The sequence below is a fragment of the Dorea longicatena genome (assembly GCF_024168045.1).
Lineage (GTDB): Bacteria > Bacillota > Clostridia > Lachnospirales > Lachnospiraceae > Dorea_A.
This window is the reverse complement of record NZ_CP100126.1, coordinates 2,265,001-2,320,988: the sequence shown is the minus strand read 5'-3', so window position 1 is coordinate 2,320,988 and position 55,988 is coordinate 2,265,001. Positions and strand designations below refer to the sequence as shown.

Sequence of the window (55,988 nt, the reverse complement as noted above, 5' to 3'; positions counted from 1 at the left end):
TTTGCGGGGAAATATATGTAAATATGCACGAAATATAAATATTGACAGATAATTTCCTGCCTGTTATAATAGGAACAGATTTTACGTGACAAGGGTGTTACTTCTTGAGGAAAGAGAAGTAACGCCCTTTTTGTTTTAGACCAAAGTATGAATGAGACAGTAGAAATTAAGGATAATCAAACCAGGGAATAAAAGGGTCATGTAGAATACTTAAAAGGATAGGAGTGATTATATATGAGTGATCACAAAGAAGCAAAAAGTTTCTCGAGATTCGGTTATATTATGGTAGCGGCCGGTGCTGCGATAGGACTGGGTAATATTTGGAAATTCCCGTATCTGGCTTACGGTGACGGAGGAGGAGCGTTTGTTCTGATTTACATTGTAATCTGTATTCTTCTGGGACATCCGATCGTTCAGGCGGAACAGGCAGTTGGACGTAGAGGACGTGCAAGTGCAGCCGCAAGCTATGGCGTAATTCATCCGAAATGGCGATTTGTCGGAGTAATTAATATAGTATGTACATTCCTCATTGATATTTATTATCTGGTTGTATCCGGATGGGTACTCAAATATTTTGTTACTTATGTAGTGTCCGGTGATTTTGGCAAGGATAAACAGGCATACTTTGATAATTATATCAGCAGTACAACGCAGCCATTGATCTATAGCCTGATTATTATTGCAATCATTGTCTTTTTCCTTTTCTTCGGGATTACGAATATTGTTGAGAAAGCTTCAAAGGTGATTATGCCGATGCTGGCAGTATTACTTCTTGTATGCGGTATTTATGCATTAATCGTTGTGCCGGGAGCTGTGGATGGATTGAAATATTATTTTGTGCCGGATTTCAGTAAATTCGGAATGCAGCAGTTCGCAGATGCATGTATGCAGGTATGTTTCTCTGTTGGTATTGGATGGGGTATCTTTACAACTCTTGGTGCGAGCATGGATAAAGACGCTAATCTGAAGGCGGATGCATGGTGGGTAGATATCTGCGATACCTTTATTGCGCTGCTTGCCGGGTTTGTTATCATCCCGACTGTTGTCGGGACAGGAAGTGAGATGTCTTCCGGACCATCGCTTGTGTTTGTCGCAATGACACAGATTTTTGAAACGTTACCGGGTGGAAGAATTATTGGTATCTTTTTCTTCGCATCTTTGATTTTTGCGGTTATTTCAACATTCTTTACGATTCTTGAAATTCCGCGTATGTATGTACAGGAGAAGACGCATACGTCACATCAGGTTTCTCTGATTATTACAGCGGCTCTGGTGTACGGCGGAAGTGTTCTCTGTTCTTTGTCAAAAGGCGAACTTAGCTGGTTGAAACTTCCATGGCCGAGTTTTCAGGGAATTGCTTATTATGATATTTATGATTGGTGCGACTGCCTGAGTGGTTATGTACTCCTGCCTCTGGGCGTATTGCTGACGTGTTTCTATATTGTGAAAGCATGGGGATTTAATGAGTATGAAAAAGAACTTACGAATAATGGTAAACATGGAAAGTTATCTATGTATGATAAGTTGTCTCTGGCAGTGATCTGTCCGGTGCTTACATTGATTGTAATACTTCATGTGTTTGGATTTATTTAAGGCATTGAGTGCATCTGATACATTATATATAATAGAAAATCCTGCTGTAATCGCTCTGAAAAACAGCAGGGTTTTTATTTGTTAAGTAAAGTATACAGATAAAACAGCAGCTTTGCGGGATTAATCATCTAACAGGAAATTTTTCGCGTATTCCAGAAATGTCTTGGAAGCCGGTGACAAATCTTCTAAAGAAGAATAGGCCAGGCCTAACTGCCGGGTAATCGTTGGTTTCAGCGGACGTTTGACGAATTTTCCTTGTTGACCACGGAGCAGAAGACCTGGGAGGATAGAGTATCCAAGTTCGTGTTCTACCATAGAAAGAGAAGAAAATTCATTTCGGGTTACGTAACGGATATCCGGATGGATTTTATTCTTTCTTAAGACACGGTGCACATCGCTTCCGGGTGTATATTCAGTGATGATAAAAGGAGCTCCTTCGAATACTTCGATCGGAATTTCCGCTTCTTTGGCAAGCGGATCGTTTTCCGGAATAACTGCATACATTGGATCGTCCATGACAGGAAGAAATTGATACTTATGATTTTTCTGCAGGCTGATAAATCCGATATCTACGCGGCGCTCCTGAATCCAGTCGGCAAGTTCGCCTTCAACACCCTCGATTACCTGGATGATAATATCCGGATGCTTCTGTTGGAATTCACGGATGATCTTTGGAATCCAGTGAATCGAACAGCTGAGATAAGTACCGATCCGGATTGTGCCTCTTTGAGCACCGTTTAACGCTGCAATTTCCTGATGAATCACCTCGTCGGCATTCAATAATGTGCGGATTGCCGGAATCAGTGATTTGGCCTCATTTGTAAGTCTGATACCGTGGTGATCTTTGATATAGAGTGGAAATCCGACCTTTTTTTCCAGGTTTTTCATCATTTGTGTAATGCCGGATTGTGTGTAACCGAGTTCTGCGCCTACACGGGTAAAGCTGCCGTAATCATCTACGGCCAGCATGATTTTCCAACTTTTGATGTCCATTCTTTTATTCTCCAATGTATAAAAAATACAAAAATTCGTGAAAATTTATTTGCTTATTAATAGTAGCGAAAAAATATAAAAATTACAAGTAAATAAAATTAAAATTTTTAAAAATATCATATGGCCGAAGAAAGTGTCGGTGTCTGACACCGGATTTTAGCGTATGAATCCGAATACATTCAGAATAATGATCACCATGAAGACCGGAACGACAATGTAAGTAAGAATCTTATCATATAAAGTAATTCTTCCGAATTTGCCGTTGTTCGTAAGTTCTTTTTCGTATTCTTCAAATCCCCAGACCTTGGATACGAAGAGACAGACAAGAAGACAACCGAGCGGAAGCAGGATATATCCGGTAAATGTGTCAAGCCAGTCATAGAGTCCGAGATAGGATATACCGGAAGCGTCCAGCCATGGAAGCTTTATACCGCTTAATACTCCGAATCCGAGAGAAACGATAATGTTGCCGGCCCCGATGATCAGAGAAATGATAAGTGTTGCCTTGATCCGGCCCATTTTCAGGTTATCTTCGAAAGTGCGGATAGAAATCTCAAAGAATGTAAATAATGATGAAATCACGGCAAATACAATCGCAAGGAAGAAACAGATGCCGATCAGACGTCCTCCAGGCAGTTTGCTGAAGATGCCGGTCATTACAAGGAATATCAGGCTCGGGCCGCTTTGCATATCGACTCCGCCTGCGAATGCGGATGGAATAATTACAAAGCCGGCAAGGATGGCAGCACCGGTATCGCAGATGGATACAAGAATGGCATCGCTCTTTAGATTATTCTTTTTTGGAATATTTGCCCCCAGTGTTTCATAGATTCCCCAGCCGATACCTACAGAGAAGAGCACCTGTGTTGCAGCCTGGGAAAATACGGTGAAACTGAACTTGCTGAAATCAGGAAGAAGATAGTATTTTAATCCTTCAATTGCGTTATCGGTTACAAAGATCGCCCAGATACCACATATAATAAGGAAGAGAAAGAGTATCGGCATGATAATCTTGGTTACTTTTTCTACAAGATTGGTGATTCCGAACAGTAACAATATAGAGACGAATACCAGTAAGATCATAGCCCAAATAATCGGTTCGACAGTTGAAGTGGTAAAATCTGTGAAGTAGGCCTGTTTGTCGGAACCGAAGTCGCCGCTTATAATGTATTGAAAAGCGTACTTGAGTACCCATCCACCGACAACGACATAATACATATTGATAAGTAGTGTACAGATATTTGCCAACCAGCCGACGAATCCCCATTTTTTATTAATACGTTCAAAACAGGTTACTGTGTCTGAAGCGCTGTGGCGTCCGATTGCAGTCTCCATCTCTACCATTGGATGAGCCATGACGGCAACAATCAGGATATAGACGACCAGAAATACACCGCCACCGCCCTGATAAGCGAGGTATGGGAATTTCCAGATGTTTCCTAGTCCGATTGCAGCACCGGCCGCAACCATGATGTATCCAAACCTTGAGCTCCATTCACGAGATTGATTTCCATTTTCGCTCATATGTAACACGCTCCATTCTCTATTATATTTTTGCAAAAAAGGGAAGCAAAACATCTCTGATGTCTGACTTCCCTGTCTGCACTGGTTTATAGTAACAGTATAGTCTGAAAAAATGAAAATATCAATAGAGATATTAGAAAACATAATGCAGATATAATGAAAAGTGATACTTTTAGCGAAAAATTAACAGCGCCGATATAAAAGAGAATCTGAAAGATTGTACGGTAAAAAAAACAAAAATAGTACTTGCATTATCTGCCGGATTGGGATATACTAAGAGAGCTGTGACATGATAGCGTTGAAGCGTGAGGTTGCTGCTGGAGATCAGCAGGTTTTCCGTGGAGCGAATGTCAAGTTAGGAAACTGGCGACAAGTCACTGTACGAAACTACTATAACAGCCACTGCGATGTGGTAACAACGTGTGGGTTCTCACGACACACACGGGAGAGTGTACAGTCACCGCTTGTCGTACTCGATTATAAGTACGAAAAGGAGGCGACTTTTTTTATGGCAAGTCAAGTAATGAGAATCACTTTAAAGGCGTATGATCATCAGTTAGTAGATGCATCCGCTAAGAAAATCATCGAAACTGTAAAGAAAAATGGATCTAAGGTGAGTGGACCTGTACCACTTCCGACAAAGAAGGAAGTAGTTACAATCTTAAGAGCTGTTCACAAATACAAAGATTCCAGAGAGCAGTTCGAACAGAGAACTCATAAGAGACTGATCGATATCATTGCACCGACACAGAAGACTGTGGATGCATTATCAAGACTGGAAATGCCAGCTGGTGTAGCTATTGATATCAAAATGAAATAAGAAGCAGTAATTCCTATAATTTAGGATGAGCGTCCGAAAAAGGGCGTTCCGCTGTAAATCACAGGAGGTAAAATAAAATGAAGAAAGCTATTTTAGCAACAAAAGTCGGAATGACTCAGATCTTCAACGAAGACGGAACACTTACTCCGGTAACAGTTCTTCAGGCAGGACCTTGTGCTGTAACACAGATCAAGACTGTTGAGAATGACGGATATGAAGCTGTTCAGGTTGGATTCGTTGACAAGAAAGACAAGATCATCAACAAAGACAAAGGTGGAAAGAAAGAAATCGTTCACCGTCACGGTGTAACAAAGGCAGAGCAGGGACATTTTGCTAAAGCCGGTGTTACAGGTAAGAGATTTGTAAGAGAATTTAAATTTGAAAATGCTAGCGAATATGAGTTAGGTCAGGAAATCAAAGCTGATATCTTCGCTGCTGGAGATAAGATTGATGCAACTGCAATCTCTAAAGGAAAAGGATTCCAGGGTGCAATCAAACGTCACAATCAGTCAAGAGGACCTATGGCTCATGGTTCTAAGTATCATCGCCATGCTGGTTCAAACGGTGCTTGTTCAGATCCAAGTAAAGTATTCAAAGGAAAACACATGCCGGGACATATGGGAAGTAAGAAGATTACAGTCCAGAACCTTGTAGTTGTACGTGTTGATGCTGAGAATAACTTACTTCTGGTTAAAGGTTCAGTACCGGGACCTAAGAAATCTTTAGTAACTATCAAAGAAGCAGTAAAAGCTAACTAAGATTTGGCGAAGGAAGGAGGACACTTAAGATGGCTAACGTATCTGTTTATAATATCGAAGGTAAAGAAGTTGGTAAGATCGACTTAAGCGATGCTGTATTCGGTGTTGAAGTAAATGAACATCTTGTACACATGGCAGTTGTAAGCCAGCTTGCAAATAACCGTCAGGGAACACAGAAAGCGAAAACACGTTCTGAAGTTTCTGGTGGTGGAAGAAAACCATGGAGACAGAAAGGAACCGGTCATGCAAGACAGGGATCCACAAGAGCTCCACAGTGGACAGGCGGCGGAGTTGTATTCGCACCAGTTCCGAGAGATTATTCTTTCAAAATGAATAAGAGAGAGAAGAGAGCAGCTCTGAAATCTGCACTCACATCAAGAGTTGAAGAAAACAAATTTATCGTAATCGATGAGATCAACTTTGAAGAAGCAAAGACAAAGAACTTTGCAAACATTCTTAAGAATTTAGATGTATCTAAAGCATTAGTAGTATTAGAGGATGACAACAAAAATGCAGAACTTTCAGCAAGAAACATTGCTGACATCAAGACTGCAAAGACTAATACAATCAATGTGTACGATATCTTAAAATACAACACAGTAATCACAACAAAAGCTGTTGTTGCTAAAATCGAGGAGGTGTACGCATAATGGCAAACGTTCAGTATTATGATGTAATCCTTAAACCTGTAGTAACAGAAAAGAGTATGGAACTTATGGGAGAAAAGAAATACACTTTCTTGGTACACCCAGAAGCAACAAAATCTCAGATTAAAGAAGCTGTTGAAAAAATGTTTACCGGAACAAAAGTAGAGAAAGTAAACACAATGAATAACGACGGAAAGAAGAAAAGAGTTCGTGGAACTTACAACTTCGGAAAAACAGCTAAAACTAAGAAAGCAATCGTAAAACTCACAGAGGATAGCGCAGATATCGAGATCTTCCAGGGATTATAAGATTGCAAAGCATACGGACAGAAACCGTGACAATAAACAATTGAAAGGAGATTTATCATGGGAATTAAAACATACCGCCCATATACGCCTTCCAGAAGACAGATGACTGGTTCTGATTTCTCTGAAATCACAAAGACAACACCAGAAAAATCTCTGTTAGCTCCAAAGAGCAGACAGGCTGGACGTAATAATCAAGGAAAAATCACAGTTAGACACCGCGGAGGCGGAGCTAAGAAAAAATATAGAATTATCGACTTCAAGAGAAGAAAAGACAATATCCACGCAACTGTACTTGGCATCGAATATGATCCAAACAGAACAGCTAATATTGCTCTGATCTGCTATGAAGATGGTGAAAAAGCATATATCATCGCTCCAGAAGGACTTACAGATGGAATGACAATTATGAATGGACCAGAAGCCGAAGTTAAAATCGGTAACTGCCTTCCATTAGCACAGATTCCGGTTGGTACTCAGGTTCATAACATTGAGCTTCATCCTGGAAAAGGTGGACAGATGGTTCGTTCCGCTGGTAACAGTGCTCAGTTAATGGCGAAAGAAGGAAAATATGCGACACTCAGACTTCCATCAGGAGAAATGAGAATGGTACCGCTTGAGTGCAGAGCTTCTGTCGGAGTTGTTGGAAATGGTGATCACAACCTGATCAACATTGGTAAAGCAGGACGTAAACGTCATATGGGAATCAGACCTACAGTTCGTGGTTCTGTTATGAACCCGAATGACCATCCGCATGGTGGTGGTGAAGGTAAGACAGGAATCGGTCGTCCGGGTCCGTGTACACCTTGGGGCAAACCAGCACTTGGTCTTAAGACAAGAAAGAAAAATAAAGCTTCTAACAAGATGATCGTAAGAAGAAGAGATGGTAAAGCAATTAAATAGTTTTCATAAGGAGGTTAGAACCTATGGCACGTTCTATTAAAAAAGGACCATTCGCAGACGCAAGCCTGCTTAAAAAGGTTGATGCTATGAACGAGGCTGGAGACAAGTCTGTAATCAAGACATGGTCCCGTCGTTCTACAATCTTCCCAAGCATGATCGGACATACAATTGCTGTTCATGACGGAAGAAAGCATGTACCTGTATATGTTACTGAAGATATGGTTGGACACAAACTCGGAGAGTTCGTAGCAACCAGAACCTACAGAGGACACGGAAAAGACGAAAAGAAATCCAAAGTTAGATAATTAGATTGTGAAAGGAGGGTTCATCCATGGCTAAAGGACATAGATCCCAAATTAAAAGAGAAAGAAATGCTAACAAAGATACAAGACCTTCTGCTAAGTTATCTTACGCAAGAGTTTCTGTTCAGAAAGCATGCTTCGTATTAGATGCCATCAGAGGTAAGGATGTAACAACAGCACTTGGTATTTTGACATACAATCCAAGATATGCTTCTAGTTTAATAAAGAAATTATTAGAGTCTGCAATTGCAAATGCTGAGAATAACAACGGCATGAATGCTGAGAATCTGTACATTGCAGAGGCTTATGCAAACAAAGGACCAACAATGAAGAGAATCAGACCTAGAGCACAGGGTAGAGCTTACAGAATCGAAAAGAGAATGAGCCACATTACACTCGTGCTTGATGAAAGATAAGGAGGGCAAACATGGGACAGAAAGTTAATCCTCATGGTTTGAGAGTCGGAGTTATCAAAGACTGGGACTCAAGATGGTATGCAGAGAAAGATTTCGCAGACTGCTTAGTGGAAGACCATGAAATCAGAACATATCTTAAGAAGAGATTATACAGTGCTGGTATTTCTAAAATTGAAATCGAGAGAGCATCTGACCGCGTAAAGATCATCGTTTACACAGCAAAACCTGGTGTTGTAATCGGTAAAGGCGGAGCAGAGATCGAGAAAGTAAAAGGTGAATTAGCACAGTTTACAGATAAAAAGTTAATCGTTGACATCAAAGAAATCAAGAGACCGGATAAAGATGCTCAGTTAGTAGCTGAGAACATCGCATTACAGCTTGAAAACCGTATTTCTTTCAGACGTGCAATGAAATCCTGCATGTCAAGAACTATGAAATCTGGAGCACTTGGTGTTAAGACTTCTGTATCAGGACGTCTTGGTGGAGCTGACATGGCTCGTACAGAGTTCTACAGTGAGGGAACAATTCCTCTTCAGACACTGAGAGCAGACATTGACTACGGATTCGCTGAAGCAAACACAACTTACGGAAAAGTTGGTGTTAAAGTTTGGATCTACAAAGGCGAAGTTCTTCCGGAGAAAACAGTTAAGGAAGGAGATAGATAATCATGTTAATGCCAAAAAGAGTAAAACGTCGTAAACAATTCCGTGGTACCATGAAGGGTAAAGCTCTTCGCGGTAACCAGATTACAAACGGTGAATATGGTATCGTTGCAACGGAACCTTGCTGGATCCGTTCTAACCAGATCGAAGCAGCCCGTATCGCTATGACACGTTACATCAAGCGTGGTGGTAAAGTTTGGATCAAGATATTCCCAGATAAACCTGTAACTACGAAACCAGCTGAGACACGTATGGGTTCTGGTAAAGGAACCTTAGAATACTGGGTAGCTGTTGTTAAACCGGGACGCGTTCTTTTTGAGATCGCAGGTGTACCGGAAGAAGTTGCGAAAGAGGCTCTTCGTCTTGCAACTCACAAGCTGCCATGTAAATGTAAAGTAGTTTCTCGCGCAGACTTAGAAGGCGGTGATAACAGTGAAAATTAATGCATTTGTTGAAGATTTAAAAGCAAAATCAGCTGCAGAGCTGAATGAAGAATTAGTAGCTGCTAAAAAGGAACTTTTTAATTTAAGATTCCAGAACGCAACAAACCAGTTGGACAATACAAGCAGAATTAAAGAAGTAAGAAGAAATATTGCCAGAATTCAGACAGTAATCACTGAAAAGGCAGCTCAGTAGAAACTGAAAACTCACAAAATGAAAGGAGTTACAGACTGTGGAAAGAAATCTTAGAAAAACCAGAGTTGGTAAGGTTGTCAGCAACAAGATGGACAAAACTATCGTTGTAGCAATCGAAGATCATGTAAAACATCCACTTTACAAGAAGATTGTAAAGAAGACATATAAATTAAAAGCACATGATGAAAACAATGAGTGCAATATCGGCGACAAAGTAAAAGTTATGGAAACAAGACCTCTGTCAAAAGACAAGAGATGGAGACTTGTTGAAGTTATGGAAAAAGTGAAATAGTATAAGGAGGGAAACCTGCATGATACAGCAAGAAAGCAGACTTAAAGTAGCAGACAACACAGGTGCGAAAGAGTTACTGTGTATCCGTGTACTTGGCGGTTCAACAAGAAGATATGCAAGTATCGGTGATGTAATCGTTGCGACTGTTAAAGATGCAACACCAGGCGGCGTTGTTAAAAAAGGTGACGTAGTTAAAGCTGTAGTTGTTCGTACTGTAAACAGTACACGTCGTAAAGATGGATCTTACATCCGTTTCGATGAAAATGCTGCTGTAATTATAAAAGATGATAAGACACCAAGAGGAACCCGTATCTTCGGGCCAGTAGCAAGAGAGCTTCGTGACAAACAGTTCATGAGAATTGTTTCTCTGGCTCCGGAAGTACTTTAAGGAGGTGCGCGTAAGATGTCAATGTTAAAGATCAAAAAAGGTGATACAGTTAAGGTTATCGCCGGTAAAGATAAAGACAAAGAAGGCAAAGTTATCGCTGTTAACCAGAAGACAGGAAAGGTTATCGTTGAAGGCGTAAATATGCTGACAAAGCACACAAAACCAAGTGCTCAGAACCAGGAAGGCGGAATCGTTCGTCAGGAAGGACCAATCGATATCTCTAACGTAATGTATGTTCACAAAGGAACTGCTACAAGAGTTGGTATCAAGATGGATGGAGACAAAAAAGTACGTTACGCTAAATCAACAGGCGAAGTGATTGATTAATTTGAGGAAGGAGGTCCAAAGCTTTGAGTAGACTGAAAGAACAGTACCAGAACGAGATCGTTGATGCAATGATCAAAAAGTTCGGTTATAAAAATATTATGGAAGTACCAAAACTCGATAAAGTTGTTATCAACATGGGTGTTGGTGAAGCAAAAGATAACGCAAAACTTTTAGATGCTGCAATCGCTGACATGGAGAAAATCACAGGTCAGAAGGCTGTAGTTTGTAAAGCTAAAAAGTCCGTTGCTAACTTTAAAATCAGAGAGGGTATGCCGATCGGATGTAAAGTTACATTAAGAGGAGAAAAGATGTATGAGTTCGTTGACCGTCTGGTTAACCTTGCTCTTCCTCGTGTACGTGACTTTAGAGGTGTAAATCCTAACGCATTTGACGGAAGAGGTAACTATGCTCTCGGAATTAAAGAGCAGCTGATCTTCCCTGAGATCGAATACGATAAAGTAGATAAGGTAAGAGGTATGGATATCATCTTCGTTACTACTGCTAATACAGATGAAGAGGCACGCGAACTGCTCACTCAGTTCAACATGCCATTTACAAAATAAGGAGGTAAATTATGGCTAAGACAGCAATGAAAGTGAAACAGCAGCGCAAGCAGAAGTTCTCCACAAGAGAATACAATCGTTGCAGAATCTGTGGACGTCCACATGCATATTTGAGAAAATATGGTATCTGCCGTGTTTGCTTCCGTGAGTTAGCATACAAGGGACAGATTCCAGGTGTTAAGAAAGCAAGTTGGTAGGAGGAAAGAACAATGACAATGAGTGATCCAATCGCAGATATGCTTACAAGAATCCGTAATGCAAATACTGCTAAACATGATACTGTAGATGTTCCAGCATCCAAGATGAAGCTTGCTATCGCTAATATCTTGTTAGATGAAGGATATATCGAGAAATACGATGTTGTTGAAGACGGAGTATTCAAAACAATTCACATCACACTGAAATATGGTGCTGATAAGAACGAGAAAGTTATCACAGGCCTTAAGAGAATTTCTAAACCAGGTCTTCGTGTATACGCTTCAAGCGAGAATGTACCTAAGGTATTTGGTGGACTTGGAACAGCAATCATTTCCACAAACCAGGGTGTAATCACTGACAAAGCTGCAAGAAAGCTTGGTATCGGTGGAGAAGTTCTCTGCTATATTTGGTAAGAAACCCGTGAGCAACTTAGTGAAGGTGTGCCGTAAGGCACAGCCTGAACTGATTGCCATATAGAAACTGAAAACAGAGAAGCCATAAGAGCTTTTCCGAGAATCTAAGTTAAGGAGGAATAAGGTATGTCACGTATCGGAAGACATCCAATCGCTATCCCGGCAGGCGTAACTGTTGAGATTGCTGAGAACAATGTAGTGACTGTTAAAGGTCCAAAGGGAACACTTGAGAAAGCACTTCCTACAGAGATGGAAATCAAACAGGAAGGCGAAGAAATCGTTGTAACAAGACCAAATGACTTAAAGAAAATGAAATCTTTACATGGTCTTACAAGAACACTGATCAATAACATGGTTATTGGTGTAACGGAAGGATACCAGAAGGTTCTGGAAGTTAACGGTGTTGGATACAGAGCAGCAAAATCAGGTAACAAATTAACACTGAACCTTGGTTATTCTCATCCAGTCGAGATGGAAGATCCTGAAGGCATTGAGACAGTAGTTGAAGGTCAGAACAAGATCATCGTTAAAGGACTCAGTAAAGAAAAAGTTGGTCAGTTTGCGGCTGAGATCAGAGACAAGAGAAGACCGGAGCCATACAAAGGTAAAGGTATTAAGTATGCTGATGAAGTTATCAGACGTAAAGTTGGTAAGACTGGTAAAAAATAAGTAAGGAGAGTGTGAAAATGGTTAGCAAAAAATCAAGAAGTGAAGTTCGCGTAAACAAGCACAGAAAATTACGTAACCGTTTATCTGGTACAGCTGAGTGCCCACGTTTAGCGGTATTCAGAAGTAATAATCATATGTATGCTCAAATTATTGACGATACAGTTGGAAATACACTGGTTTCCGCTTCCACTCTTCAGAAAGATGTGAAAGCAAACCTGGAGAAAACTAACAACGTTGATGCAGCAGCATATTTAGGAAAAGTAATCGCAGAAAAGGCCCTTGAAAAAGGTATTAAAGACGTTGTCTTCGACAGAGGCGGATTTATTTATCAGGGTAAAGTACAGGCATTAGCAGACGCAGCTAGAGAAGCTGGGTTGAATTTCTAGAAGGAGGAGCACACATGAGACAGGAACGTATTGATGCTAATTCATTAGAATTAAACGAAAAAGTAGTATCAATTAAACGTGTAACCAAAGTTGTTAAGGGTGGCCGTAATATGAGATTCACAGCTTTAGTAGTTGTTGGTGACGGAAATGGCCATGTTGGTGCAGGTTTAGGAAAAGCTACAGAAATTCCGGAAGCAATCCGCAAAGGAAAAGAAGATGCAGCTAAAAATCTCATCTCTGTAGCATTAGATGAAAATGACAGTGTAACACATGATTATATCGGTAAATTCGGAGGCGCTTCTGTATTACTTAAGAAGGCTCCAGAAGGTACTGGAGTTATCGCTGGTGGTCCAGCACGTGCCGTAATCGAGATGGCAGGAATCAAGAATATCCGTACAAAATCTCTTGGTTCTAACAACAAACAGAACGTTGTACTTGCTACAATCGAAGGATTACGCCAGATTAAAACTCCGGAAGAAGTAGCTAAGCTTCGCGGTAAATCTGTTGAAGAGATCTTTGGCTAAGGAGGTAGAACAAAATGGCAGATTTAAAAATCACATTAGTAAAATCTACAATCGGTGCTGTACCTAAGCATAAGAAAACTGTTGAAGCATTAGGACTTAAGAAGCTGAACAAAACTGTTGTACTTCCAGATAATGCAGCAACAAGAGGTATGGTTAAACAGGTTTCTCACCTGGTAAAAGTAGAAGAAGTATAATTCATTTATTCGGATAAGGAGGTGTCACAATGGATTTATCTAACTTAAGACCTGCTGACGGATCAAAGCAGAGTGATAATTTCAGAAGAGGACGTGGACACGGTTCTGGAAATGGTAAGACAGCTGGTAAGGGACATAAAGGTCAGAAAGCTCGTTCAGGCGGTACAAGACCTGGTTTCGAAGGTGGTCAGATGCCATTATATAGAAGAATACCAAAGAGAGGTTTCACTAACAGAAACACTAAGACAATCGTTGGTATCAACGTAAGTGCTCTTGAAGTATTTGAAAATGATACAGTTGTTACTGTAGATACATTAATCGAACAGGGTATCGTTACAAATCCAAAGGATGGAGTTAAGATTCTTGGAAATGGCGAACTTACTAAGAAGCTTACAGTTCAGGCAGATGCATTCAGTGCAGGAGCTGTAGCTAAGATCGAGGCGTTAGGTGGAAAAGCAGAGGTGATCTAATGTTAGAAGCATTTCGAAAGGCATTCAAGATAAAGGATATTCGAAAGAAGATCGGATATACATTTTTGATGTTAATCGTAATACGAATTGGATCGCAGTTGCCAACACCAGGCGTAAATGGTGAATATATTAAGAATTTCTTTGCTCAAAACACTGGAGAGGCGTTCAATTTGTTTAACGCCTTCACCGGTGGCTCTTTTGAGCAAATGTCTGTATTTGCCTTAAGTATTACACCTTATATTACTTCATCAATCATAGTTCAGCTGCTTACAATTGCAATTCCGCAGTTAGAAGAGATGCAGCGTGACGGCGAGACTGGAAGAAAGAAGATTGTTGCTATTACAAGATATCTTACCGTTGGTCTTGCTTTAATTGAATCCGGCGCTATGGCAGTTGGATTCGGCCGTCAGGGACTTCTGGTGAAGTATAATTTTGTTAATGCAGCAATTGTCGTATTAACACTCACGGCAGGATCCGCTTTCCTGATGTGGATTGGTGAGAGAATTACAGAAAAAGGTGTGGGCAATGGTATATCTATTGTCCTGGTGATCAACATTATCTCTCGTATTCCGAGTGATATGACGACGTTATTTGACCAGTTCGTGAAAGGAAAAGCGATTGCTTCCGCTGGTCTTGCAGTATGTGTAATCATTGCAATCATCTTAGCATTGGTTGTTTTTACCGTAATCCTGCAGGATGGAGAAAGAAGAATTGCTGTACAGTATTCCCAGAAAGTGGTTGGAAGAAGATCATATGGTGGACAGTCCACTAATATTCCGCTGAAGGTTAACACGGCAGGCGTTATCCCTATTATCTTTTCATCATCTTTGATGCAGTTTCCAATCGTAATTGCAACTTTTCTTGGAAAAGATAATGGTAGTGGAATCGGAAGTGAGATTCTTCGTGGATTAAACCAGAGCAACTGGTGTAATCCGGAACAGATCAAGTATTCGTGGGGACTGGTACTATATATTGTCCTGACTGTATTCTTCGCATATTTTTACACTTCAATTACATTTAATCCATTGGAGATTGCAAATAATATGAAGAAGAGCGGTGGATTTATACCGGGAATTCGTCCGGGAAGACCAACAGTAGAATATTTGACAAAAATCTTGAATTATATTATTTTTGTTGGTGCATGCGGATTGATTCTGGTACAGATTGTTCCGATATTATTCAACGGATGGCTTGGAGCAAAAGTATCCTTTGGTGGTACTTCTCTGATCATTATTGTCAGTGTAGTATTGGAAACACTTAAGCAAATTGATTCAATGACACTTGTAAGAACATACAAGGGATTTTTAAATAGTTAATATTTTGACTCGCGGGAAGTTTTTTTCGCGGGTTAAAATGCTATAAGGAGGAACCGCCAAATGAAAATTATTATGTTAGGTGCCCCTGGAGCGGGCAAAGGAACCCAGGCAAAAAAAATTGCAGCAAAATATGATATTCCACACATTTCCACAGGAGATATCTTCAGAGCCAATATCAAGAATGGTACAGAACTGGGAAATAAGGCAAAAACATACATGGATCAGGGCTTGCTAGTTCCGGATGAACTGGTAGTAGATCTCGTAGTAGACCGCGTACAGCAGGATGATTGTAAGAACGGATATGTTTTGGATGGTTTTCCGAGAACAATTCCACAGGCAGAAGCACTGGATAAGGCACTTGCAGCACTGGGAGACAAGGTTGACTATGCAATCGATGTAAATGTCCCGGATGAGAACATTGTAAACCGTATGGGTGGACGACGCGCATGTGTAGGATGTGGAGCAACTTATCACCTGGTATATGCACCGACAAAGACAGAGGGAATCTGTGATGTTTGCGGAAAAGAACTGATCTTAAGAGATGATGATAAACCAGAGACAGTTCAGAAGAGACTGAACGTATATCATGAGCAGACACAGCCGTTGATTGATTATTATACAAAAGCCGGTATTTTAAAAACTGTTGACGGAACAGTTGATATTAATGATGTATTTGCAGCAATCGTAGAGATACTTGGAGCATAAGATCATGGCAATTACAATTAAGTCCGAAAGAGAAATCGAATTAATGGCGGAAGCCGGTAAGATACTTGAACGGGTTCATAATGAACTGGAGAAAGCACTGCGTCCGGGAATGAGTACGAAAGATATTGATACTCTGGGTGAGGAGATTATCAGAAGTTATGGATGCATTCCTTCTTTTTTGAATTATAATGGATATCCGGCATCCATCTGTGTATCAGTGAATCAGGAAGTTGTTCATGGAATTCCGGATAAACACAGGATCATTCAGGAAGGCGATATTGTTAGTCTGGACGCAGGAGTTATTTATAAGGGCTATCATTCAGATGCGGCAAGAACGCATGCGGTCGGTGAAGTCAGTGAGGAAGCAAAAAAATTGATTCAGGTTACCAAAGAAAGCTTCTTCGAAGGAATAAAATTTGCCAAAGCAGGGAATCATTTATTTGATATATCCGGTGCGATCGGCAGATATGCAGAAGAAAGAGGTTATGGTGTTGTAAGAGATCTATGTGGACATGGAATCGGAACAGCACTTCATGAGGCACCTGAAATTCCGAATTATGAAGTGGGACGTAAAGGCGTGAGATTAAGACCAGGTATGACACTTGCCATCGAGCCGATGATCAATATAGGAACACATGAAGTTGACTGGCTGGACGATGACTGGACAGTTGTAACAAGAGATGGTTCTTTATCGGCACATTATGAGAATACGATATTGATCACCGAAGGCGAACCTAGAATTCTGTCCTTAACCTGTGAGAATGAATAGACTTATATAAGTAAGAGGAAACAGATATGGTGATATATGAAGCAGGCATGCTTGCAAGATCAAAAGCCGGACATGATAAAGCAAAGATGTATATCATAAAAGAAGTGGACGATACATATGTATATCTGGTGGATGGACGAATCAGAACACTCGTCCATCCTAAAAAAAAGAAAAAAAAACATGTGCAGATCGTTCATGGCACATATAATATGAAAGAACTTGATGATGCAGGCATAAGAAAGTTAATTAAGGATTGGATGAAAGAAGAAAAGTAGGAGGAAGATAGAATGTCAAAGGCTGACGTTATTGAAATTGAAGGAACTGTAGTAGAAAAACTGCCAAACGCAATGTTTCAGGTAGAACTTGAGAATGGACATCAGGTATTAGCTCATATCAGCGGTAAACTGAGAATGAACTTCATCAAGATCCTGCCGGGAGATAAAGTAACATTAGAATTGTCTCCATATGACCTTTCAAAAGGAAGAATTATCTGGAGAGATAAATAAATTCAAAAAAACTATTGACTTATATTGCAAATAGATGCTATACTATATAAGCACGTTTTCTAGGCATGTTTATGCACTGGAATCTCTGAGTTGCGATTTCAAATGGAAATGTGTAGCAACAAAGGCATAGCAATGGATGAAAGGAGGATCCCCGTGAAGGTTAGATCATCAGTAAAACCAATTTGCGAAAAATGCAAAGTAATTAAAAGAAAAGGAAGCGTTCGCATTATCTGCGAAAATCCAAAACACAAACAGCGTCAGGGTTAATTTCTGAAGAATGTTTGATGTATTTAGGCGGCTGATAGTGGACACGCCAGGCGGTGTGGAAACTATTTCAAATATACAAGGCGCACCCGAAAGACCGGTGATGATCCTCGTATATTGCTTCTAATGCCGGCTCGTCATTACCGCATAGCTTCCAACACTATGAGCGGTGGCCGGAAAGGGCATGATACCGAACATGCCTGGGACAAAAATACAGGTCCCCTATTAAAGACAATTAACAATGAAAGAAAATGGAGGAAATTCACATGGCTCGTATAGCAGGTGTAGACTTACCAAGAGACAAACGTGTTGAGATCGGACTGACTTATATCTACGGAATCGGTAGAACAAGCGCAACTCGTATCTTGACAGAGGCAGGAGTTAATCCTGATATTCGTTGTAGAGATCTTACAGACGATGATGTAAAGAAAATCAGTGCTGTAATCGATGAGACACAGACAGTAGAAGGTGATCTTCGTAGAGAAATCGCTCTCAACATCAAGAGATTACAGGAAATCGGATGCTATAGAGGAATCCGTCACAGAAAAGGACTTCCGGTTCGTGGTCAGAAGACTAAGACAAATGCAAGAACAAGAAAAGGTCCTAAGAGAACAGTAGCAAACAAGAAGAAATAATTTATTTGAGGAAAGAGTAGGTTAGTTTTATTATGGCAAAGAAAGTTACAAAAAAAGTGACAAAGAAACGTGTCAAGAAAAACGTTGAACACGGACAGGCTCACATCCAGTCATCTTTTAATAACACAATCGTAACATTAACAGATGCACAGGGAAATGCTCTGTCATGGGCAAGTGCAGGCGGTCTCGGATTCAGAGGTTCAAGAAAATCTACCCCTTATGCAGCTCAGATGGCAGCTGAAACAGCAGCTAAAGCAGCATTAGTACATGGTTTAAAATCAGTTGACGTAATGGTTAAAGGACCAGGTTCAGGTAGAGAAGCAGCAATTCGTGCTCTGCAGGCATGCGGAATCGATGTGACAAGTATCAGAGACGTTACACCAGTACCACACAATGGTTGCCGTCCACCAAAACGCAGAAGAGTCTAGTACTATTATTATTCACTACGTTAACGGATTGTATGTGTCCGAATTATATAGGAGGAAAACAAAAACATGGCAGTAAATAGAGTTCCGGTTCTTAAAAGATGCAGATCCCTCGGAATGGATCCAGTTTATTTAGGAATTGATAAAAAGTCTAACAGACAGTTAAAAAGAGCGAATAGAAAAATGAGCGAGTATGGTCTCCAGTTACGTGAGAAACAGAAAGCAAAATTCATCTATGGTGTATTAGAGAAACCTTTCCTGAACTACTTCAAGAAAGCATCTAAGATGAATGGTATGACAGGTGAAAACCTGATGGTACTCTTAGAGTCAAGACTTGACAACGTTGTATTCCGTCTTGGACTTGCCAGAACAAGACGTGAAGCAAGACAGATCGTTGACCACAAGCACGTGCTTGTAAACGGAAAACAGATCAACATCCCTTCATACCTTGTAAAGACAGGAGATGTGGTAGAAATCAAAGAAACTAAGAAAAACTCACCAAGATACAAAGAAATCGTTGAGGTTACAGGCGGACGTCTTGTTCCAGAATGGTTAGAAGCTGATCTGGAAGGTCTGAAAGGAACAGTAAAAGAACTTCCAAAACGTGAAGCAATCGATGTTCCTGTAGATGAGATGTTAATCGTCGAGTTGTATTCTAAATAATAAACCGTAACCCACAGGAGGTGGACTTAGTGTTTGATTTTAATAAACCCAATATTGAAATAACTGATATTTCAGATGATAAGAAATATGGTAGATTCGTTGTAGAACCTCTTGAAAGAGGTTATGGTACAACATTAGGTAATTCTCTTAGAAGAATTATGCTTTCATCTTTGCCTGGTTCAGCAATCAGCCAGGTTAAGATCGATGGTGTACTTCATGAATTCAGTTCTATTCCGGGTGTTAAGGAAGATGTCACAGAGATCATCATGAACCTGAAATCTCTGGCAATCAAAAACACATCTGAATCTGATGAGCCTAAGACTGCTTATATTGAGTTCGAAGGCGAAGGAGTTGTAACAGCAGCTGACATTCAGGTGGATCAGGATATTGAAATCATGAACCCGGAGACTGTAATCGCTACATTAAACGGCGGTGCAGACAGCAAATTGTATATGGAACTTACCATTACAAATGGAAGAGGCTACGTGAGTGCTGATAAGAATAAGAATGACGAACTGCCAATCGCAGTGATTCCAATTGATTCTATCTACACTCCAGTGGAACGAGTGAACCTTACAGTAGAGAATACCCGTGTCGGACAGATTACAGACTTTGATAAACTTACACTGGATGTATATACAAACGGCACACTGCTTCCGGATGAAGCTGTAAGTTTGGCTGCAAAGGTACTTAGTGAACATCTGAAACTCTTTATTGATCTGTCAGAAGTAGCACAGGCTGCTGAAGTTATGATTGAAAAAGAAGACGATGAAAAAGAAAAAGTTCTTGAGATGAGCATTGACGAACTTGAACTTTCTGTTCGTTCATACAATTGCCTGAAGAGAGCTGGTATCAATACAGTTGAAGAACTGACAAACAGAACACCGGAAGATATGATGAAAGTACGTAACCTTGGACGTAAGTCTCTGGAAGAAGTACTTGCAAAATTAGATGAGTTAGGCTTAAGCCTCAGCAAAGGTGAAGAATAATCTGTCAGTAAGCCCGTAAGTGCATGGCAGAGCATTTGGCTAGTAAGCCCGAAGAAGCATAACCAAGTGTTATAATGGAGGATATTTAAAATGGCAAAATATAGAAAACTTGGCAGAACATCAAGCCAGAGAAAAGCATTATTAAGAAATCAGGTAACAGCACTTCTGAACAACGGTAAGATCGTTACAACAGAAGCTAAGGCTAAAGAGATCCGCAAGATCGCTGAAGGACTTATCGCATTAGCTGTTAAAGAAAAAGATAACTTCGAAGAAGTTACTGTAAAAGCTAAAGTTGCCCGCAAAGATAAAGATGGCAAGAGAGTAAAAGAAGTTGTAGATGGTAAGAAAGTTACTGTATATGACGAAGTTGATAAAACAATCAAAAAGGATATGCCAAGCAGACTGCATGCTCGTCGTCAGATGCTGAAGGTTCTTTATCCTGTAAAGGAAGTTCCAACTGCACAGGCTGGAAAGAAGAAAAATACAAAAGAAGTTGATCTCGTAGCAAAATTATTTGATGAGATCGCTCCTAAGTATGCAGATCGTAACGGTGGATACACAAGAATCGTTAAGATCGGTCAGCGTAAAGGTGATGCAGCTATGGAAGTTCTGATTGAACTTGTATAGTTAGAAGTCAATAAAAATATTGAAAACCTCACACAATCATGTGTGAGGTTTTTTTTTCTGCATAAAGGACACAGAAAAAAGACAGACAGGAAATTTCGTAAAACAGATAATCAAAGATTTGTTAAAAATCTGACTATAGCGTTAAATTTACTACTATTAACAAATATGATTACAAATTATCAAATAAATGATATAATACCGATATCACATTTGAAATGAATTGTGCAAAAAACTGATAATTGCAATTCATATGTACTGTAAATTGAAAACAAACAGATGGAAGGTAGGAATAAAGAATGAGCAGACTGGAAATTGCCTCTCCAAAAAAAGCAAAGATCGTAATGGAAGGCCTTTATAAAGATCTGGAAAGAAGAATCGAATCAAGTCCTCCGGGATTATGTCCTGTAGATATGGCAAGAGCATTTCTTGAGTTATGTCATGCACAGACCTGTGGAAAATGTGTACCTTGCCGTATCGGATTAGGTCAATTGAACAATTTCATCCGTGAAGTACTGGATGGAAAAGCAACTATGAAGACGCTGGATATTATGGAGCAGACTGCACTTTCAATCATGGAATCAGCAGACTGTGCAATCGGATATGAGGCTGCTAATATGGTATACAAAGGACTGATCGGTTATCGTGATGATTACGTTGAACATATCCAGAACGGAAGATGTACCTGTACCTATAATCAGCCGGTACCATGTGTATCGTTATGTCCTGCACATGTAGATATTCCGGGATATGTTGCACTGGTAGGGGAAGGCAGATATGCAGATGCGATCCGTCTGCTGAGAAAAGATAATCCGTTCCCGACTACATGTGGATTTATCTGTGAACATCCATGTGAAGCAAGATGTAGAAGAAATATGGTGGATGATTCTATTAATATCCGTGGATTAAAACGTGTAGCAGCAGATTTTGCGGGAGAAGTTGATCCTCCGCAGTGTGCACCGGATACAGGAAAAAAGATTGCAATCCTTGGTGGAGGACCTGGTGGTTTGAGTGCAGCTTATTATCTGCAGTTAATGGGACATCAGACAACTGTATATGAGATGCTTCCGAAATTAGGAGGAATGCTTCGTTATGGTATTCCGAACTACAGACTTCCGAAAGACAGACTTGACGATGATATCCGTGCGATACTGAAGACAGGTGTACAGGTGAAAAATGGTCTGAAGATCGGTCAGGATATTACAATCCAGCAATTGAGACAGGAATACGATGTTGTTCTGATTACAATCGGGGCAAGTACAGATAAAAAATTAGGATTGGAAAATGAAGACGCAGACGGAATCCTATCAGCTGTACAGTTCCTGCGTAACGTAGGGAAGAATCAGATTATGGATTTGACAGGAAAAGAGGTTGCTGTTATCGGTGGAGGTAACGTATCCATGGATGCAGTCCGTACAGCAAAACGTCTGGGTGCCAAGAAAGTAAGTATCGTTTACAGACGAAGGGTTGCGGATATGACTGCACTTCCGGGAGAAATAGACGGAGCAGTTGCAGAAGGTATTGAATTACAGACATTGAAAGCACCGTCATCCATTGATGTAGATGAGAATCATCATGTGAAAGGAATCTATGTGACCCCTCAGATGGTGAGCTCAATCAGAGACGGAAGAGCAAGCATCAAACCTACAGGTGAAGAAGATATTTACATACCATGCGATGTATTAATCGTAGCAATCGGACAGAATATCGAAACACATCACTTTGAACAGGCTGGTATTCCGGTTGAACGTGGGAAAATTGTTACCAAAAGCACAGGAGCATTCGAGAACCTTCCGGGTGTATTTGCCGGAGGAGACTGTGCAAGCGGACCGGCTTCAGTTATTAAGGCAATTGCAGCTGCAAAAGTCGTAGCAGCTAATATTGATGAGTATCTTGGATATCATCATGAGATTTCCTGCGACGTTGAAATTCCGGAAGCGCATCTGGATGATCGTACACCTTGCGGAAGAGTAAATCTTACAGAAAGAGAAGCGTGTGAAAGAGTCTGCGATTTTGAGGCAGTGGAAAATTGTATGACAGAAAAAGAAGCGAAACAGGAAGCAGGAAGATGTCTTCGCTGTGATCACTTCGGATACGGTATATTTAAGGGAGGCAGAGAGACATTATGGTAAATCTTATAATAGATGGAAGAGAGATAACGGTAAAAGAGAATACCACGATCATGGAAGCTGCATCCCAGAATGGAATTCCAATTCCGAAACTTTGTTATTTAAAAGGAATCAATGAAATTGCGGCCTGTCGTGTCTGTGTAGTGGAATTAGAAGGAAAAGAGAAACTTATCACCTCATGCAATAATGTCGCAAAAGAAGGTATGGTCATTCATACGAACAGTCCGAAAGTCAGAAGACACAGAAGAACAACGGTAGAGCTGATCCTTTCGCAGCATGACTGTGAATGTGTTACCTGTTCCAGAAGTGGAAACTGTAGTCTTCAGACGGTTGCAAATGACCTGAATATTATAGATATTCCGTTTAAAATGGAGATTGAAAGACAGCCATGGAATAAAGAATTCCCATTGATCAGGGATTCTTCCAAGTGTATAAAATGCATGCGCTGTGTACAGGTTTGTGAAAAAGTACAGGGACTTGGTGTATGGGATGTGGAAGGAACAGGATCAAGAACTACGATCAATGTGGCTGGTCACAGGACAATAGAAGAAGCTGACTGCGCATTATGCGGACAGTGTATTACACATTGTCCGGTTGGTGCGTTAAGAGTAAGAGATGATACAGAAGATATATGGGATGCAATTGCAGATCCGGACAAGATTGTAGTTGCACAGGTAGCTCCGGCTGTCAGAACAGCATGGGGTGAGGAATTTGGACTTTCTGATGATGAAGCAACAGTTGGAAAGATCCTTGACGCTTTGAAGAGAATGGGAGTCGACTATGCTTTTGACACCACATTTTCGGCTGACTTGACAATTATGGAAGAAGGGACGGAATTTTTGCACAGATTTACTGCAGGGGAATTGAAAGAGCGTCCGATGTTTACTTCCTGTTGCCCGGGATGGCTTAGATTTATCAAATCACAGTATCCACATCTGGTGAGACAGCTTTCTACAGCGAAATCACCGCAGCAGATGTTCGGAGCTGTGATGAAGACTTACTTTGCAGAGAAGCTCGGAGTATCTCCGCAGAGGATTTACACAGTATCAGTAATGCCATGTGTGGCAAAAAAAGAAGAAAAGGAGATGGAACTGTTCTATCAGGAATATGCAGGACATGATGTTGATACGGTTATTACGACGAGAGAACTGACAAAGATGATCAAATCAGCGCATATCAGTCCGGATACACTGTCAGATATAGAAAGTGACCGGCCGATGCAGGATGGAACAGGAGCAGGTGTAATTTTTGGTGCAACAGGAGGTGTCATGGAGGCAGCTCTTCGTACGGCATACTATCTGCTTAAGAGTGAGAATCCGCCGGAAGATGCATTTAAAGCGGTAAGAAGTACAGGATTCAATGAGAATGAGGGAATCCAGGAGGCGGATTTCCAGATTGACAATGTAACTGTCAGAACGGCTGCAGTTAGTGGTCTGGGCAATGCACGGGCACTTCTGGACCGTATTAACAAAGGGGAAGTACATTACGACTTCGTAGAAGTCATGGCTTGTCCCGGAGGATGTGTAGGCGGCGGTGGACAGCCGATTCATGATGGAAGGGAGATGGCATACGAAAGAGGACGTAAACTTTATCATCTGGATGAGAATGCAAAACGCAGATTTTCGCATGAAAATCATGATGTACAAAAAATGTATGAAGAATATTTTGTAAAACCAAATTCGCCGAAATCACACATGCTGTTACATACTGAGCACAATTTGGAACGTTTTTAAATATCAATGTGTACAGAAGAAGCTGCCTGTGGCAGCTTCTTTGTGTATAGTGAAAGAGGTGGTAAAAGAAACTTGTTAAAGAATTATCAAATATGTGAAAAAAATATCAAAAACATATTGACAAAGAATTAACAAACGGTTATACTAAGACCATCGAAAACAAACAAAAACTCACAGGAGGATAATCAACATGGCGACAAAGAAAAAAGAGAATGTAGTACCAGAGATTATTGACAACGTAGAAGCTCTCGAAGCTAAGATGAAAGCAATGAGAGAAGCTCAGAAAAAATTTGCTACCTATACACAGGAACAGGTAGACAAGATCTTTTTCGAAGCAGCAATGGCAGCAAATAAGATGCGTATCCCGCTTGCTAAGATGGCAGTAGAGGAGACAGGACGTGGACTTGTAGAAGACAAGATCATCAAAAATCATTACGCAGCAGAGTATATTTATAATAAGTATAAAAATGACAAGACATGTGGTGTGATCGAAGAAGACAAAGCATACGGAATTAAAAAGATTGCAGAACCAGTTGGTCTGGTAGCAGCTGTTATCCCAACTACAAACCCTACATCAACAGCAATCTTTAAGACACTGATCTGTTTGAAAACAAGAAATGCAATCATCATCAGTCCACATCCGGCAGCAAAGGCATGTACAATTGCGGCAGCGAAAGTTGTTCTTGATGCAGCAGTAAAAGCCGGAGCACCGGAAGGAATCATCGGATGGATTGATGTTCCTTCATTAGAGCTGACAACAACAGTTATGAAAGATGCTGATGAGATTCTTGCAACAGGTGGTCCTGGAATGGTTAAATCTGCATATTCTTCAGGAAAACCGGCACTTGGTGTTGGACCTGGTAACACACCTGTTATCATCGATGATTCAGCAGATATCAAGATGGCAGTTAACTCCATCATCCATTCTAAGACATTTGATAATGGTATGATCTGTGCTTCTGAACAGTCAGTAACTGTACTGGACAGCATTTATGATGAAGTTAAGAAAGAATTTGCATACCGTGGATGCTACTTCCTCAAGAAGGGAGAAGAACTTGATAAAGTTCGTAAGACAATCATCATCAACGGAGCATTAAATAATAAGATTCCTGGAAAATCAGCATATGAGATCGCTAAGTTAGCAGGTGTTGAAGTACCGAAGGCTACAAAGATCCTGATCGGTGAAGTAGAATCTGTTGATATTTCGGAAGAATTCGCACATGAGAAATTATCTCCTGTACTTGCAATGTACAGAGCTAAGACATTTGATGAGGCTCTTGCAAAAGCTGAGCAGCTTGTTGCAGATGGTGGATACGGACATACATCATCACTTTACATCCACCCATCACAGACAGAAAAGATTGAGAAACATCAGCAGGCTATGAAGACTTGCCGTATCCTGATCAATACACCTTCATCACAGGGTGGTATCGGAGACCTTTACAACTTCGGACTTGCTCCATCTCTTACACTTGGATGTGGTTCTTGGGGAGGAAACTCTGTATCTGAGAACGTAGGTGTGAAACACCTGATCAATATCAAGACAGTTGCAGAGAGGAGAGAAAACATGCTGTGGTTTAGAACACCTGAGAAAGTATACTTTAAGAAAGGCTGCATGCCTGTAGCATTAGATGAACTCGGAACTGTAATGCATAAGAAGAAAGCGTTCATTGTAACAGACAGTTTCCTGTACAAGAATGGTTATGTAAAACCGATCGAAGATAAATTAGATCAGATGGGAATCCAGCATACATGCTTCTTTGAAGTTGCTCCAGACCCAACTCTGCAGTGCGCTAGAAGAGGTGTAGAACAGATCAGAGCATTTGAGCCAGATACGATCATCGCTCTTGGTGGTGGATCCGCAATGGATGCCGGAAAGATTATGTGGTTAATGTATGAGCATCCGGAAGCAAAATTCGAAGATATGGCTATGGACTTCATGGATATCCGTAAGAGAGTATACACATTCCCTAAGATGGGAGAGAAAGCTTACTTTATAGCTATTCCAACATCTTCAGGAACAGGTTCAGAAGTAACTCCATTCGCAATCATCACAGATGCTGATACAGGAGTAAAATGGCCTATCACAGACTACGAATTAATGCCAAACATGGCTATCGTAGACGTTGACAATGCAATGACAGCACCTAAGGGACTGACAAGTGCATCTGGTATCGACGTAATGACACATGCAATCGAAGCATATGTATCTATCATGGCTACAGACTTTACAGATGGTCTTGCTATGAAGGCAGTAAAAGCAGTATTTGATTACTTACCATCTGCATATGAGAATGGTGCTAATGATCCAATCGCAAGAGAGAAGATGGCTAACGCTTCATGCATGGCTGGTATGGCATTCGCAAATGCATTCCTTGGACTGAACCACTCTATGGCTCACAAACTTGGTGCATTCCATCACCTGCCACACGGTATTGCTAACGCTGTAATCCTGACAGATGTAATGCGTTACAATGCTGCAGAAGTACCTACAAGAATGGGAACATTCTCTCAGTATCAGTATCCACATGCACTTGCAAGATACGCAGAATTAGGACGTTTTGCAGGATGCAAAGGTAAGACAGATGAAGAAGTATTTGAGAACTTCATCGCTAAACTGGAAGAACTCAAAGAGAAGATTGGCATTAAGAAGACAATCAAAGATTACGGTGTAGATGAGAAATACTTCCTGGATACATTGGATGATATGACAGAGCAGGCATTCAACGACCAGTGTACAGGAGCTAACCCAAGATATCCTCTTATGAGTGAGATGAAAGAAATCTACCTGAAATGCTATTATGGAAAATAAAAAAGGCGTAAATATAATATCCATGAGTTTTTGTTTGTAGATTGGATAATGTATTGAGCATAGGAAAAGTGCAGCGTTTGACGTTGCACTTTTTCTTATGTCAAAATATTGATAAAAAAATAACAATAAATATGCGGGATAAAAAATAGTGAAAAAAATATCAAAAAACTATTTAAAAATCTGACAATAAGGTATATAATACAGATAACAAGAAGGAAAAGGGCAAAAGATTCAATAAAAAGGAGGAATCTGTATGAAGCTCGAAAAGAAGAATTTGATCGTAGAGAGACCTTACAAATCAGTTTATAAGACCGAGGAGGGTGTTGTTAAAATATTTGTAACAGATCATCCAAAGTCAGCAGTATTTAATGAAGCATTGAACACTGTGAAAGTTGAAGAAACAGGATTGGATATTCCGAAACTAAAAGAGGTAACTCAGATTAATGGGGAATGGGCGCTGGTCATTGAGAACCGGGAAGGAAAAACTTTGGAAGAAATGATGAAAATTGACCGTGCCAATCTTGAAAAATATATGTCAGATTTTGTAGATCTTCAGCTGAAAGTACAGAGTAAAACGGCAGAAACATTACCGAAATTAAAAGATAAACTCGCAAATAAGATAAGAAATCTGAAAGTTTTGGATGCAACAGAGCGTTATGAACTTTTGACTAGATTGGAATCTATGCCGAGACATACAAAATTGTGTCATGGTGATTTTAATCCAAGTAACGTAATTGTTGAAAAGAACGGAAAGATGACTGTGATTGACTGGGCACATGCTTCACAGGGAAATGCAAGCGCAGATGCGGCAATGACATATTTGCTGTTTGCATTACACGATCAGGAGAGTGCAGATCTTTATCTTAAGTTATTCTGTAAGAAAAGCGATACCGCAAGACAGTATGTAGAACAATGGCTTCCAATTGTTGCTGCCGCAGAACTTGAGAAAGATATCCGGCTGGAAAAAGATTTTCTGATGAAATGGATCGATGTTATGGAGTATGAATAAATCGTACAAAAAATAAGCCTCCGAACGAGGCTTATTTTTTATTTCATAATATACATAAGAGACAAAATCAACTGCTAAAAATCAGAAAAATACATTTCCACCAACATTTATACCAGATACGCCGGTAGATGCTGAGCGGAACTGTAAACAGTTTATAACTGCAGAATGTCTTGCGCCGCCAAGTGCTGCCTGGGCAACAGAATAAGCAGTTGAGGAAGCACCTTTGCTGAGAACACGGTTCAATGAACCGTTCCAGGTTGGGGCAAACTGACCGGACTGGTAAATGACTGCGCGCAAATTGTTCGGATATGCCGGACTTGCCACACGGTTCATTATAACAGTTGCAACGGCTAACATTCCGTCATAACCGCCTGCTTCACACTGGAGAATTGCCGCTAACAGGGCAACATCTGTGGTTGAAGCCGGAGTTGAATTACCATTATTAATAGTTGGAGAATTAGTGTTGGTAGTGTTGTTCTTATTTGTGTTATTTGTATTTGTTGATGCTGTCTGATTATTTTTATTCGCGTTATTTGTATTGGTATTAGTGTTGCTTGTCTCAGTATTTTTTGTGCCATCTGCCTTTACAGATCCTGAGACTTCATCGTTCTGTGCAAGCTTTAATGCTTCCTCAGCAGCTTTGGCACGGTCTAATTGTGCCTGATAATCTGCCAGTTCCCCGGAAGTAGATGAAATTTTTGAATTTAATTCATCACGCTTGCTGGTTAATGTCTCCTGAAGGCCGGAAAGCTTGCTTTGCTGCTGTTCCAGGTCATTCTGTTTCTGTTCTACATTACTGCGAACCTGCTGTAATTCTTCCAGCATCTTTCGATCATACTGACTAATAGTGGCAACATATTCAGCCTTGTTCAGGAAATCTCCCATACTTTCTGAAGTAAGAAGAATCTGAACCAGAGATGCGCCGCCGCCTTCATACATGAATTTGATTCGGTCTTTCATCGAATCATACTGCGCTTCTTCATCAAGCTGCGCAGAAGCGAGATCCAGCTTGGATTTTTCAACCTTAGCAGATAAATCCTCAATCTGGCTTGAAGTATTGTCCAGTTCCTTACTTAAGGAAGATAACTGGCTGTTCAAATCATTTAACTCACCTTTTAAACCAGAGGTGGTACTTTCCAATTCATCTGTGGAAGGTGCCGAATATACTGGAGTATTAACAGAAGCAATTGTTACGGTACAGATGGTAATTGCCAAAGCCGATCGTAATGCTCGTTTCTTTTTCATACTTATCATAAACATATCCTTTCCCTTTTCGCGAATGCGTATCTATTATACTACAAAACATAAGATAAAGCAAATTTTTGACCGGAAACATAAGAAGAGACAGAAGTTTTTTGTTTCTTTCGACAGATTAAAGCTATTTAAAACTTTATATAAACAAATCCGGAAAAGGTTTACATAGAGGAGATTTGTGTATAAAATAAATGATGAGAATGTCTAAGTGAGAGAGGAATATTTAATATGAAAAAATATGAAGAAGAAAATTATAAATATGAAAATATCTGCGATAAGATCTATCCGTGGGTAAAAACAGAGCTTACAGATTCACATGCATTGAACGGAAAACATTTTTCTAAAAAAGATGCTCCGGTAATTAGTTTTCTTGGGGATTTGAATGTTGTATTTGCAATCAAAAGGGCCGAAGATGCATATGAGATATTAAAAGACAATATGCTTCCGCCGGAATGTGATATCATAGAATTGTATCATAAGTCTTGTGAAAATCTGAACAGAGATGTAGAATTTGTAGTTGCGAATACCTGGTACGGAGGATTTGGAATTGTGGCAGACGGACATCATGAAGCAAGTTCCGTATGTTTCAAACATATCTGGCAGGTGTGTGCAGACAAATTAGAGGATGATCTGATCATTATGATTCCGAGAAAGGATGTGGTTCTTTTTGCACCTGCAGGCAATAAAGAGACTGTTCAGAAGATGATCGATCACGGGGAACAGGCTTATGAACAGGGCGAGAATAAGATCAGTAAGAATCTGTACCGGTTCTCAAGAGAAAGAAAGGAATTAGTTACATATGAAGAATAAGATCAGAATGATCGGTATGGATTTAGATGGAACTTTACTGAAGACGAATAAAGAACTGACCGCATACACGAAAGATGTACTGAAAAGAGCGGCAGAACAGGGAATCATTGTCATGCCGGCGACAGGAAGACCTTTTTCCGGTATTCCGAAAGAGCTGACCGGACTGCAGGAAATTCGTTATGCAGTTACCGCAAATGGAGCAAGAGTCATTGATATGGAGAAGAACGAGGTGATCGTGGAAGAACTTCTTGCGTATGATATTGCAGAAGTAATTTTGACTATATTTGAACGTTATGATACGTTCAGAGAGATTTACTATCATGGCATTGGATATGCATCCAAAGAGGCACTGACCAGAATTGACAAGTATCTGAATATACCGGCGATGGCGGATTATATTACGTCTACGCGTGTACCCGTGGATGATGTGAGGGCAAAGTTTGAAGAGATGAATCAGCCGGTAGATAAGATCCAGGCATTATTTACATCGGTAGAAGACCGTGATGCAGCCAGAAAAGAGATTGAAGAGGTATCTGGAATCGAGATTACCGGTGCGCTTCCGATGAATCTGGAGATTAATGCTGCAGGTGTCAATAAAGGGAAGGCAATGATTGAACTTGGGAAGGTTCTTGGCATTCCAAGAGAAGAGATCATGGCATTCGGAGATGGAAACAATGATCTGAAGATGTTAAAAGAAGTCGGAACAGGTGTGGCAATGGAGAATGCCATTCCATCGCTGAAAGAAGCAGCAGATTATGTGACACTGTCCAATGACGAAGAAGGCGTTGCGAAATTTATAGAAAAATATGTGCTGGATTAAGGAAAGGAGCGCAACATGTTAGATGTTATTAAGGTAATTATTTTGGGAATTGTGGAGGGAATCACGGAATGGCTTCCGGTCAGCAGTACGGGACATCTTATTCTGGTGGGAAATGTATTAAAGCCGAGTATGAGTGATGCATTTATGGAAATGTTCGATGTAGTGATCCAGCTGGGTGCGATCATGGCGGTTGTAGTATTGTACTTCCACAAATTGAATCCATTTTCACCGAGAAAAAGCCATAAGCAGAAGATGCTGACATGGCAGATGTGGATCAAAGTACTGATCGGCTCAGTACCTGCAGGAATAGTTGGAATACTTTTTAACGATATTCTCGATGAGATCTTTTACAAACCATTACCGGTAGCGATCATGCTGATCGTTTATGGTGTGTTATTCATCATCGTTGAGAAGCATAATGCAGGGAAGAAACCTTCTGTTACAAAGATTTCACAGCTCAGTGTCCAGATGCTGCTGTGGATTGGATTCTTCCAGATGCTTGCACTGATCCCGGGAACATCCAGATCAGGAGCTACGATTGTCGGAGCACTGCTGATCGGTGTATCAAGGGAAGTGGCAGCAGAATTTACATTCTTCCTGGCGATTCCCGCAATGTTTGGTGCCAGTCTTCTGAAACTGATCAAGTTTGGTTTCCATTTTACAGGTGCGGAGTTTGCTCTTTTGATGCTGGGATGTATCGTATCGTTTGGTCTGTCGGTCATTGCGATCAAGTTCCTGATGGGGTATATCAAGCAGCATGATTTCAAAGTGTTCGGATATTACCGTATCGTATTGGGGGCACTGATCATTCTCTGGACGATCGTTCAGACTGTAATTGCATAGAAATGTATAAGAAAACAAGTGAATGTTTCATGATTATGTGGAATTATCCACTTGTTTTTTGATTAAAACATGATAATATATTAAATATATATGTATTTTTATACACATATTGAAAAGAATGGAGGAAAAAGATTATGAAGTTAAAAAAAGTTATCAGTGTAATGCTGGTTGGTGCATGCGTATTCTCTATGGCAGCATGTGGTTCTAAAAAAGAAGAAGCAAAAAAAATCGAAAGCGCAGATGATCTGAAAGATGCAAAGATCGGTGTACAGACAGGTACAACAGGTGATATCTACTGCTCTGATGATTTTGGTGATGATCATGTAGAACGTTTTAATAAAGGTGCAGATGCAGTTCAGGCACTTGTAAAAGGTAAGATTGATGCAGTTGTTATTGATAACGAGCCTGCAAAAGCATTTGTAGATGCAAATGACGGACTGAAGATCCTCGAGACACCTTATGTAGAAGAAGATTATGCAATGTGCTTCAAAAAAGGCAACACAGAGCTGGAAGATAAATTCAACGCAGCGATCAAAGAACTGAAAGAAGACGGAACATTTGACAAGATCATCGGATATTATATCGATGGAACAGAAGATAAAGGATATGAGTCTCCGGCAGATGTTGACCGTTCCAATGGCAAACTTGTAATGGCAACAAATGCTGCATTTGAGCCATATGAATATTATGAGAATGACAAGATTGTTGGTGTTGATGCTGATTTCGCGAAGGCAATTGCTGACAAGCTTGGCATGGAACTGACAATCAATGATATGGAATTTGATTCTATCATCGCAGCAGTAGACAGTGGAAAAGCTGATTTTGGTGCAGCAGGTATGACAGTTACAGATGAAAGAAAACAGCAGGTAGATTTCTCAGATTCATATTACACAGGAAAACAGATGATTATTGTAAAAAAATAATCAGAAAAGAATAGGATGAGAACATGCAGGAATTAAAAAAAGAATTTATTCTGAATTTTATAGAGGACAATCGTTGGAAATATATTGTGGACGGTTTGAAAATTACGCTGATCGTTACGATATTTGCGGTATTGATTGGTGTCCTTTTGGGATTTTTAATTGCGATTGTCCGTACGACACATGATAAGACCGGCAAATTAAAGATATTGAATGCAATCTGTAAGGTATATCTGACTGTGATCCGTGGGACTCCGGTTGTTGTACAGCTGATGATCATTTATTTTATCATATTCGGAAGTGTGGATATCAGTAAGGTACTGGTTGCGATCATTGCATTTGGTATTAACTCAGGTGCATATGTTGCAGAGATTTTCCGTTCCGGTATCATGTCAATCGATAACGGACAGTTTGAAGCAGGACGAAGTCTGGGATTCAATTATGCTCAGACAATGATGTACATCATTATGCCGCAGGCATTCAAGAATGTACTTCCGACACTTTGTAATGAATTCATTTCTTTATTGAAAGAGACTTCTGTATCCGGTTATATTGCGTTACAGGATCTGACGAAGGGCGGGGACATTATCCGAAGCCGTACATATGATGCATTCATGCCGCTGATCGCCGTTGCGCTGATCTATCTGGCAATGGTAATGATCTTTACCAAGCTTGTCAGCTTACTGGAGAGGAGGTTGAGAAACAGTGACCACTAAGAATGATGATGTGCTGATCAAAGTAGAAGGTCTGCACAAGATATACGGAGATTTTCATGCACTGAATGGAATCAATGAAGAGATTCACAAGGGAGAAGTGGTCGTTGTCGTAGGACCATCCGGTTCCGGTAAGTCAACGTTCCTGCGTTCGCTGAATCTTCTTGAGGTTCCGGATCAGGGTCATATCTATTTTGAAGGTGTGGATATTACAGATAAGCATGTGGATATCAACAAGCACCGTCAGAAGATGGGAATGGTGTTCCAGCATTTTAATTTATTCCCGCACAAGACGATCAAGGAAAATATCACGCTTGCTCCGATCAAGCTTCTTGGAAAGAGCAAGGAAGAGGCAGATAAAAGAGCAATGGAACTTCTGGAAAGAGTAGGACTTGCCGAGAAGGCGGATTCTTATCCATCCCAGTTATCCGGCGGTCAGAAGCAGAGAATCGCGATCGTGCGTTCCCTGGCAATGGATCCGGATGTGATCCTGTTCGATGAACCGACATCGGCTCTCGACCCGGAGATGGTAGGAGAAGTTCTGGAGTTGATGAAACAGCTCGCAAGAGAAGGTATGACGATGGTTGTGGTAACACACGAGATGGGATTTGCCAAGGAGGTTGGTTCCAGGGTTATCTTTATAGATTCCGGACAGATCAAAGAGCAGGCAAAACCAGATGAATTCTTCGACCATCCAAAGGATCCGCGGTTGCAGGAATTTTTATCAAAGATTTTATAATACAGAATGGAAAAAAAGGAAACATATCATGTAATATCTTTCTTACCGCACAGCGGGAGAAAGCATTTACATGATATATTTCCTTTTTTATTTCAAACTATACTTTGCAACAACTGTCCCGTTCGATCAGATGGTGTGGAACGATGATCTTGGTTGCGGGAAGATTTGGATTTTCTATGTGGTTGATGATCTGGGAGGCAGCTTCACTTCCAAGCTGACCGGCTCCGATGTCAATTGAGGTTAATTGCGGGGAGGTCAGTCTTGCAAACAGAGAGTTGTTGAAAGATATGATGGACAGATCTTCCGGGATGGACAGATGAGTTTCCAGGCAGACTCGTTCTAAAGAGACGGCGAGGATATCATCACTGACCAGAATTGCTGTCGGGCGGTCTTCCTGGAGCAGAAGTCCGCGTATGGCTTCTTCATTATTCTCTGATGCATTCTTTACTTCCGCACAGTATTCTGGACGGACAGGAAGCTGATGGCTTGCGAGTGCAAGCTGGTAACCGGCCTTACGGTCGGCGGAGAACATCAGGGAACTGTCGGAACCAAGATAGGCGATCCGGCGGTGCCCAAGCTGGTACAGGTATTCCGTTGCTTCACGGCCGGCAAGCAGATTGTCATTGTCAATATAGATCGTCTGATTGGTGTACTGTGTTGCTTTTCCGATAAGAATATATAAAAGACCTTCGTTAAAGAGGTAATCGATAACAGGGTCTTCTTTTTTGGAATACAGTACGATGAAACCGTCTACTTTGCCGCTTCGGGACATAGACCGGACAGCGTCAAGAATCTCAGCTTCATCCTGGCCGGTTACAATTGTCGTCATATACTGCCTGCCGTTACAGTAATGGCTGATTCCCTGGACCGCTTCCAGATAGAAGGAGTTCTCGTAGACTTCTTTGGCAGAAGCAGGGAGAATGATGCCGATCGTACGTGAATTCTGTGAAGCGAGATTGCTTGCTTGAAAATTCGGTTCATATCCAAGTTCTATCATAGCTTTTCTGACACGTTCTTTTGTCTCTTCGCTGATAGAAGGATTATTTTTGCAGGTTCTGGATACGGTGGAAGGGGATACACCTGCCAGCGCAGCCACATCTTTAATTGTTACTGCCATGTAAGTAACCTCCGTTAGAGTTATATTTTCGTAGCTTTTGGATTTTTCTTATATTTTACAGCAAACAAATCAATATTGCAATTGAATTGCGGAAATACAATGCAAACGTATGCATTGGCGCAGGGGAAAATTGCACAAAAAAGGTACGATTAAATTGTGAAAAAGGTAGAATTAAGTTCCATAATCGAAATATAGATTGAAAACTATGCAAAGCTTGACTATAATTAACGCAAACGGTTGCATAAATAAATGCAATAAGAAAACATGAGGAGGTTTCGTTGTGAACGAGAATAAGAGTAAAAATATACCACAAGTGATTCTTGCACCGTTAACCGGAAAGGCAGTGCCGTTAAGTGAAGTCCCGGATTCGGTATTTTCTGAGAAAGTCTTAGGTGACGGAGTCGCAATTATTCCGGCAGACGGTAAGATTGTAAGCCCGGTAGACGGAGAGATATCAACAGTGGCAGAAACGCGTTATCTATTATGAATGGACCTGGATCAGCGCCAAGACCGGCTATGGAAAATACGATGAAGGAATGGCGTTGCTCAGTAAGAAACCAATCGCACAGGTGCAGCAGTTTCTGACCAGTAAGACGGATGATTACGAGAACTGGAAGACGAGACGTATCCTCGGCATACAGCCGGAAGGAAGCAGTGGCTGGTTCTTTACCATTCATATGGGATGGTGGAATGATGAGGAAGAACCATTTGTTGATCAGTGGAAATGTATACAGGAGACATTGAAAGATCCAAAATACCGGGAAGGAACTATCTGGCTGATGGGAGATTTTAACAGTCAGGATGATGTCCGCACTTCGAACGTTATCTGTAACGGAAAGAATGCACCGGTCGTATCGGATCATTACGGAGTTATGATAACGGTATAACAGATCGGTTTATAATGAAAGAAAATCAAAACAATAAGAAAAGAAGAGGGAAAGAAAGATGAGCGAGAGAGCAGCAGGCATACTCATGCCGATCAGCAGCCTTCCATCGGAATACGGAATCGGTTGTTTTTCAAAGAGTGCATATGAATTTGTGGACTGGCTAAAAAAAGCAGGACAGAGTTACTGGCAGATTCTGCCGCTTGGTCCTACAAGCTACGGAGATTCTCCGTATCAGTCGTTTTCAACATTTGCGGGCAATCCATATTTCATCAGTCTGGAGGCACTGGTGGAAGAAGGCGTTCTGACAAAAGCAGAATGTGAAGCTGTAGACTGGGGAAAAGTAAAAGGGAGTATTGATTATAAAAAGATTTACGAAGGACGTTATCCGCTTCTTCGAAAAGCTTACGAAAGAAGTAATGTACATGAGAATGCAGCGTATCAGCAGTTCGTAAAAGAGAACAGCTGGTGGCTGTCAGATTATGCATTATTCATGGCAGTAAAAGACAGATTTGACGGCGTGGAATGGAAATTGTGGGCAGATGATATCAAGCTGCGCTGGGGACCTGCGATGGATTATTACCGTGAAGAACTGTATTTTGATATCGAATTCCATCAGTATATGCAGTTCAAGTTCTATGAACAGTGGATGCAGTTAAAAACCTATGCGAACAAAAAAGGCATTCAGATCATCGGTGATATCCCGATCTATGTTGCAATGGACAGCGCAGATACCTGGGCACATCCGGAATTGTTCCAGTTAGATGAGGAAAATGTACCGGTTGCTGTTGCAGGATGTCCGCCGGACGGATTCTCCGCAACCGGACAATTATGGGGAAATCCACTCTACCGCTGGGGATATCATAAAGAAACAGGATATCAGTGGTGGATATCTCGTCTGGCATATGTGTTCCGCCTGTACGATGTGGTAAGAATCGATCATTTCCGTGGATTTGATGAGTATTTCTCTATTCCATACGGGGCAGAGACGGCGGTAGACGGACACTGGGAAAAAGGACCGGGCATGGATCTGTTCTGGAAAGTAAGAGAAACACTGGGTGAAAAACCGGTCATCGCAGAAGACCTTGGATATGTTACGGACAGTGTACGTGAGCTGGTAAGGGACAGCGGATTCCCGGGTATGAAGGTTCTGGAATTTGCATTTGACTCGCGAGATTCGGGATGTGCGAATGACTATCTGCCACACAACTATCCGGTGAACAGTGTTGCTTATACAGGAACACATGACAATGAGACGCTTGCTGGCTGGTGGGGAAGCATCAGTAAGGATGAGCAGAAGCTGACCCGCGAGTATCTCTGTGATACTTACACACCGGAAGCAGAACTGAATAAGCCGTTGATCAGCCTGATCATGAGAAGTGCCGCAAAATGGTGCGTGATCCCGATGCAGGATTACCTGGGTCTTGATAACAAGTGCCGTATGAATACACCGTCAACGGTCGGAACGAACTGGAAATGGAGAATCCGCAAGAATCAATTATCTGTGAAATTACAGAAAGAGATCTATGCAGTGACATTGCGTTACGGAAGAATGAACTGGATGGAAGAAGTTGAAGAAGCAGCGGACAGAGAAGAATAGAGAGTATCCTGTCTGGGAGCAGAAATAAAAAGGGCAGATATCTGTATAATGATATCTGCCTTTTGCTATTCGTATACTTTCATAGGTTCTCTTCAAATTAGATAGGAAGTTCAAGATAAATATCTTTTCCTTCTTTGATAGAGATGACTACTTTACCATGTTTAATTGTAGTAACAGCACCCTGAACGCTTGCAACAGGTGCGGCTTCGGCAGGAACTTTCTCTTCAGCAGGAGCTTCTTCTGCTGCTAAATCGTCATCTGATTTGAATCCTTCTACGTTATCTGCTGTCAGTGGACAGAGGGAATCACTTGTTTTTGTTAATTTTGCCCCAAGAACCTGTCCGATCTTCAGACATCCGTCAAGATTTAAAAGACCTGAATCTACTAATTCATCGAAGATTGCAGGATCCTCTAAGTTTGCCGGTTCAATTGTAATTCCGCCTTCTGCTCTACAGCATAATACGGCAGGATCATTTGCATGCGCTTTCGCTGTTTCAGCTGTAATTGACATACCGAATACCTCCTAAATATTCATATTTATTTTCTATGAATAGTATAGACTTTTCTAATTAAATTTTCCAATTGCTTTTTCCGATGAAAGACAGCTGGAATAGATAATCTCTATAGAACAAAGAAATAAGAATCAGCTTAAAAAATATATAGAATTTTTCTATAAGTATATGAGAATAACCAATTGGAAATATAAAGGAAACAGGAATATAATAATATCAAACGATAATATTGTTAGTGGCAGGGATCAGCCACATTCCCTTCTCTTAAAGCCCTTTTCCTGAGGATGTCGATATCGGGACGACATTTCCAGGAAAAGGGCTTTGACGTTATATAGAATGATAAGTTATAATGAATCATATGTTCGAGAAAGTAAAATAAATGGGGAAGCAATAGAAAATGAAAAATACAGAAAAAAAAGATGAAGACCTTGTTAAGATTGTACAGCCTTTGGTGGACTGGTACCGCGAGAATAAAAGAGATCTTCCGTGGCGCCATAACCCGGACGCTTACCGGGTGTGGATATCCGAGATTATGCTGCAGCAGACAAGGGTGGAAGCTGTAAAAGGATATTATGACCGCTTTTTAAAAGCACTTCCGACAGTGAAGGATCTCGCAGAGGCAGAAGAGGATAAACTCCTGAAGCTATGGGAAGGTCTTGGATATTATAACCGTGTCAGGAATATGCAGAAGGCAGCACAGCAGATCATGGTTGATCATGAAGGCATATTTCCGGATACTTATGAAGAAATCCTGCAATTGAAAGGAATCGGCAATTACACGGCGGGGGCTATCAGCGCATTTGCATACGGAATCCCGAAGCCGGCAGTGGATGGTAACGTACTCCGGGTGATTTCCAGAATCACCGGAAGTTATGAAGATATTATGAAGCAGAGTGTCCGTAAGAAGATCGAAAACACACTGGAACAGGTGATACCATCCGATGCTGCCAGTGATTTCAATCAGGGACTGATCGAGCTGGGAGCAATCGTGTGTGTGCCGAACGGAGAACCGAAATGTGAGGAATGTCCGGTAAAAGAATATTGTATTGCGTGCAAGGAGAATCTAACGACAGAGATACCGGTAAAGAAAAAGGCAAAAGCCAGAAAGATCGAAGAAAGAACCATTCTGATATTCAAAGACGGTAAGCGGATTGCAATCCGGAAGCGCCCGGCAAAAGGTCTGCTGGCAGGACTGTATGAATTTCCGAATGTGGAAGGTAAGCTTTCGATGGACGAAGTTACGGAGTACAGCAAGACGATCGGTCTGATGCCGGTCCGTGTGCAGGAACTTCCGGAAGCAAAGCATATCTTCAGTCATATCGAATGGCATATGACAGGATATGAGGTGATCGTAGATGAGCTGGAGAAGACGAATGAGAAAGGATTTCTGTTTATTCATCCGGAGGAGATCAGGAAGGAGTATTCGATTCCGTCGGCGTTTGAAAAGTATACAGGGTATGCGGGGATTGAACGGTAGTGATCGGAAAAACAATGGAAATTAAAAAGATGCAGATAACTGTCAGTTATATAACAGTTACCTGCATCTTTCTATAGATTCATAATTATTCATATTACGTCGGCTGCTGGGAAAGCTTAGGAGCTTTCTTGTCTGCTGCAACATATACGAATGGATAGATAATGCATGCCATCGTAACAGCTGCGATCACATCGGTCACGGAATGCTGCTTTAAGAACATTGTGGACAGAATGATAAGTGCAGCCAGAATGTAAGCGCTGATCTGGATCCATCTGTGCTTTTTCAGATCATTACTATGTGAGATGGCAATGCCTGCACCGATAGAGTTGAATACATGGATGCTTGGAAGCACATTCGTCGGTGTATCTGTTTTATACAGAACTTTTACCATATCGGTAAACATATTGTCTCGTGGAAATACAGTTGGTCTTAAATTTAATGCATTTGGAAAGACCGTACATATGATCAGGAAAATTGTCATACCTGAAAATAAAAAAGCACATAGTCTGTAAAATCCCCATTTATCCTTAATCAGGAAATAAGCCACAGTCACAGCAATGAATATGAACCACAACAAATAAGGGATAATAAAATATTCAATAAACGGAATATGATTATCAATTGGAGAGTGTATCATATAATGTCGTACATCTGTGCGCTTTTCAAGGTAAACAAACCATGGCATATAGATCAGAAAGTATGATAATACCCATGCATGACGGTACTTCTTCAAAAAACTCTTTGCTTTATCAATGGCTTTCATATGAACTACCCCTTTTTAAGCCTTTGTTATTATCTTATCTCGTTTCAAAGCGCATTATAACATGAAAAAAATGAATCAACAATAATGTTCATGGAATATTAACAAAATTAATAATACATTTTCTTTTTCTCAAATATCTGCATGTCGTAAGAAAGTGTTCCTTTCTTTAACGCATCTGGTGTACGAAGTGTCCATACAGCAATCGGAAGATGCAGAATGTGCTTTAAAAACCATACTTCAAATCTCGGAAGGTCTGCGAGTTTATACGAGATAAAATCAGGACGTCCGAGTACATTGCCGAGCAGATGTTTTACAATAAAAGTCAGTATCCATGGTTCCGGAAGATTGTCGGCAGTCAGATTGGAAGAAAGCTGACCTCTCAGGACATGTGGCGCATGGCGGCGGAACCACCAGATGCCAAGTGTGTTAAAGGACTGCACCATATAAGGACCGTTATAGTTTTTCAGGGCTTCCCATGTCTTTTCGCAGATACTGAGAGAAGATTTCGGAATCTTAAGTTCGATCAGAAGCGGCACCTGCCCGTCTACCAGAGAAAGTACCTCAGAAAAAAGAGGGATGGTTTCAGTGGTATCCTGTAACCGGCAGCGCTGCAGTTCTTTTGACGGAAGTACCTCAACTGCTTCCGGGCGTCCGCAGATACGTGACAGATCATCATCGTGAAATACGACAAGTTTTCCGTCGGTTGACAGATGTACATCCAGTTCAATTCCGTATCCGTGTGAGATTGCAGCCCGGAAAGAAGAAAGGGAATTTTCCGGAATTCCCTTTTCAATACAGTGGTATCCGCGGTGTGCGAACATAGTATGGAGAAATGGGCGGATCTGCTGTTTGTGGGACAGCCTCGGCCAGATAAGATAAAAGTAGAACGATGTGAAAAATATAATAATTCCGGCAATTAGTAAACGCATAAAATAACCTCCCTGTGTACAGAATTATTTACAAGGCGTAATAATACGTAACTTCTCTTTTTCCAGATGTACATGGATGTCAGACTGCAGAAAGACCGGCTCGCCGTCGGTATGTACAGGCAGTGCGCGGTCACTGGTGATCGTGACTTCTGTGCAGGTGTCCAGAGTGATTCCACGGAAACGGGTATGCCATCCTTTGAATGCTGTCGGAAGCAGGCAGAGAACCTTAAGCCGTGTCAGTTCTGAGACAGTAATGATATCCAGTCTGTCATCGGTCCCGCTGGCGGCAGGACAGAAGTTGAATCCGCCGCCTTCATATTTCAGATTCATAACTGCTGTAAAATAGACTTTGTGATAGGTTTTTGTTTCACCGGTTTCGGTTGTGACAGTCATTGTGACCGGTTTTAATGTAAGCAGTTTATGAAGTGCAACACCGAGATAGGTAAGTTTCCCAAGTTTCAGACGGTTCAGAAAAGCTTTGAGCGGCGTGACCATTACCTGATGGCAGACTGCGGCATCAAAGCCGATACCGGTACTTACGGCAAAACGCCGGTGTTTATTTTCATAATCCAGTACACCGACATTCATGGCGGTGTAATGCGAAGGAGAAAGAATCTGTTCCAGAGCACTGTGGATGTCCGTCGGAAGTCCCAGACCTCTGGCAAAGTCATTTCCTGAACCAAGCGGGATATATCCCAGTGTTACTTTGTCTAGATATCTGATCCCATCGATTACTTCGTTTAAAGTACCATCTCCTCCGAGGACAACAATCGTATGAGGAGCACCGTCGGAAGTCAGATCATGCACCAGGCGGGTGGCATGATGCTGATATTTCGTAAATAAAACATTGTATGCGATTTCTTTTTCCAGCAAAATTTTTTCAATCTGTTTCCAGAGAAGAATCCCTCTGCCGGATCTGGCATTGGGATTGGCAATAAACGTGTACATACCGTATTCATCCTTTGCTAATTCATAGATTTCAAAATGATCAGAACAATCCGTTCAGATAAGTAGTAAGGGAACGGCGCATATTACCCTCAAAATCAGCATCGCCACTCTTTAAACACCACTCAAATACATTTCCGATTACGATCATACGGATGTCGGTTGTGATATCCTCCAGATCAGCAGGAGGGGAAATGATTCCGGCATCAATTACGCGTTTCAGATAATCGTGAACGGTGATGATCGGATATGGTCTTTCCGTACGGATCAAAGGGTTCAGGGACTGATTCTTAGGTGTATAGTAATTGGCCATAAATTCAACTCCGAGCTCTTCGCAGTAGTGAACATAATTCAAGTAAACCGAGATGATTGCCTCTTTTGTCCCGGCAGCACTGGACGGAAGATCAAGAAGATCAGGATCCATACTCGGCTGTTCTTCAATATAATAAGAAAGAAGATCATCTTTTGTCTTGAAATGATGATAAAAACTTCCATTGGAGACACCGGCTTCTTCGCAGATATTCTTGATCGACAGCTGCTCATAACCCTGCTTTTGCAGGATCCGTTTGGCTGCCTGAAAGATCTTGGCACGTGTTTCCCTGGATTTGAGTTGTTGTTTTGAGAGTCCTTGTATTTCCTGATTCATAAGTAAAAGCCCCTTTAAGTATTTCTGTTTTTCTGATAAGTTCAAGTAGCTTCAGTATAACATAGAGAAAATATATTTTCAAGAAAACAGAGTGAACTCTGTATTATAGACGCCATTGCATACAGTGGGGAATTCAGTTATAATTATCCGCGTAATAAAGAAGTACAAATTCTTTGAATACGGCAAGAAAGGGAAAGACAAAACATATGGATATTAATCAGGTGATTACCGGGGAACTTGGAGTCAAAAGATGGCAGGTCGATGCGGCGGTAAAATTAATCGATGAAGGCAATACGATCCCGTTTATCGCAAGATATAGAAAAGAAGTCACGGGAACATTGGACGATGCTCAGCTGCGAACATTGTATGAGAGACTGGTATATCTGCGCAATCTGGAAGAAAAGAAAGAACAGGTTCTGTCAAGTATAGAGGAACAGGGAAAACTCACCGGAGAATTAAAAAAGCAGATTCTGGCAGCAGAGACGATGGTTGTGGTAGAAGATCTCTACCGTCCGTATCGTCCAAAACGCCGGACACGTGCCATGATCGCAAAGGAAAAAGGACTGGAGCCGCTTGCAGCAGTCATCACGCTTCAAAAAGCAGATAAACCGGTAGAAGTGTATGCAGAAGAATATGTGAATCCGGAAAAAGAAGTGAATTCTGTAAAAGAAGCAATTGATGGAGCAAAGGATATCATTGCTGAGTCAGTATCGGATGAAGCAGATTACAGAATCTGGATCCGTAAAGCAACCGTACAGCACGGGAAAGTAATCTCACAGGCAAAAGACGAAAATGCGGAGTCTGTATACGAGATGTATTATGATTTCGAAGAACCGGTAAACAGACTTGCCGGACACAGAGTGCTTGCATTGAACCGTGGAGAAAAAGAAAAGTTCCTTACGGTGAAGATTGAAGCACCGCAGGACGATATCTTAAGATATCTGGAAAAGAAGATGATCCACAGTGATAATCCGTATACCACACCGATCTTAAAGGAAGCGGCAGAGGACAGCTATAAGCGTCTCATTGCACCTGCGATTGAGCGTGAGATACGAAGTGACCTGACAGAGAAGGCAGAAGACGGGGCAATCAGCGTATTCAAGAAGAATCTGCATCAGCTTCTGATGCAGCCGCCAATCGTAGGACAGACTGTACTTGGATGGGATCCTGCATTCCGTACCGGCTGTAAACTTGCAGTTGTAGATCCGACCGGTAAAGTCATCGGAACAACGGTTATCTATCCGACTGCTCCGACGACACCGAAGAAAATCCAGGCATCCAAAGATTTGCTGAAAAAGATTATTGAAAAATATAACATTACATTGATCTCTGTTGGAAATGGTACCGCATCCAGAGAATCTGAGCAGTTCATTGTAGAATTATTAAAAGAGATTCCGCAGAAAGTGCAGTACGTAATTGTAAATGAAGCAGGAGCTTCCGTATATTCGGCAAGTAAGCTTGCATCGGAAGAATTCCCGAAGTTTGACGTTGGACAGAGAAGTGCGACATCCATTGCAAGAAGACTGCAGGATCCATTGGCAGAACTTGTGAAGATTGATCCGAAATCCATCGGTGTCGGACAGTATCAGCATGATATGAACCAGAAAAAGTTAAGTGAAGCTTTATCCGGTGTTGTGGAAGACTGTGTAAATAAAGTCGGAGTTGACCTGAATACGGCATCGGCACCGCTCCTTTCTTATATTTCCGGAATATCCGGAGCAATTGCTAAGAATATTGTGGCATACAGAGAAGAGAACGGAAGATTCACAGACAGAAAGCAACTTTTGAAAGTTGCAAAACTCGGACCAAAAGCCTTTGAGCAGTGCGCCGGATTCATGAGAATCCAGAATGGTACGAATCCGTTAGACGGAACCAGTGTACATCCGGAGTCCTATGAAGCTGCAGAAAAACTGCTGAAGAAACAGGGATTTTCATTGGAAGACATCAGCGGAGGAAAGCTAACCGGACTTTCCCTCACGATCAAAGACTATGCAAGACTTGCCGGGGAACTGGAGATTGGAGAGATCACCCTCCGGGATATTGTGAAAGAACTGGAAAAACCGGGACGTGACCCGCGTGACGAAATGCCGAAACCGATCTTAAGAACAGATGTCTTAGATATGAAAGACTTAAAGGAAGGCATGATCCTGAAAGGAACCGTAAGAAATGTCATTGACTTTGGCGTGTTTGTAGATATCGGAGTGCACCAGGATGGACTGGTACACATTTCCGAGATCACGGATAAGAAATTCATCAAGCATCCGCTGGAAGTGGTAAGCGTTGGCGATATCGTGGATGTAAAAGTGATGAGCGTGGATCTTAAGAAGAAGAGGATCCAGCTTACGATGAAAGGAATTTCATAATCCGGGAAAGAAAGTACGGAGAGAGGATGGAGCGCATGAAAAAAAGTTGGGAAAAAATAATCAAAACCATTCTGGGAGTTCTGGTCGGCAATCTTGTATTGTCGTTTGCTGTGGCAGCGTTTATCGTGCCGAATGGGATCATTATGGGAGGTGCGACTGGTATCGGTCTTACGATCAGCCATTATTTTCAGGTAAACCTATCGATGATTATTTTGGCGATCAATGCGGTGCTGTTCGTTCTCGGTGCAGTATTTTTGGGAAAGAAGTTTGCATTGACAACGATCATCAGTTCCTTTATTTATCCAATATTCCTGTCGATGGCACAGTCCATTCCGGGAATAGACAAAGTGACGCAGGATAATGCTATGCTTGCGGCATTATATGGAGGGGTTCTCCTTGGAATCGGTATCGGACTGGTGGTAAGAGTAGGTGCTTCTACCGGTGGAACAGATATACTGGCACTTGTGTTACACAAATGGTTTCATGTCCCGGTAGCGGTATTCTTGTATATCGTAGATTTTTCGGTGCTGGGATTTCAGATGCTGTTTTCAGATTCGGAACAGATACTGTATGGTATTCTGAATTTGTTTTTAAGTACGGTTGTGCTGAACCGGGTGATGCTTCTTGGAAAGTCACAGATCCAGTTATTTGTAATTTCGGACAAATACAGAGAAATCCGTCAGAAAGTCTTAACGGATATTGATGCCGGAGTGACGATGGTAGACATCGAGACCGGTTATGGAGAGCAGAAGCAGCAGGGCGTATTATGTGTTATCCACAGCAGAAAGCTGTATTCGGTAAAAGAGGCGATTCAGGAGATCGATCCGAAAGCATTTATCACGATCACGCAGATCAATGAGGTAAGAGGACGCGGATTTACAATGGAAAAGCTGCGTTACGACGAATTGAATCTTACGAAAAACTAGACTTTACAGGTATTGTGGGTTAGAATGTTAACAAAGATTGAAGGAAGGACGAGGTATCATTTATGGAGAAATATACTGGCAAATCAATATTTAAAGGAATTGCAATTGGAAAAATATTGTTCTACCAGAAGGGAGAACAGCCTGTAAAACGTGTGAAAATAGAGGATACTGCAGAACAGATCAAACGTTACGAGGATGCACGCGCAAAGGCAGCAGAGCAGTTACAGGGACTGTATGAAAAAGCATTAAAAGAAGTCGGAGAAGCGAATGCTGCTGTATTTGAAGTACATCAGATGATGCTGGAAGATGATGATTATATTGATTCTGTTGTTAATATCATCGAGACACAGCAGGTAAACGCAGAATTTGCCGTTGCTACAACAGGAGATAACTTTGCGAAGATGTTTGCAGAGATGGAAGATGATTATTTCAAAGCGAGAGCAGCAGATGTAAAAGATATCTCGGAACGTATGGTAAATATCTTAAGTGGGAACGAAAGCGGTGGAGCCATCGGTGATGAACCTGTGATCGTTGTGGCAGAAGATCTTGCACCAAGTGAGACGGTCCAGATGGACAAGGAGAAGCTCCTTGCATTCGTAACCAGACTTGGATCTGCAAATTCACATACAGCAATCCTTGCAAGAACGATGAACATCCCGGCACTGATCGAAGTTGATATTAAAGAAGAGTGGAACGGAAAGATGGCGGTTGTAGACGGTTACACAGGAACATTCTACATTGATCCGGATGAAGAAACTTTAAAGAAAATGCAGGAAAAGAAAGAAGAAGACATCAAAGCAAGAGAACTTCTTCAGGAATTAAAAGGAAAAGAAGATATAACGGTAGACGGAAAACATATCAAATTATATGCAAATATCGGCGGTGTAAAAGATGTTACAAGTGTACTGGCCAATGATGCGGCCGGAATCGGTCTGTTCAGAAGTGAATTCTTATATCTGGAAGCGGATAATTATCCGAATGAAGAAGCACAGTTCCAGGCATACAAGACAGTAGCCGAGAACATGGCAGGTAAGAAGGTAATTGTACGTACACTGGATATCGGTGCGGACAAGCAGGTGGATTATTTCAACCTTGATCATGAAGAAAATCCGGCCATGGGATACCGTGCGATCCGTATCTGTCTGGACAGAAGAGATATCTTCCGTACACAGTTGCGGGCACTTCTTCGTGCAAGCGCATACGGTAACATTGGAATTATGTATCCAATGATCATTTCTGTAGATGAAGTGAAAGAGATCAAGAAGATCGTAGAGTCTATCAAAGCAGAACTGACAGAAAAAGGAATCGAGTACGGTGAAGTTGAACAGGGTATTATGATCGAGACACCGGCAGCAGTGATGATCAGCGATCTTCTGGCAGAGGAAGTTGACTTCTTCAGCATCGGAACAAACGACCTGACTCAGTATACACTGGCAATTGACAGACAGAACAGCAAACTTGACAACATTTATGATTCACATCATCCTGCAGTGCTCCGCATGATCCAGAAGACGATCGAAAACGGACACAAAGCAGGATGCTGGGTTGGTATCTGCGGAGAACTTGGAGCAGATATGACTCTGACAGAGACATTCCTTAAGATGGGAATCGATGAATTGTCTGTATCTCCGACATTTGTTCTTCCGATCAGAAAACTGATCCGTGAGATGAGCACAAAATAATAGTTGCATAGACGGATATGCCGTACTATAATATAGGACGAAAGAAGATTCTTCGGGGCAGGGTGTGATTCCCAACCGGCGGTAAAGTCCGCGAACTGGTCATTGAAGAATTTCTGGTCAGAGATATCTGGACAGATGTTATCAATGTGATGATCAGCCGATCTGGTGAGATTCCGGAACCGACAGTAAAGTCTGGATGAGAGAAGGATGATATGATATTTACAGAATTATCAGAATGATATGATTGCCCCGTTGCCCTTTTGGGTGACGGGGTTTTTGTCTGCAATGTGAATATCGTATGGTTCAAAATAAGAAGTTTCTTCCTTTAGAATATAATTCAATTTAAAGGAGAAAGAAAGATGAGTACAAAAGTAATGACAAGACAAAATGAAAAAAACAGAAACAAAATCAGGACAATGGCACAGATTGGTATGTTATCGGCAATCGCAACAGTATTGATGTTGTTCGAAATTCCGCTTCCGTTCGCTCCGTCCTTCTACGAGATAGATTTCAGCGAAGTACCAATCCTGATCGGAAGTTTTGCAATGGGACCACTCGCCGGAGCGGCAATAGAACTTATCAAGATCTTACTGAACTTTGCAATCAACGGAACTATGACAGCGGGAGTCGGAGAAATCGCAAACTTCCTGATCGGCTGTTCACTGGTTGTGCCGGCCGCATTGATCTACCATAAGAAACATACCAGAACCGGAGCAGTAGCCGGAATGGCAGCGGGAACCGTATTCATGACAGTAGTCGGATGTTTCCTGAATGCCTTCGTATTACTACCGGCATATGCCAAAGCATTCGGTATGCCGATCGACGGCCTGGTTGGAATGGGAACTGCCGTAAACAAACATATCACAGACCTTAAGACTTTTGTGATACTGGCAGTCGGACCATTCAATCTGCTGAAAGGTATACTGGTATCTTTGATCGTGTTCCTGGTTTATAAAAAAATCAGTCCGATATTGAAGATGAATGCGTAATTTGGGATTTAATTCAGGAAGGCTGTGGATACCCGAACCGGAATAAAGCTTGGAAAGGTGTTCCTGTTCAGGTTCCATCGGCGGGTCAATTCTAAAGGGGCAAAATTCTGCTAAAAGCAGGCTTTCAAAATTTGAAACTCGGCATACGCCTCAGACAGTCAAATTTTGAAAACCCAACGCAGAATTTTGCCCCTTAAGAATTACCAACTCCTCTTTCACATTCACTGGAACGCCTTTCCAAGTTTTATTCCGTGTGTATCAAATGCCTTATGAATGAAATGGCAAATGCGTAACCGTAGTGGCTTCCACCGGGTTACACTTCCGGGCATTTCATTTATTAATATCCGCTGCCAGTCGCGACTTGAAGGAAACAATAGATAAGGATTATTGTGAATGTGGAATACCGTTAGAAACAATTAGAGAGTCAGAAGCACCGTTAAAGGAACGAAGCGAACGTGTTTGAGGCGAACGCCGAGTTTGAGCGTAGTTCCTTTGCTTTTAGGTGGTTCTGACTCTCTTAGTGTTTCTTATGGTATGGAACCTGAACAAGAAGCCTTATCTATTGTTTCCTTCAAGGACTGAGAGGCCGCTTCCCCAGTTAATAAATTAAATCCCAATTCAATTCCAATTAAATTTATTCCGCCGGGCAGATTTCCACCCAATACCCATCCGGATCATTGATAAAATAGATACCCATCTCCGGGTTTTCGAAACAGACACAATCCATTTCCTTATGGAATGCCAGTGCCGCGTCCATATCATCTGTCTGCATTGCCAGATGAATCTCATTGTCTCCGAGATCGTAAGGTCTGTCCATATCGCGCAGCCATGTGAGCTCTAATTTGTGCGGGGTGGTATCATCTCCCATGAATACCAGCTTGAAGCTTCCGTCGGCAGCTTCTGTCTCTTTTGTAATCTTAAGTCCAAGTGCTTTTTGGTAGAATTCGATAGACTTGTCAAGATCGGCAACGTTAATGTTATTGTGATAAAATGTGAATTTCATACGTTTTCCTCCATTATTGATAAAAATTAATATATTTAAGCTGTTATCAGAAAGTATATCATGAGTAGCAGAAGAAAAAAAGATGTGTTATACTTAAAGATACTGAATACAGTGATTTCAAAAAATGGAAAGGGAGAGCTTATGATAATAGAGACAAACAGTGAGAAAGAGACTTGGGATCTGGGATTTAGTCTGGGTGAAAAAGCCTGTGCAGGGCAGGTGTATACATTGGTGGGAGATCTGGGTGTCGGGAAGACGATATTTACCAAAGGTCTTGCCAAAGGACTGGGGATAGATGAACCGGTCAGCAGTCCTACATTTACCATTGTGCAGATCTATGATGAAGGAAGACTTCCCTTTTATCATTTTGATGTGTACCGAATCGGTGATGTGGAAGAGATGGATGAGATTGGCTATGAAGATTACATTTACGGAGAGGGCGTCAGCCTGATCGAGTGGGCTAATCTGATTGAAGAGATATTACCGGAACATTACACAGAGATTAAGATAGAAAAGGATCTGGAAAAAGGATTCGATTACCGGAGGATTACAATATGCGAATATTAGCATTAGACAGCTCAGGACTGGTCGCCAGTGTAGCTGTAGTAGAAGACGGGGCAGTGGATGACCAGGTCATTGCCGAATATACAGTCAATTATAAGAAGACACATTCACAGACATTACTTCCGATGCTGGACGAGATCGTGAAGATGACAGAACTGGATCTGCATACCGTAGATGCGATAGCGGTAGCCGGAGGGCCGGGATCATTTACGGGACTTCGTATCGGTTCCGCAACGGCCAAGGGACTTGGACTTGCGCTTGAGAAACCACTGATTCATATTCCGACATTGGAGGGACTTGCCTGCAATCTGTGTGGAATTGCAGATGTTGTATGTCCGATTATGGATGCAAGACGCGGGCAGGTGTATGCAGGAATCTATGAATTTGACGGACAGAAGCTTCACATACTGGAAGGCCAGATGGCAGTTCCGATAGAAGAACTGGGAGAAAAGCTGAAAAAGTATTTAAAAGAAGGAAGAAGAGTAACCTTCCTTGGCGACGGGGTCCCTGTGCATAAGGCAAAGATCACAGAAGAGATCCTGCCGGGAGAAGCGGTTACATTTGCGCCGGCAAATATGAACCGGCAGAGAGCTGCATCCGTAGGAACACTGGGAATGCAGTATTATAAAGAAGGAAAGATTGAAACTGCGATGGAGCATGAACCGGAGTATCTCCGTGTGTCTCAGGCAGAAAGAGAACGGAAGGAGAGAATGGAGCATGTATAGATTTCAGTGCGATTATACAGAAGGAGCACATCCGGCAATTATGCAGAGGATGATAGAGACGAATATGGAGCAGACCAACGGATATGGGCTGGATCCATACTGCGACAGTGCAAGACAGAAGATTAAGGATCTGTGTGAATGTCAGGATATGGATGTGCATTTCCTGGTAGGAGGAACACAGACCAATACAACAGTGATCAGTGCGGCACTCCGCCCATATCAGGGAGCGGTCGCAGCGGTAAGCGGGCATATCAATGTACATGAGACAGGGGCAATCGAAGCAACCGGACATAAAGTACTGCCGCTTCCAAGTGAAGATGGAAAGATTGCTGCCGCACAAGTAGAAGAGATGTGCCATGCTCACTGGACGGATGGAAGTCAGGAGCATATGGTACAGCCGGGGATGGTATACATTTCCCATCCGACGGAAAACGGAACACTGTATACAAAGAAGGAATTAGCGGATCTGCATGAAGTATGCAGAAAATATGGTATGTTATTGTTTCTTGACGGAGCACGTCTGGGATATGGGCTGATGGCAGAGACAAATGATATCACACTTGCAGATCTTGCAAAGTATACAGATGTATTTTATATCGGTGGAACTAAGGTGGGCGCATTATTTGGTGAAGCTGTTGTGATCACTAACCGGGCATTGAAGAAAGATTTTCGCTATATGATCAAGCAGAATGGCGGAATGCTGGCAAAAGGACGTCTTCTTGGTATTCAGTTCGATACGCTGTTTACGGATGATCTTTATTTTAAGATATCCGCACATGCAGACGAATTGGCAATGAAGCTTAAAAAGATATTTCTGGAAAAAGGATATGGTCTGCGTTACGATTCCTATACGAATCAGCAGTTCCCGATCCTTCCGGACAGTCACATCGAAAAATTAAAAGAAAAATATGTATTTGAATTCTGGGAGAAGGTATCGGATACCGAAAGCGCAGTCAGATTCTGTACAAGCTGGGCAACAAAACCGGAAGTGGTAGATGAATTGATAAGGGATATCATGGCATGTTAGAAAATCAGATGGAATCAGATAAAATGATCGAAATAAGTGAGGCTGATTTTCCGGAACTTCCGGAGATTGCTGCATTGGAAAGAGAGATATTTCCTGATGCATGGAGTCTGAAAAGTCTGGAAGAGACGTGGAAGCAGAAGAATGCCGCAATATTTGTGGCAAAGACAAAAGAAGGAATGGCCGGCTATCTTATCTTCTATTACGTATTAGAGGAAGGTGAAATTGCAAGGATTGCAACGGCACATTCTGTGCGCAGACAAGGGGCAGCCAGTCAGATGTTCCGGAAACTGCTTGACTTCTGTCGGGAGCAGAAGATAACAAGAATCATGCTGGAAGTAAGAGAAAACAATGAAGCTGCCAGACAATTCTATGGAAAATGTGGATTTACGAAAGATGGGATCCGCAGGAATTACTATGAGAATCCCAAAGAAAATGCTGTTTTGATGTCCGTAAATCTGTAGGAAACAATGGTAATTCTTACAGCACTTTCCACTGGTCAGCATACAGATGAAAAGCTATAATATAGGCGTAACTGAGAAAATTACAGACAGAGAATAATGAAAAGAAAACGATGTAATGTATGAAAAACACCGGAAAAAACGGTGACAGGATTACAGGAGGAATGGTATGCGCCAGTTTAAGGAACGGACAAGAAAAGTAAAAGAAGTAACCAGTATTGTATGTAACAAATGTGGAAGAGTGATTCCGGTCGTAGAAGGGGTTCCGCAGGAAGACGTCCTGACAGTGGATAAGCGATGGGGATATTTTTCGGAAAAAGATAACCGGAGAGATCATTTTGACCTTTGTGAATCCTGTTATGATGAACTGACAAGGAACTTTAAGATTAAAATGGAAGAGGAATAGAGGAAAATTATGTTAGATGTATGTTTGTTAGGAACCGGAGGGATGATGCCGCTGCCGTACAGGTGGCTTACATCCCTGATGGTGCGTTACAATGGAAGTAGTCTTCTGGTCGACTGTGGAGAGGGAACACAGATTGCGATAAAAGAAAAGGGATGGAGCTTTAAACCGATCGACGTGATCTGTTTTACGCATTATCACGGAGATCATATCAGCGGACTTCCGGGGCTCCTTCTCACTATGGGAAATGCGGACCGTACCAAGCCGCTCACATTAATCGGACCAAAAGGACTGGAACGAGTGGTGAATGCACTGCGCGTGATCGCACCGGAGCTGCCGTTCCAGATTAAATATATGGAAATCACGGAGGCAGAGCAGACATTTGAGATGAATGGCTACCGCCTGAGAGCATTTCGTGTAAATCACAATGTGACTTGTTATGGTTATACGATGGAGATCGACCGTGCAGGAAAATTCGATGTAGAAAGAGCGAAGGCATCGAATATTCCACAGGAGTACTGGGGAATATTACAAAAAGGCGAGACGGTGGAGACAAAGAGACATGTATATACACCGGATATGGTACTCGGGCCGGCAAGAAAAGGAATCAAGCTTACGTATACCACAGACACGAGACCTACGGAATCTATTAAGCAGAATGCAAAGCATTCGGATCTCTTTATCTGTGAAGGAATGTATGGCGAAAAGGATAAGCAGAAGAAAGCCAAAGAATATAAGCATATGACATTCTACGAAGCGGCACAGCTTGCAAAAGAAGCAGAAGTAAAAGAAATGTGGCTGACACATTATAGCCCGTCACTGACAAAACCAGAGGAATATATGGACGATGTCAAGGCAATATTCCCGAATTCAATCGCAGCAAAAGATAAGCGCTCGGTAGAACTGGTATTTGAAGATTAGGAGGGAAAATATGAGTGAGACAAAAGATGTATTAATACTGGCGATCGAAAGCTCTTGTGATGAGACAGCAGCGGCAGTTGTAAAGAATGGAAGGGAAGTACTGTCCAATGTCATTTCTTCACAGATTGCCCTGCATACGCTGTATGGAGGTGTTGTGCCTGAGATCGCTTCCAGAAAACATATCGAAAAGATTAATCAGGTTATCGAGGAAGCACTGAAAGAAGCAGAGGTAACACTGGATGATATCGATGCGATCGGAGTGACTTACGGACCGGGGCTGGTAGGTGCACTTCTGGTGGGGGTTGCAGAAGCAAAAGCAATCGCATACGCTGCAGGTAAGCCACTGGTCGGAGTGCATCATATCGAAGGACATATTGCAGCCAATTTTATAGAACACAAAGAATTAGAACCGCCATTTTTCTCATTGGTAGTATCCGGAGGACATACACATCTGGTACGTGTAAAAGATTATGGTAAATTTGATATCATCGGAAGAACCAGAGATGATGCTGCAGGAGAAGCATTTGACAAGGTGGCCCGTGCAATCGGACTGGGCTATCCGGGAGGACCGAAGATTGATAAGGTGGCCAGGGAAGGAAATCCGGATGCTATCGCATTCCCACGTGCAAATATAGAAGATGCACCATATGACTTCAGCTTTAGCGGATTAAAATCAGCTGTTCTGAATTATATCAACGGATGCAGGATGAAGGGTGAAGAATACAACCAGGCAGATATCGCAGCTTCTTTCCAGAAAGCAGTTACCGATGTACTGGTTGCGAAAGCTATGCATGCGGTGGAAGAATATAAGGTAGATAAATTTGCCATTGCAGGCGGTGTGGCATCGAATAGTGCTCTCCGTGCAGCTATGAAAGAAGCATGTGAAGATCGGGGAGTAAAATTCTATTATCCATCTCCGATTTTCTGTACGGATAATGCAGCGATGATCGGGGTAGCGGCTTATTACGAATACATGAATGGAACCAGAAGCGGATGGGATCTAAATGCGGTTCCTAATCTGAAACTCGGTGAGCGTTAATTTCAAAAAAACAGGCGGTGAACAACAAATGAAGAAGCGATGTGTGGCGATCGTACTTTCGGCAGGACAGGGAAAAAGAATGGGGACATCTATCCAGAAGCAGTATATAGAACTATGTGGGAAACCAATTATCTGTTACTGCCTGGAAGCATTTGAAAAGTCAGAAATTATTGATGATGTGATCATGGTAGCCGGAGCCGGGCAGGAAGACTATGTGACAGAAGAAATTGTAAATAAATATCATTTTGGAAAAGTGCGTGCAGTAATCCCGGGCGGAAAAGAACGTTATGATTCTGTTTGGAATGGGTTAAAGGCTATTCGTGACGGTATGGCCGGAGAAGAGGCAAAAGAAGG

General features: G+C 41.6%; 67 protein-coding genes, 2 pseudogenes and 1 riboswitch (1 of these 70 running past the window's edge). Of the genes and pseudogenes, 59 read left to right on the top strand and 10 right to left on the bottom strand.

Features of this window, described 5'->3' with window-relative positions:
- Positions 1-234: 234 nt before the first annotated feature.
- Positions 235-1,593 carry a sodium-dependent transporter gene (locus NKF87_RS11030; RefSeq protein ID WP_117597703.1) on the top strand — a complete coding sequence of 453 codons (1,359 nt, stop codon included), beginning with the start codon at positions 235-237 and terminating at the stop codon, positions 1,591-1,593.
- A gap of 120 nt (positions 1,594-1,713) precedes the next feature.
- Here NKF87_RS11030 and NKF87_RS11025 read toward each other — a convergent pair whose 3' ends face one another.
- Positions 1,714-2,586: a LysR family transcriptional regulator gene (locus NKF87_RS11025; RefSeq protein ID WP_055283713.1), complete on the bottom strand. Its 873-nt coding sequence runs from the start codon at positions 2,584-2,586 to the stop codon at positions 1,714-1,716.
- Between the two features lie 156 nt (positions 2,587-2,742).
- Positions 2,743-4,110: a sodium-dependent transporter gene (locus tag NKF87_RS11020; protein ID WP_055283715.1), complete on the bottom strand. Its 1,368-nt coding sequence runs from the start codon at positions 4,108-4,110 to the stop codon at positions 2,743-2,745.
- Positions 4,111-4,618: 508 nt separating this feature from the next.
- Here NKF87_RS11020 and rpsJ point away from each other — a divergent pair.
- The 36 genes from rpsJ (at position 4,619) to NKF87_RS10840 (ending at position 28,562) form a co-directional block, all read left to right on the top strand.
- Entirely contained in the window at positions 4,619-4,930 is a 312-nt protein-coding gene (gene rpsJ, locus NKF87_RS11015; RefSeq protein ID WP_006427379.1) for a 30S ribosomal protein S10, read from the top strand.
- A gap of 77 nt (positions 4,931-5,007) precedes the next feature.
- Positions 5,008-5,688 (top strand): 50S ribosomal protein L3, encoded by a 681-nt coding sequence (gene rplC, locus NKF87_RS11010; RefSeq protein WP_117597702.1) that lies wholly within the window; start codon positions 5,008-5,010, stop codon positions 5,686-5,688.
- A 29-nt stretch (positions 5,689-5,717) separates the two neighbouring features.
- Positions 5,718-6,338, top strand: coding sequence for a 50S ribosomal protein L4 (gene rplD, locus NKF87_RS11005; protein WP_117597701.1), 621 nt, complete (start codon positions 5,718-5,720; stop codon positions 6,336-6,338).
- Positions 6,338-6,643, top strand: coding sequence for a 50S ribosomal protein L23 (rplW, locus tag NKF87_RS11000; protein WP_006427386.1), 306 nt, complete (start codon positions 6,338-6,340; stop codon positions 6,641-6,643). Before rplD ends, rplW begins: the two co-directional genes overlap by 1 nt.
- Positions 6,644-6,700: 57 nt before the next feature.
- Positions 6,701-7,543 (top strand): 50S ribosomal protein L2, encoded by an 843-nt coding sequence (gene rplB / locus NKF87_RS10995; RefSeq protein WP_055283721.1) that lies wholly within the window; start codon positions 6,701-6,703, stop codon positions 7,541-7,543.
- A gap of 23 nt (positions 7,544-7,566) precedes the next feature.
- A complete protein-coding gene (rpsS, locus tag NKF87_RS10990; protein WP_006427388.1) occupies positions 7,567-7,848 on the top strand; it encodes a 30S ribosomal protein S19 in 282 nt (93 codons plus the stop codon).
- Between the two features lie 26 nt (positions 7,849-7,874).
- Positions 7,875-8,261 carry a 50S ribosomal protein L22 gene (rplV, locus tag NKF87_RS10985; protein ID WP_004607294.1) on the top strand — a complete coding sequence of 129 codons (387 nt, stop codon included), beginning with the start codon at positions 7,875-7,877 and terminating at the stop codon, positions 8,259-8,261.
- An 11-nt stretch (positions 8,262-8,272) separates the two neighbouring features.
- A complete protein-coding gene (rpsC, locus tag NKF87_RS10980) occupies positions 8,273-8,926 on the top strand; it encodes a 30S ribosomal protein S3 (RefSeq protein WP_006427389.1) in 654 nt (217 codons plus the stop codon).
- A 2-nt stretch (positions 8,927-8,928) separates the two neighbouring features.
- Positions 8,929-9,366, top strand: coding sequence for a 50S ribosomal protein L16 (gene rplP / locus NKF87_RS10975; protein WP_006427390.1), 438 nt, complete (start codon positions 8,929-8,931; stop codon positions 9,364-9,366).
- Positions 9,356-9,559 (top strand): 50S ribosomal protein L29, encoded by a 204-nt coding sequence (gene rpmC, locus NKF87_RS10970; RefSeq protein ID WP_028088456.1) that lies wholly within the window; start codon positions 9,356-9,358, stop codon positions 9,557-9,559. The genes rplP and rpmC overlap by 11 nt, the downstream gene beginning before the upstream one ends.
- A 37-nt stretch (positions 9,560-9,596) precedes the next feature.
- Complete coding sequence (rpsQ, locus tag NKF87_RS10965) at positions 9,597-9,851, top strand: 30S ribosomal protein S17 (RefSeq protein ID WP_022416483.1); 255 nt, start codon at positions 9,597-9,599, stop codon at positions 9,849-9,851.
- 19 nt (positions 9,852-9,870) lie between these two features.
- Positions 9,871-10,239 (top strand): 50S ribosomal protein L14, encoded by a 369-nt coding sequence (rplN, locus tag NKF87_RS10960; RefSeq protein ID WP_006427393.1) that lies wholly within the window; start codon positions 9,871-9,873, stop codon positions 10,237-10,239.
- A 15-nt stretch (positions 10,240-10,254) separates the two neighbouring features.
- The gene (gene rplX / locus NKF87_RS10955; RefSeq protein WP_022416484.1) at positions 10,255-10,566 is read left to right on the top strand and encodes a 50S ribosomal protein L24; all 312 of its coding nucleotides are present in this window, start codon (positions 10,255-10,257) and stop codon (positions 10,564-10,566) included.
- A 23-nt stretch (positions 10,567-10,589) separates the two neighbouring features.
- Positions 10,590-11,129, top strand: a complete 540-nt coding sequence (rplE, locus tag NKF87_RS10950; RefSeq protein ID WP_028088455.1) for a 50S ribosomal protein L5 — start codon at positions 10,590-10,592, stop codon at positions 11,127-11,129.
- A gap of 11 nt (positions 11,130-11,140) precedes the next feature.
- On the top strand, positions 11,141-11,326 hold the full coding sequence (locus tag NKF87_RS10945; RefSeq protein WP_006427396.1) for a type Z 30S ribosomal protein S14: 186 nt from the start codon (positions 11,141-11,143) through the stop codon (positions 11,324-11,326).
- 12 nt (positions 11,327-11,338) lie between these two features.
- On the top strand, positions 11,339-11,740 hold the full coding sequence (rpsH, locus tag NKF87_RS10940) for a 30S ribosomal protein S8 (RefSeq protein ID WP_055283723.1): 402 nt from the start codon (positions 11,339-11,341) through the stop codon (positions 11,738-11,740).
- 126 nt (positions 11,741-11,866) lie between these two features.
- Positions 11,867-12,409, top strand: coding sequence for a 50S ribosomal protein L6 (gene rplF / locus NKF87_RS10935; protein WP_028088453.1), 543 nt, complete (start codon positions 11,867-11,869; stop codon positions 12,407-12,409).
- Positions 12,410-12,426: 17 nt separating this feature from the next.
- Complete coding sequence (gene rplR / locus NKF87_RS10930; RefSeq protein ID WP_022415193.1) at positions 12,427-12,795, top strand: 50S ribosomal protein L18; 369 nt, start codon at positions 12,427-12,429, stop codon at positions 12,793-12,795.
- 14 nt (positions 12,796-12,809) lie between these two features.
- A complete protein-coding gene (rpsE, locus tag NKF87_RS10925; RefSeq protein WP_006427400.1) occupies positions 12,810-13,319 on the top strand; it encodes a 30S ribosomal protein S5 in 510 nt (169 codons plus the stop codon).
- Positions 13,320-13,333: 14 nt separating this feature from the next.
- Positions 13,334-13,513, top strand: a complete 180-nt coding sequence (gene rpmD / locus NKF87_RS10920; RefSeq protein ID WP_006427401.1) for a 50S ribosomal protein L30 — start codon at positions 13,334-13,336, stop codon at positions 13,511-13,513.
- A gap of 29 nt (positions 13,514-13,542) precedes the next feature.
- Positions 13,543-13,983, top strand: a complete 441-nt coding sequence (gene rplO / locus NKF87_RS10915; protein WP_006427402.1) for a 50S ribosomal protein L15 — start codon at positions 13,543-13,545, stop codon at positions 13,981-13,983.
- Entirely contained in the window at positions 13,983-15,299 is a 1,317-nt protein-coding gene (gene secY / locus NKF87_RS10910; RefSeq protein ID WP_055283727.1) for a preprotein translocase subunit SecY, read from the top strand. The genes rplO and secY overlap by 1 nt, the downstream gene beginning before the upstream one ends.
- A gap of 60 nt (positions 15,300-15,359) precedes the next feature.
- Positions 15,360-16,004 (top strand): adenylate kinase, encoded by a 645-nt coding sequence (locus NKF87_RS10905; protein WP_055283729.1) that lies wholly within the window; start codon positions 15,360-15,362, stop codon positions 16,002-16,004.
- A gap of 4 nt (positions 16,005-16,008) precedes the next feature.
- Positions 16,009-16,773 (top strand): type I methionyl aminopeptidase, encoded by a 765-nt coding sequence (map, locus tag NKF87_RS10900; RefSeq protein ID WP_117597700.1) that lies wholly within the window; start codon positions 16,009-16,011, stop codon positions 16,771-16,773.
- A gap of 26 nt (positions 16,774-16,799) precedes the next feature.
- Positions 16,800-17,048, top strand: coding sequence for a KOW domain-containing RNA-binding protein (locus NKF87_RS10895; RefSeq protein ID WP_117597699.1), 249 nt, complete (start codon positions 16,800-16,802; stop codon positions 17,046-17,048).
- A 12-nt stretch (positions 17,049-17,060) separates the two neighbouring features.
- A complete protein-coding gene (gene infA / locus NKF87_RS10890; RefSeq protein ID WP_004607275.1) occupies positions 17,061-17,279 on the top strand; it encodes a translation initiation factor IF-1 in 219 nt (72 codons plus the stop codon).
- A 153-nt stretch (positions 17,280-17,432) separates the two neighbouring features.
- Positions 17,433-17,546 carry a 50S ribosomal protein L36 gene (gene rpmJ / locus NKF87_RS10885; RefSeq protein ID WP_005339020.1) on the top strand — a complete coding sequence of 38 codons (114 nt, stop codon included), beginning with the start codon at positions 17,433-17,435 and terminating at the stop codon, positions 17,544-17,546.
- Positions 17,547-17,809: 263 nt separating this feature from the next.
- The gene (gene rpsM, locus NKF87_RS10880; protein WP_022415191.1) at positions 17,810-18,178 is read left to right on the top strand and encodes a 30S ribosomal protein S13; all 369 of its coding nucleotides are present in this window, start codon (positions 17,810-17,812) and stop codon (positions 18,176-18,178) included.
- A gap of 32 nt (positions 18,179-18,210) precedes the next feature.
- Entirely contained in the window at positions 18,211-18,606 is a 396-nt protein-coding gene (gene rpsK / locus NKF87_RS10875; protein WP_005332330.1) for a 30S ribosomal protein S11, read from the top strand.
- 66 nt (positions 18,607-18,672) lie between these two features.
- Positions 18,673-19,266 (top strand): 30S ribosomal protein S4, encoded by a 594-nt coding sequence (rpsD, locus tag NKF87_RS10870; protein WP_117597698.1) that lies wholly within the window; start codon positions 18,673-18,675, stop codon positions 19,264-19,266.
- Positions 19,267-19,295: 29 nt separating this feature from the next.
- Positions 19,296-20,255: a DNA-directed RNA polymerase subunit alpha gene (locus NKF87_RS10865; protein ID WP_022415190.1), complete on the top strand. Its 960-nt coding sequence runs from the start codon at positions 19,296-19,298 to the stop codon at positions 20,253-20,255.
- Between the two features lie 90 nt (positions 20,256-20,345).
- Positions 20,346-20,882 (top strand): bL17 family ribosomal protein, encoded by a 537-nt coding sequence (locus NKF87_RS10860; protein WP_006427410.1) that lies wholly within the window; start codon positions 20,346-20,348, stop codon positions 20,880-20,882.
- A gap of 296 nt (positions 20,883-21,178) precedes the next feature.
- Positions 21,179-23,011, top strand: coding sequence for an NAD(P)-binding protein (locus NKF87_RS10855; RefSeq protein WP_055283733.1), 1,833 nt, complete (start codon positions 21,179-21,181; stop codon positions 23,009-23,011).
- Positions 23,005-24,741: a [FeFe] hydrogenase, group A gene (locus NKF87_RS10850; protein ID WP_117597697.1), complete on the top strand. Its 1,737-nt coding sequence runs from the start codon at positions 23,005-23,007 to the stop codon at positions 24,739-24,741. Before NKF87_RS10855 ends, NKF87_RS10850 begins: the two co-directional genes overlap by 7 nt.
- Positions 24,742-24,931: 190 nt before the next feature.
- Positions 24,932-27,553 carry a bifunctional acetaldehyde-CoA/alcohol dehydrogenase gene (gene adhE, locus NKF87_RS10845; protein ID WP_117597696.1) on the top strand — a complete coding sequence of 874 codons (2,622 nt, stop codon included), beginning with the start codon at positions 24,932-24,934 and terminating at the stop codon, positions 27,551-27,553.
- 253 nt (positions 27,554-27,806) lie between these two features.
- Positions 27,807-28,562, top strand: coding sequence for an aminoglycoside phosphotransferase family protein (locus tag NKF87_RS10840; protein WP_028088442.1), 756 nt, complete (start codon positions 27,807-27,809; stop codon positions 28,560-28,562).
- Positions 28,563-28,643: 81 nt separating this feature from the next.
- Here the strand turns inward: NKF87_RS10840 and NKF87_RS10835 are convergent, their stop codons facing one another.
- Positions 28,644-29,816 carry a cell wall hydrolase gene (locus tag NKF87_RS10835; RefSeq protein ID WP_117597695.1) on the bottom strand — a complete coding sequence of 391 codons (1,173 nt, stop codon included), beginning with the start codon at positions 29,814-29,816 and terminating at the stop codon, positions 28,644-28,646.
- Between the two features lie 228 nt (positions 29,817-30,044).
- Between NKF87_RS10835 and NKF87_RS10830 the strand changes: the two genes are divergently transcribed.
- From NKF87_RS10830 to NKF87_RS10805, 6 genes are all read left to right on the top strand, one after another.
- Complete coding sequence (locus tag NKF87_RS10830; protein ID WP_117597694.1) at positions 30,045-30,626, top strand: hypothetical protein; 582 nt, start codon at positions 30,045-30,047, stop codon at positions 30,624-30,626.
- Positions 30,616-31,446, top strand: coding sequence for a Cof-type HAD-IIB family hydrolase (locus NKF87_RS10825; protein ID WP_055283742.1), 831 nt, complete (start codon positions 30,616-30,618; stop codon positions 31,444-31,446). Before NKF87_RS10830 ends, NKF87_RS10825 begins: the two co-directional genes overlap by 11 nt.
- A 15-nt stretch (positions 31,447-31,461) precedes the next feature.
- Positions 31,462-32,289 (top strand): undecaprenyl-diphosphate phosphatase, encoded by an 828-nt coding sequence (locus NKF87_RS10820; protein WP_055283744.1) that lies wholly within the window; start codon positions 31,462-31,464, stop codon positions 32,287-32,289.
- Between the two features lie 134 nt (positions 32,290-32,423).
- Positions 32,424-33,212, top strand: coding sequence for a transporter substrate-binding domain-containing protein (locus NKF87_RS10815; RefSeq protein ID WP_117597693.1), 789 nt, complete (start codon positions 32,424-32,426; stop codon positions 33,210-33,212).
- Positions 33,213-33,235: 23 nt separating this feature from the next.
- Complete coding sequence (locus NKF87_RS10810; RefSeq protein ID WP_028088436.1) at positions 33,236-33,925, top strand: amino acid ABC transporter permease; 690 nt, start codon at positions 33,236-33,238, stop codon at positions 33,923-33,925.
- Positions 33,915-34,661, top strand: coding sequence for an amino acid ABC transporter ATP-binding protein (locus tag NKF87_RS10805; RefSeq protein ID WP_117597692.1), 747 nt, complete (start codon positions 33,915-33,917; stop codon positions 34,659-34,661). Before NKF87_RS10810 ends, NKF87_RS10805 begins: the two co-directional genes overlap by 11 nt.
- A gap of 97 nt (positions 34,662-34,758) precedes the next feature.
- Here NKF87_RS10805 and NKF87_RS10800 read toward each other — a convergent pair whose 3' ends face one another.
- Positions 34,759-35,778 carry a LacI family DNA-binding transcriptional regulator gene (locus tag NKF87_RS10800; RefSeq protein ID WP_117597691.1) on the bottom strand — a complete coding sequence of 340 codons (1,020 nt, stop codon included), beginning with the start codon at positions 35,776-35,778 and terminating at the stop codon, positions 34,759-34,761.
- Between the two features lie 280 nt (positions 35,779-36,058).
- On the opposite strand from NKF87_RS10800, the gene NKF87_RS10795 reads away from it, so the two are divergent.
- The 3 genes from NKF87_RS10795 to malQ are packed head-to-tail and all read left to right on the top strand — an operon-like array spanning position 36,059 to position 38,262.
- Positions 36,059-36,265, top strand: coding sequence for a PTS sugar transporter subunit IIA (locus tag NKF87_RS10795; protein ID WP_117597690.1), 207 nt, complete (start codon positions 36,059-36,061; stop codon positions 36,263-36,265).
- A 49-nt stretch (positions 36,266-36,314) separates the two neighbouring features.
- Positions 36,315-36,665, top strand: a complete 351-nt coding sequence (locus tag NKF87_RS10790) for a hypothetical protein (protein ID WP_117597689.1) — start codon at positions 36,315-36,317, stop codon at positions 36,663-36,665.
- Between the two features lie 58 nt (positions 36,666-36,723).
- Positions 36,724-38,262 (top strand): 4-alpha-glucanotransferase, encoded by a 1,539-nt coding sequence (gene malQ, locus NKF87_RS10785; protein ID WP_055283757.1) that lies wholly within the window; start codon positions 36,724-36,726, stop codon positions 38,260-38,262.
- 100 nt (positions 38,263-38,362) lie between these two features.
- Here malQ and NKF87_RS10780 read toward each other — a convergent pair.
- Positions 38,363-38,773, bottom strand: a pseudogene (locus tag NKF87_RS10780) (D-proline reductase (dithiol) proprotein PrdA); the annotation flags it as partial.
- A gap of 446 nt (positions 38,774-39,219) precedes the next feature.
- Between NKF87_RS10780 and mutY the strand changes: the two are divergent.
- Positions 39,220-40,251: pseudogene (gene mutY, locus NKF87_RS10775) on the top strand (A/G-specific adenine glycosylase); the annotation flags it as partial.
- A 94-nt stretch (positions 40,252-40,345) separates the two neighbouring features.
- On the opposite strand, the gene NKF87_RS10770 reads toward mutY, so the two are convergent.
- The 4 genes from NKF87_RS10770 to NKF87_RS10755 all read right to left on the bottom strand — a co-directional run bounded on the left by NKF87_RS10770 (position 40,346) and on the right by NKF87_RS10755 (position 43,534).
- Positions 40,346-41,014, bottom strand: coding sequence for a phosphatase PAP2 family protein (locus NKF87_RS10770; RefSeq protein WP_117597686.1), 669 nt, complete (start codon positions 41,012-41,014; stop codon positions 40,346-40,348).
- A gap of 107 nt (positions 41,015-41,121) precedes the next feature.
- Positions 41,122-41,943, bottom strand: a complete 822-nt coding sequence (locus NKF87_RS10765) for a glycerophosphodiester phosphodiesterase (RefSeq protein ID WP_028088429.1) — start codon at positions 41,941-41,943, stop codon at positions 41,122-41,124.
- A gap of 24 nt (positions 41,944-41,967) precedes the next feature.
- The gene (locus NKF87_RS10760; RefSeq protein WP_117597685.1) at positions 41,968-42,891 is read right to left on the bottom strand and encodes a diacylglycerol/lipid kinase family protein; all 924 of its coding nucleotides are present in this window, start codon (positions 42,889-42,891) and stop codon (positions 41,968-41,970) included.
- 40 nt (positions 42,892-42,931) lie between these two features.
- Positions 42,932-43,534, bottom strand: coding sequence for a TetR/AcrR family transcriptional regulator (locus NKF87_RS10755; protein ID WP_117597684.1), 603 nt, complete (start codon positions 43,532-43,534; stop codon positions 42,932-42,934).
- A gap of 206 nt (positions 43,535-43,740) precedes the next feature.
- Here NKF87_RS10755 and NKF87_RS10750 point away from each other — a divergent pair, with 206 nt between their 5' ends.
- The 4 genes from NKF87_RS10750 to NKF87_RS10735 all read left to right on the top strand — a co-directional run bounded on the left by NKF87_RS10750 (position 43,741) and on the right by NKF87_RS10735 (position 49,494).
- Positions 43,741-45,897 carry a Tex family protein gene (locus NKF87_RS10750; protein ID WP_117597784.1) on the top strand — a complete coding sequence of 719 codons (2,157 nt, stop codon included), beginning with the start codon at positions 43,741-43,743 and terminating at the stop codon, positions 45,895-45,897.
- Positions 45,898-45,932: 35 nt separating this feature from the next.
- Positions 45,933-46,823 (top strand): YitT family protein, encoded by an 891-nt coding sequence (locus NKF87_RS10745; RefSeq protein ID WP_055283769.1) that lies wholly within the window; start codon positions 45,933-45,935, stop codon positions 46,821-46,823.
- 62 nt (positions 46,824-46,885) lie between these two features.
- Positions 46,886-48,505 carry a phosphoenolpyruvate--protein phosphotransferase gene (ptsP, locus tag NKF87_RS10740; RefSeq protein WP_117597683.1) on the top strand — a complete coding sequence of 540 codons (1,620 nt, stop codon included), beginning with the start codon at positions 46,886-46,888 and terminating at the stop codon, positions 48,503-48,505.
- Between the two features lie 44 nt (positions 48,506-48,549).
- Positions 48,550-48,717, top strand: a riboswitch (FMN riboswitch).
- Positions 48,718-48,864: 147 nt separating this feature from the next.
- Positions 48,865-49,494: an ECF transporter S component gene (locus NKF87_RS10735; RefSeq protein WP_055194493.1), complete on the top strand. Its 630-nt coding sequence runs from the start codon at positions 48,865-48,867 to the stop codon at positions 49,492-49,494.
- 634 nt (positions 49,495-50,128) lie between these two features.
- Here NKF87_RS10735 and NKF87_RS10730 read toward each other — a convergent pair.
- The gene (locus tag NKF87_RS10730; protein ID WP_055283775.1) at positions 50,129-50,497 is read right to left on the bottom strand and encodes a VOC family protein; all 369 of its coding nucleotides are present in this window, start codon (positions 50,495-50,497) and stop codon (positions 50,129-50,131) included.
- A gap of 141 nt (positions 50,498-50,638) precedes the next feature.
- Between NKF87_RS10730 and tsaE the strand changes: the two genes are divergently transcribed.
- The 8 genes from tsaE to ispD all read left to right on the top strand — a co-directional run.
- Entirely contained in the window at positions 50,639-51,064 is a 426-nt protein-coding gene (tsaE, locus tag NKF87_RS10725) for a tRNA (adenosine(37)-N6)-threonylcarbamoyltransferase complex ATPase subunit type 1 TsaE (RefSeq protein WP_028088421.1), read from the top strand.
- Positions 51,052-51,786, top strand: a complete 735-nt coding sequence (tsaB, locus tag NKF87_RS10720) for a tRNA (adenosine(37)-N6)-threonylcarbamoyltransferase complex dimerization subunit type 1 TsaB (protein ID WP_117597682.1) — start codon at positions 51,052-51,054, stop codon at positions 51,784-51,786. Before tsaE ends, tsaB begins: the two co-directional genes overlap by 13 nt.
- A complete protein-coding gene (locus NKF87_RS10715; RefSeq protein WP_117597681.1) occupies positions 51,779-52,813 on the top strand; it encodes a threonine aldolase family protein in 1,035 nt (344 codons plus the stop codon). Before tsaB ends, NKF87_RS10715 begins: the two co-directional genes overlap by 8 nt.
- Positions 52,807-53,274: a ribosomal protein S18-alanine N-acetyltransferase gene (gene rimI, locus NKF87_RS10710; protein ID WP_242998869.1), complete on the top strand. Its 468-nt coding sequence runs from the start codon at positions 52,807-52,809 to the stop codon at positions 53,272-53,274. Before NKF87_RS10715 ends, rimI begins: the two co-directional genes overlap by 7 nt.
- A gap of 166 nt (positions 53,275-53,440) precedes the next feature.
- Positions 53,441-53,677 (top strand): hypothetical protein, encoded by a 237-nt coding sequence (locus NKF87_RS10705; protein ID WP_055303701.1) that lies wholly within the window; start codon positions 53,441-53,443, stop codon positions 53,675-53,677.
- Positions 53,678-53,686: 9 nt separating this feature from the next.
- A complete protein-coding gene (locus NKF87_RS10700; RefSeq protein WP_028088416.1) occupies positions 53,687-54,595 on the top strand; it encodes a ribonuclease Z in 909 nt (302 codons plus the stop codon).
- A 10-nt stretch (positions 54,596-54,605) separates the two neighbouring features.
- Positions 54,606-55,634, top strand: coding sequence for a tRNA (adenosine(37)-N6)-threonylcarbamoyltransferase complex transferase subunit TsaD (gene tsaD / locus NKF87_RS10695; RefSeq protein ID WP_028088415.1), 1,029 nt, complete (start codon positions 54,606-54,608; stop codon positions 55,632-55,634).
- A 28-nt stretch (positions 55,635-55,662) separates the two neighbouring features.
- On the top strand, positions 55,663-55,988 hold the 5' portion of the coding sequence (gene ispD, locus NKF87_RS10690) for a 2-C-methyl-D-erythritol 4-phosphate cytidylyltransferase (RefSeq protein WP_055303703.1). It continues 400 nt past the right edge of the window; the window shows 326 of its 726 coding nt (coding positions 1-326); the start codon lies at positions 55,663-55,665; its stop codon lies off the right edge, out of view.

Coding starts and splice junctions, on each gene's coding strand:
- rplW (WP_006427386.1), top strand. CDS start 6,338: ATGGCAAACGTTCAGTATTATGATGTAATCCTTAAACCTGTAGTAACA.
- rpsC (WP_006427389.1), top strand. CDS start 8,273: ATGGGACAGAAAGTTAATCCTCATGGTTTGAGAGTCGGAGTTATCAAA.
- rimI (WP_242998869.1), top strand. CDS start 52,807: ATGTTAGAAAATCAGATGGAATCAGATAAAATGATCGAAATAAGTGAG.
- rplO (WP_006427402.1), top strand. CDS start 13,543: ATGGATTTATCTAACTTAAGACCTGCTGACGGATCAAAGCAGAGTGAT.
- NKF87_RS10765 (WP_028088429.1), bottom strand. CDS start 41,943: ATGCGTTTACTAATTGCCGGAATTATTATATTTTTCACATCGTTCTAC.
- secY (WP_055283727.1), top strand. CDS start 13,983: ATGTTAGAAGCATTTCGAAAGGCATTCAAGATAAAGGATATTCGAAAG.
- map (WP_117597700.1), top strand. CDS start 16,009: ATGGCAATTACAATTAAGTCCGAAAGAGAAATCGAATTAATGGCGGAA.
- rplP (WP_006427390.1), top strand. CDS start 8,929: ATGTTAATGCCAAAAAGAGTAAAACGTCGTAAACAATTCCGTGGTACC.
- rpsD (WP_117597698.1), top strand. CDS start 18,673: ATGGCAGTAAATAGAGTTCCGGTTCTTAAAAGATGCAGATCCCTCGGA.
- ptsP (WP_117597683.1), top strand. CDS start 46,886: ATGGAGAAATATACTGGCAAATCAATATTTAAAGGAATTGCAATTGGA.
- rpsH (WP_055283723.1), top strand. CDS start 11,339: ATGACAATGAGTGATCCAATCGCAGATATGCTTACAAGAATCCGTAAT.
- NKF87_RS10735 (WP_055194493.1), top strand. CDS start 48,865: ATGAGTACAAAAGTAATGACAAGACAAAATGAAAAAAACAGAAACAAA.
- tsaD (WP_028088415.1), top strand. CDS start 54,606: ATGAGTGAGACAAAAGATGTATTAATACTGGCGATCGAAAGCTCTTGT.
- infA (WP_004607275.1), top strand. CDS start 17,061: ATGTCAAAGGCTGACGTTATTGAAATTGAAGGAACTGTAGTAGAAAAA.
- NKF87_RS10705 (WP_055303701.1), top strand. CDS start 53,441: ATGCGCCAGTTTAAGGAACGGACAAGAAAAGTAAAAGAAGTAACCAGT.
- NKF87_RS10825 (WP_055283742.1), top strand. CDS start 30,616: ATGAAGAATAAGATCAGAATGATCGGTATGGATTTAGATGGAACTTTA.
- NKF87_RS10850 (WP_117597697.1), top strand. CDS start 23,005: ATGGTAAATCTTATAATAGATGGAAGAGAGATAACGGTAAAAGAGAAT.
- NKF87_RS10840 (WP_028088442.1), top strand. CDS start 27,807: ATGAAGCTCGAAAAGAAGAATTTGATCGTAGAGAGACCTTACAAATCA.
- rpsS (WP_006427388.1), top strand. CDS start 7,567: ATGGCACGTTCTATTAAAAAAGGACCATTCGCAGACGCAAGCCTGCTT.
- NKF87_RS10760 (WP_117597685.1), bottom strand. CDS start 42,891: ATGTACACGTTTATTGCCAATCCCAATGCCAGATCCGGCAGAGGGATT.
- NKF87_RS10750 (WP_117597784.1), top strand. CDS start 43,741: ATGGATATTAATCAGGTGATTACCGGGGAACTTGGAGTCAAAAGATGG.
- rplN (WP_006427393.1), top strand. CDS start 9,871: ATGATACAGCAAGAAAGCAGACTTAAAGTAGCAGACAACACAGGTGCG.
- NKF87_RS10800 (WP_117597691.1), bottom strand. CDS start 35,778: ATGGCAGTAACAATTAAAGATGTGGCTGCGCTGGCAGGTGTATCCCCT.
- NKF87_RS10895 (WP_117597699.1), top strand. CDS start 16,800: ATGGTGATATATGAAGCAGGCATGCTTGCAAGATCAAAAGCCGGACAT.
- NKF87_RS11030 (WP_117597703.1), top strand. CDS start 235: ATGAGTGATCACAAAGAAGCAAAAAGTTTCTCGAGATTCGGTTATATT.
- NKF87_RS10770 (WP_117597686.1), bottom strand. CDS start 41,014: ATGAAAGCCATTGATAAAGCAAAGAGTTTTTTGAAGAAGTACCGTCAT.
- NKF87_RS10860 (WP_006427410.1), top strand. CDS start 20,346: ATGGCAAAATATAGAAAACTTGGCAGAACATCAAGCCAGAGAAAAGCA.
- tsaE (WP_028088421.1), top strand. CDS start 50,639: ATGATAATAGAGACAAACAGTGAGAAAGAGACTTGGGATCTGGGATTT.
- NKF87_RS10820 (WP_055283744.1), top strand. CDS start 31,462: ATGTTAGATGTTATTAAGGTAATTATTTTGGGAATTGTGGAGGGAATC.
- NKF87_RS10945 (WP_006427396.1), top strand. CDS start 11,141: ATGGCTAAGACAGCAATGAAAGTGAAACAGCAGCGCAAGCAGAAGTTC.
- NKF87_RS10810 (WP_028088436.1), top strand. CDS start 33,236: ATGCAGGAATTAAAAAAAGAATTTATTCTGAATTTTATAGAGGACAAT.
- malQ (WP_055283757.1), top strand. CDS start 36,724: ATGAGCGAGAGAGCAGCAGGCATACTCATGCCGATCAGCAGCCTTCCA.
- rpsE (WP_006427400.1), top strand. CDS start 12,810: ATGAGACAGGAACGTATTGATGCTAATTCATTAGAATTAAACGAAAAA.
- NKF87_RS10730 (WP_055283775.1), bottom strand. CDS start 50,497: ATGAAATTCACATTTTATCACAATAACATTAACGTTGCCGATCTTGAC.
- NKF87_RS10755 (WP_117597684.1), bottom strand. CDS start 43,534: ATGAATCAGGAAATACAAGGACTCTCAAAACAACAACTCAAATCCAGG.
- NKF87_RS10835 (WP_117597695.1), bottom strand. CDS start 29,816: ATGATAAGTATGAAAAAGAAACGAGCATTACGATCGGCTTTGGCAATT.
- rpmD (WP_006427401.1), top strand. CDS start 13,334: ATGGCAGATTTAAAAATCACATTAGTAAAATCTACAATCGGTGCTGTA.
- NKF87_RS10815 (WP_117597693.1), top strand. CDS start 32,424: ATGAAGTTAAAAAAAGTTATCAGTGTAATGCTGGTTGGTGCATGCGTA.
- NKF87_RS10745 (WP_055283769.1), top strand. CDS start 45,933: ATGAAAAAAAGTTGGGAAAAAATAATCAAAACCATTCTGGGAGTTCTG.
- rplC (WP_117597702.1), top strand. CDS start 5,008: ATGAAGAAAGCTATTTTAGCAACAAAAGTCGGAATGACTCAGATCTTC.
- NKF87_RS10830 (WP_117597694.1), top strand. CDS start 30,045: ATGAAAAAATATGAAGAAGAAAATTATAAATATGAAAATATCTGCGAT.
- rplB (WP_055283721.1), top strand. CDS start 6,701: ATGGGAATTAAAACATACCGCCCATATACGCCTTCCAGAAGACAGATG.
- rplV (WP_004607294.1), top strand. CDS start 7,875: ATGGCTAAAGGACATAGATCCCAAATTAAAAGAGAAAGAAATGCTAAC.
- rpsJ (WP_006427379.1), top strand. CDS start 4,619: ATGGCAAGTCAAGTAATGAGAATCACTTTAAAGGCGTATGATCATCAG.
- NKF87_RS10855 (WP_055283733.1), top strand. CDS start 21,179: ATGAGCAGACTGGAAATTGCCTCTCCAAAAAAAGCAAAGATCGTAATG.
- rplX (WP_022416484.1), top strand. CDS start 10,255: ATGTCAATGTTAAAGATCAAAAAAGGTGATACAGTTAAGGTTATCGCC.
- tsaB (WP_117597682.1), top strand. CDS start 51,052: ATGCGAATATTAGCATTAGACAGCTCAGGACTGGTCGCCAGTGTAGCT.
- NKF87_RS10790 (WP_117597689.1), top strand. CDS start 36,315: ATGGCGTTGCTCAGTAAGAAACCAATCGCACAGGTGCAGCAGTTTCTG.
- adhE (WP_117597696.1), top strand. CDS start 24,932: ATGGCGACAAAGAAAAAAGAGAATGTAGTACCAGAGATTATTGACAAC.
- NKF87_RS10905 (WP_055283729.1), top strand. CDS start 15,360: ATGAAAATTATTATGTTAGGTGCCCCTGGAGCGGGCAAAGGAACCCAG.
- NKF87_RS10700 (WP_028088416.1), top strand. CDS start 53,687: ATGTTAGATGTATGTTTGTTAGGAACCGGAGGGATGATGCCGCTGCCG.
- rpsK (WP_005332330.1), top strand. CDS start 18,211: ATGGCAAAGAAAGTTACAAAAAAAGTGACAAAGAAACGTGTCAAGAAA.
- NKF87_RS10715 (WP_117597681.1), top strand. CDS start 51,779: ATGTATAGATTTCAGTGCGATTATACAGAAGGAGCACATCCGGCAATT.
- rplD (WP_117597701.1), top strand. CDS start 5,718: ATGGCTAACGTATCTGTTTATAATATCGAAGGTAAAGAAGTTGGTAAG.
- rpsM (WP_022415191.1), top strand. CDS start 17,810: ATGGCTCGTATAGCAGGTGTAGACTTACCAAGAGACAAACGTGTTGAG.
- rplR (WP_022415193.1), top strand. CDS start 12,427: ATGGTTAGCAAAAAATCAAGAAGTGAAGTTCGCGTAAACAAGCACAGA.
- NKF87_RS11025 (WP_055283713.1), bottom strand. CDS start 2,586: ATGGACATCAAAAGTTGGAAAATCATGCTGGCCGTAGATGATTACGGC.
- NKF87_RS11020 (WP_055283715.1), bottom strand. CDS start 4,110: ATGAGCGAAAATGGAAATCAATCTCGTGAATGGAGCTCAAGGTTTGGA.
- rplF (WP_028088453.1), top strand. CDS start 11,867: ATGTCACGTATCGGAAGACATCCAATCGCTATCCCGGCAGGCGTAACT.